This is a genomic window from Phenylobacterium sp. (genome assembly GCF_035475775.1).
Taxonomy (GTDB): Bacteria; Pseudomonadota; Alphaproteobacteria; order Caulobacterales; family Caulobacteraceae; genus Phenylobacterium.
Genome location: NZ_DATIMC010000004.1, coordinates 1 through 53400 on the forward strand (window position 1 = coordinate 1; position 53400 = coordinate 53400).

A 53400-nucleotide genomic window follows, 5' to 3' on the forward strand; every position below is an offset into this window, starting at 1 on the left:
GCGAAGCGGATGGGCCTGCAGGCTCGCCAGCGCCGCCTCGGCCGCGCCCGGATGTCCGGGGTCCGGATCGGCGGCGCAGTCGCGGGTGATCCCGCCCGGGGCGATCTGGCAGGTCACGACCACGGTGGCCGACAGCGGGGCGGCCGGCGCGACCTGCGCCGGCGCCTCGGCGGCCGGCGGCGGGGCGGGCGCGGCCGGAATCACGCGTCCTCCAGCCACGGCTGGGCGAGCGCGCGCTTCATCTCGTAGACGTCGATCGCCTCGGCGGCCTGCAGGGTCTCGCCGATGGCGTCCAGGCCGCCCAGCATCTTCGCCTTGCGGGTGGGATCGATCTCGAAGCGGAAGGTTTCACCCGACGGCGAGACGACGCTCTGCGTCTCCAGATCGACGGTGACCAGGTGGTTGCCGCCCTTGGCCTCGGCCATCAGCTGCTGCACCTCGTCGGGTTTCAGCACGACCGGCAGCAGGCCGTTCTGGAAGCAGTTGTTGTAGAAGATGTCGGCGAAGCCGGTGGAGATCACGCAGCGGATCCCGAAGTCCATCAGCGCCCAGGGCGCGTGCTCGCGCGAGGAGCCGCAGCCGAAGTTGTCGCCGGCGATCAGCACGCCCGCGCCCTTGTATTCCGGCCGGTTGAGCACGAAGCCGGGCTTCTCGCGCCCGTCGGCGTCGAAGCGCAGGTCGTAGAACAGGCCCTTCGCCAGCCCCTCGCGCTCCACGGTCTTGAGGAACTGCTTGGGGATGATCTGGTCGGTGTCGATGTTGGCCAGCGGAAGCGGCGCGGGCTTGGCGTCGAGGCGTGAGAAGGGCTGCATCAGGCGGGCTCCGGCGCGGGCTCGGCGGAGAGCACGATGGTCGGCACGCCGGCCGGCGCATCGCGGACGGTGAACACCTTGGTGCCCGGCTTGCGGCCGGCGCGCACCTGCGAGAGGTCGAAGCCGGCGGCGGCGAGCCGCGCATGGAGGGCCTCCGGGTCGGCGGCGCGCCAGGCGAGGCCCGAGAAGCGGTCGGGCGCGTCGGAGACCGGCGCCTTCAGGCTCGCGCCCACCTCGAACACCGCATCGCCGAGGCGGAAGAACAGCTGGCGCGCCCCCCACTGCGGATTGGCGCGGTCGAGGCGCAGGTCGAGGCCGAACTTCGCGCCGTAGATGGCGAGCGCCCGCTCGGGATTGCGGGTGCCGACCACCACGTGGTCCAGGGCGGGGATCGCGGCGGCCTCGGCGCCGATGGCCGGCGATGGCTGCGCGCCGATGCGGCCCGGCGTCAGCACGAAGTCCAGGCCCGCGGCCCGGATCCGGGTGACGGCCGCAACCGGCTCGGTCTCGAGCCCGCGCCGGGCGAGCAGGCGCGAGGCGGCCTCGAGGTCGGCCACCTGGAAGGCGCAGATCCAGACGCCCTCGCCGGCCGCCTCCAGGCGCGCGCGGACCCGCTCGCCGGCCGGGCCTTCGCCCGAGGGCGCGATGACCTCCAGCGCCATGTTGGAAAGATGAAACCAGGCGCGAGCCGCCCCGTCGCGAGGATCGAGCTCCGGCTCGCGGCCGAGCAGGCGGCGGTAGCCGTCGACGGCGGCCTCGAACCCGCGCACCGCGACGGCCACGTGGTCGAGCGCGGTGATCACAGGAAGTCCCGCACGTCGGCGATGCGCCCGGCGATGGCGGCGGCGGCGGCCATGGCGGGGCTCATCAGGTGCGTGCGGCCGCCGCGGCCCTGGCGGCCCTCGAAGTTGCGGTTGGAGGTGGATGCGCAGCGCTCGCCCGGCGCGAGGCGGTCGGGGTTCATGCCCAGGCACATCGAGCAGCCCGGCTCGCGCCAATCGAAGCCGGCGGCCCGGAACGCCTCGTCCAGCCCCTCGGCCTCGGCCTGGGCCTTCACCAGGCCGGAGCCCGGCACGACCATGGCGCGGACGCCCGGAGCGACCTTGCGGCCGCGGGCGATGGCGGCGGCGGCGCGCAGGTCCTCCAGGCGGCTGTTGGTGCAGGAGCCGATGAACACCACGTCGACCGTGGCCTCGGCGATCGGCTGGCCGGGGCTGAGGCCCATGTACTCCAGCGCCCGCTCGGCCGAGGCGCGCTTGTCGGGGCTGGCGAAGCTGGCCGGGTCGGGCACGGCGCCGGTGACCGGGATCACGTCCTCCGGGCTGGTGCCCCAGGTGACCAAGGGCGCGATGGCGGCGGCGTCGATATGGACCTCGCGGTCGAAGACGGCGTCGGGGTCGGAGAAGAACATCTTCCAGTAGGAGAGCGCCATCTCCCAGGCGCCGCCCTTCGGCGCAGCGGGGCGGCCTCTCAGGTACTCGAAAGTGGTCTCGTCGGGGGCGATCAGGCCCGCCCGGGCGCCCGCCTCGATGGTCAGGTTGCAGAGCGTCATGCGCCCTTCCATGGAGAGCGCGCGCACCGCGGAGCCGGCGTACTCGATGACGTATCCGGTGCCGCCGGCCGTGCCGATCGCCCCGATCACGGCGAGCGCGAAGTCCTTGGCGCCGACCCCGGGCGCAGGCGCGCCGTCGATGACGACGCGCAGGTTCCTGGCCTTGGACTGGCGCAGCGTCTGGGTGGCGAGCACATGCTCGACCTCCGAGGTGCCGATGCCGTGGGCGATCGCCCCGAACGCGCCGTGCGTCGAGGTGTGGGAATCGCCGCAGACGATGGTCATGCCGGGCTGGGTGCGGCCCTGCTCGGGCCCGACCACGTGGACGATGCCGTTCCTCACGTCGCCCATCGGGAAGAACTCGATGCCGTAATCCTTGACGTTCTTCTCCAGCGTCTGGAGCTGCAGGCGCGCTTCCTCGTCGGCGACGGCGCCGACGCCCAGGCCCTGGCCCTCGGTCGGCACGTTGTGATCGGCGACGGCCAGCGTGCGGTCCGGCCGGCGGACCGGGCGGTGGTTGGCGCGCAGCCCGGCGAACGCCTGCGGCGTGGTCACCTCGTGGATCAGGTGCAGGTCGACGTAGACGATCGCCTCGCCGTCCTGTTCGGCGACCAGGTGGGCGTCCCAGATCTTGTCGTAGAGCGTCTTGCCGGGCATCGCCGGCATGTAGGTCCGCAGGGCCGCGCACGTCTAGTGCTGCGATGCGGCGAAATCAGCGCAGCCGCGAGAGGATTTTCCCCGAACGCCGGTGTTGACGATCGAGATTACAAGTGTAACTCTCGCGTGAACTACAACTGTAGTCCGGAGCGCGCACATGCCGTCTCAACGCCTGACCCTCATCGCCGTCTTCGCCCATGCCTCGCCGGTCGTGCAGGTCGTCCTGTTCCTGCTTCTCGTGCTGCTGATCGCCGCCGTGGGGGTGTGGGTGGGCCAGCTCGGCGGCCGGCGCATGGCGCGCGGCGAGACCATCCTGTCATCGGTGCTCGTCGCAGCGCCGCTGTTCGGCCTGACCGCCGCCGCCTACGGCCTGCTCAACATGTCCATCGGGCTGGCCAACGTGCGGCCGACGCCGGACCTCGCGACGGTCGCGCCGGGGCTCGCGGAGGCCAGCCTCTGCATCCTCCTGGGCCTTCTCGCCGCCTCGCTGGCGGCGGCGTTCCGGGCGCACCTGCGCTTCGCCCACCGCCCCGCTTGACGGCCAAGATTACGGGCGTACGCTCCGCCTGACCTACATCTGTAAGACCGGCGCGGAGTCGATGGCGAAGATCTCGGGCGCGGAAAGTCAGATCATGGAGGCGCTGTGGGCCAAGGGCCCGCTGGGCGCCGACGACATCGTCGGCGAGGTGGGCGGACCGCAGGGCTGGGGCGAGGCCACCGTCAAGACGCTGATCAACCGGCTCCTGAAGAAGAAGGCGATCGCCTCCGAGCGCGAGGGCGGCCGGGCGCGCTATCGCCCGCTGGTCAGCCGCGCGGAGTACCTGACCGGCGAGAGCCAGGGCCTGCTGGATCGCCTGTTCGGCGGCGAGCTCGCGCCGCTGGTCGCCCACTACGCCAAGCACCGGCCGCTCTCGCCCGAGGAGCTGGAACGGCTGAAGGCGCTGATCGCCGAGCTGGAGCGGGACGATGACTGAGCTCGCCGACATCCTGCTGCGGGCCAATGGGGTGGCCGCCCTTGCGATCGCAGCCGTGCTGGTCCTGAGGCTGCCGGCCCGCGCCGCCTTCGGAGCGGAAGCCGCCTACCGGCTGTGGGCCGCGCCGCCGCTGGCAGTCGCCGCCAACCTGCTGCCGTTCAAGGTCGCTCCGGCCGGGACCGCCGCGCTGGGCCACTTGGCGCCGGCGCATCTCGCCGGGCCGCTGCTCGCCGCCTGGGCGGCGGGGGCAGGCGTTGCGGTGCTGCTGCTCTGGCGCGCCCAGGCCGCTTTCCTGCGGGCCGCGCGGGCCGGCCGGGCGGGACCTGCGGTGGTGGGCGTGATCGCGCCGCGCGTGATCATGCCGCCCGACGACGGCCGCTTCTCGGAGGCGGAGCGGGCGCTGATCCGGGCGCACGAGCGCGAGCACATCTGCCGCAAGGACCCACGCGCCGGGGCGCTCGCCGCGCTCTGCCAGTGCCTCGCCTGGTTCAACCCGCTGGTCCACCTGGCCGCCCACGTGGCCCGCCTCGACCAGGAGCTCGCCTGCGACGCCGCGGTGATCCGCAAGCGGCCGAAGGACCGGGCGCTCTACGCCAGGACGCTGCTCAAGACCCAGCTGGCCGGCGCGGCGCTGCCGCTCGGCTGCTACTGGCCGGCCCGCGCCAGGCATCCGTTGGAGCTGCGGGTCGAGCTGCTCAAGCGCCGCCGCCGCGAGGGCGGCCTCGCGGGCTCGCTGCTCATCGCCGCGGCGCTGACGATCGGCGCCTTCCTGGCCACCGCCGCCGGGCCGCCCCTGCCGCGGGCCCCGGTTCCCGAACTGCCGGGCCTCGAGGAGGGTGGCGCGGGCCAGATGTCGGTCATGCTGGTGACCTGGAGGACCAGCGCGCCGCGCCGCTAGGCCGCGCGCGCCAACTCCGGCCGCTCCAGGCAGCCCAGCGCGCTCAAGGTCTCGGCGAGCGCCTGTTCGATGGGCGTGTGCGGCTCGCCGCCCAGGGTCTCGATCAGGCGGGCGTTGTCCAGCAGCACCGTCTCGCGCCACAGATAGCGCATCTCGGAAAGCTCGCGGAACGTCTCGTTGAACGGCCCGGCGGCGTAGAGCGCGATCCAGGGGAAGGCCCGCACCGGCAGCTTGCGGCCGACCACGGCCTCGAAGGCGGCGGCGAGCTCGTGGCCGCTCAGCGCGTGGCCGGCGAAGTGGAAGCTGGCGTGCGCCGAAAGCTCGGCCTCCTTCTCGATCAGCCGCACGGCCGTCCGGGCGAGGTCCGGCAGGTAGGCGTGGGCGTGCGGCACGCCGAGCGGGCCGGGGTAGGTCAGGCTGCGGACCGGCTTGCCGGCCTGGAAGACCACCCGCCCCAGCCAGCTCGTCGACGCGCGGGGGCCGAAGAAGTCGCCGGCCCGCAGGATGATCGACTTGGCGCCGTCCTGCGCGGCCTCGGCCAGGCGCCGCTCCATGGCGACGCGGATCGCGCCCTTGCGGGCGAGCGGATGCTGCGGCGAAGCCTCGGAAAGCGTCGGGAAGGCGTCGGGGCCGTAGTTGTAGACGTTGCCGGGGAAGACGATCCGCGCGCCCTCGGCGGCCGCGGCGGCGATGGTCGCCTCCAGCATCGGCAGGGCCAGGCCCTTCCAGTTGCGATAGCCCGGCGGATTGGCGGCGTGCACGATGACCCGCGCGCCTTCCGCGGCGGCCCGGACGTCGTCGCGCACCATGGCGTCGCCCTTCACCCACTCGACGGCGAGGCCGCCCGCGGCGGTCCGGGCGCGCTCGGGGTCGCGGTTGAGCCCGCGCACCCGCCAGCCCGCGTCGATGAGCGCCTGCGCCGTCTCGCCGCCGAAGCCGCCGGTCGCGCCGATCACCAGGGCCAGAGGTTGGGTCGTCATCGGAATGTCTCCTTCAGTCGCCCGGACCATGACGGCCGCGCTTGCTGAACGGAATTGCCTTTCTGCGTGGGCCGGCTATTCAATAGCGAATGACCAGTTCGCCCGACTGGAACCTGTTTCAGAGCCTGCACGCGGTGCTCGCCGCCGGCAGCCTGTCGTCGGCGGCCAAGCTCCGCCGGCTCACCCAGCCGACCATCGGCCGGCATATCGACCAGCTGGAGCGCCGGCTGGGCGCGCCGCTGTTCCTCAGGAGCCCGCGTGGCCTGCAGGCGACCGACCTGGCGCTGGCGCTGCGGCCGCACCTCGACGACATGTCCGCGGCGGCGCAGGCGGCGGTGCGCGACGCCTCCGGCGCGGCCGACGCGTCGTCCGGCGTGGTGCGGGTGACGGCGAGCGAGATCGTCGGCGTCGAGGTGCTGCCGCCGATCCTGGCGAGCTTCCGCGAGGCGCACCCCGAGATCGACATCGAGGTGACGCTCTCCAACCGCAACGAGGACCTGACGCGGCGCGACGCCGACATCGCGGTCAGGATGGCCCGCCCCGCCCAGAACACCCTGGTGGCGAGGAAGATCGGTTCCGTCGGCTTCGGCTTCTACGCCCGCCCGGAATACCTGGCGCGTCACGGCGCGCCGACGAATTTCGACGAGCTCGAACAGCACGCGGTGGTGGGCTTCGACACGCGCGCGCCGATGACCATCGAGGACCTGCAGACCCGGCGGCCGATCAGCCGCGAGATGTTCGCGCTGCGGACCGACAACGACATCGCCCAGCTGGCCGCGGTGAAGGCCGGCTTCGGCATCGGGGTCTGCCAGCACGGCATCGGCCGGCGCTCCGGCCTCGTACAGGTGATGGCAGGCGCCCTGCCGTTCCGCCTGGAGATGTGGGTCTGCATGCACGAGAACCTGAGGGCCAGCCGCCGCATGCGCCTGATGTTCGATCACCTCGTGGCCTGCCTCAGCGAGGCGATCGGAGACGGGAACTAGAGGCGATGCCTGGAGGATGTGGACGCCTTTACGCTTCAGGTGGAGCGCTGCGATGGGCGGCGGCTCATGCCGGACGGGGAGGTCCCGCCGCTCGAAGGGGAGAGTCCATCCGATTCGTTCGTCATCCCGGCCGGAGCGCAGCAGAGAGCCGGGACCCAGGGCCGGCGTACGCGACTCTCCAAAGGACAGACTGCCGCCTACTCCTTGGCGGGGGCGACTTCCGGCGCTTCGGAGGGCTCGTCGCGGCCGGCGGCGACCATCTGGCGCTCGGCGATGCGGGCGGACTTCCCGCGGCGGTCGCGCAGGTAATAGAGCTTGGCGCGGCGGACCACGCCGCGGCGCTTGACCTCGATGGATTCGATCATCGGCGACAGCAGCGGGAAGCAGCGCTCCACGCCCTCGCCGAAGGAGATCTTCCGCACCGTGAAGCTCTCGTGGACGCCCGTGCCGGCGCGGGCGATGCAGACGCCTTCGTAGGCCTGGACGCGTTCCCGGTCGCCTTCCTTGATGCGCACGTTGACGCGCACGGTGTCGCCCGGCCGGAACTCCGGAACCTTGCGGGCGGCGGTGAGGCGCTGGGCCTCCTCCTTCTCGAGCTGTTCGATCACGTTCATCGGTTCAGATCCTTGAGTACCGGGCTTCACCTGCCCTTTGCCTGTTGATTGGCGGCCCGCTGCGCCCACAAATCCGGGCGCCGCTCCCGCGTGGTCTGCTCCCGCTGATCGCGCCGCCAGCGGGCGATCCTCGCGTGATCGCCCGACAGCAGCACCTCGGGAATGTCGAGCCCTTCGAAGGTCCGCGGCCTTGTGTACTGCGGATGCTCCAGGAGCCCGTCTTCGAAACTCTCCTCGTCCAAGCTCGCCGGCTCGCCCAGGATCCCCGGGACCAGCCGGACAGCGGCCTCGATCGCCACCAGCGCGGCGGCCTCGCCCCCGGCCAGCACCGCATCGCCCACCGCGACCTCCTCGAACCCGCGGCTCTCGATCACCCGCTGGTCCACCCCTTCGAACCGACCGCAGAGCACGATCAGCCCGGGCCCTGAGGCCCACTCGCGCACGCGCGCCTGGGTCAGGGGCCGGCCCCGCGCGCTCATGTACAAAAGCGGCCGGCCGCGCGCCTCCACGCCGTCCAGCGCCGAGGCGATCACGTCCGCCCGCATCACCTGCCCCGGACCGCCACCCGCGGGGGTGTCGTCGAGGAAGCCGCGCTTATCCTTGGAAAACCCCCGGATGTCCACCGTTTCGAGCCGCCACAGGCCCTTCTCGCGCCAGGCGGCGCCGATCAGCGAGACGCCGAGCGGGCCCGGGAAGGCCTCCGGGAACATGCTCAGCACGGTGACGTCGAAGCCCATCGCGGCTGAAGGCGCCAACGCCGGGCCGGCGTCAAGCCTTGCGGGGGCCGGGCGGCGCGCGTAAGGGGCGCCTTCGCAACTGCAACATAGCGCGCGCCGAGATGCCCATGGACGAGACCCTGGTCGAGACCCTCCAGCTCGAGCGGCTGGAAGTGAACCTGTTCCGGGGGACGACGCCGGACAACCGGCCTGGCCGCATCTTCGGCGGGCAGGTGATCGCCCAGTCGCTGCTGGCCGCCTACGAGACGGTCGAGGACCGGATCTGCCATTCCCTGCACTGCTACTTCATCCGGCCGGGCGATCCGACCCATCCGATCGTCTTCGAGGTGGACCGCTCGCGCGACGGCGGCAGCTTCACCACGCGGCGGGTGATCGCCGTCCAGCACGGCCAGCAGATCTTCAATCTGGCGGCCTCGTTCCAGGTGGCGGAAGAGGGCTACGAGCACCAGGCGCCGATGCCCAAGGCGCCGGGCTGGAACGAGCTGCCCGACGAGCGGGCGGTGCGCCAGGAGATGATCAGGAGCGACCCGGAGCGGTTCAAGGACTGGATGGACCGGCACCAGCCGATCGAGATGCGCTCGGAGGACGCGCGCACCTACTTCCGGTCTGGCCCGAGCGAGCCCGAGAGCGCGAGCTGGATCCGCTGCCGCGACCCGATCGGCGACGATCCGCGCATGCACCAGGTGATCCTGGCCTACGCCTCCGACATGAATCTGCTGTCGACCGCAATGCGGCCGCACCGGGTGCACTGGCAGACGCCGGGCTTCCAGTCGGCGAGCCTCGACCACACCATGTGGTTTCACCGGCCGACCAATTTCGAGACCTGGCACCTCTACGTGCAGGACAGCCCCTCGGCCTCGGGCGGCCGAGGCTTCATCCGCGGCGCGATCTATTCCGAGGCCGGCGTGCTCGTGGCGAGCGTCGCCCAGGAAGGCCTGATCCGGATGCGGAAGGCGAAGGACTGAGCCCAAATCCCTCCTCTTCAGGGGAGGGATGGCCGCCAGGCGGCCGGGGTGGGGGAATCGGGATCGAGCTGGAACGGGGAGTCCTGGCCCTCACACCCCCACCCGGCCCGAGCTGCGCTCGGTCCGCCCTCCCCTGAAGAGGAGGGCTCTGGAGATTCACTCCGTCTCGTCCGGCCGCACCGCCACGACCACGCCCTCGGCGATCCGCACCTCGGGGACGGCGTCGCGGGTGAAGGGCAGCCAGAAGCTGGCGCCTTCGGGCGGCTCGATCTCCAGGAGGTCGCCGGCGCCGAAGTCCTGGACGGACCGGATCCGGCCGAGCGGCTCGCCCTCGGGGCTTTCCACGGCGAGGCCCACGAGGTCGGCGACGTAGAACTCGTCCGCGTCCGGCTCGGGAAGCGCCGCACGGGGGACGTAGAGGCGAAGCCCCCTCAGGGCCTCGGCCTGCTCGCGGGTCTCGACCTCCTTCGCGCGGCCGATCAGCGCGCCTTTCGCCGCGCGGCCGCCGGTCAGCGTCAGCGCCGGGCGGCCGTCCTCGCGCAGCAGTTGGCCGTAGCCGAGGAGCGACAGCGGGTCGGCCGTGTAGGCGGTGATCCGGAGCTCGCCCTTGACGCCGAACGCGCCCGCGACCCGGCCGACCAGGATGAGTTTCGAGGTCACCACCTCAATGGATCAGCCTTCCGCGGTCTCGTCGCCGGGCGCGGAGACTTCGTCGGGGGTGGCGGCGTCCTGGGCAGGCTGCTCGGCCTCGACGGTGGTCTCGGGCGCGGCTTCGGCGGCGGAGGCTTCTTGCGCCGCGGCTTCGGCGGCCGGAGCTTCCTCGGCGGCGGCTTCGGCGGCCGGGGCCTCTTCCGCAGCGGCTTCGGCGGCCGGGGCTTCTTCAGCGGGAGCGGCTTCCGCCGCCGGCGCTTCCTCCTGGACGGGCGGCGGGGCGTTCTTGGCCTCCTCCGCCGCGGCGGCGCGGGCGGCCTCGCGCTGGGCGCGCTCCTCGGCGCGCTCCTTGGCCTTCTGGCCCGGCTGGCCCTTGTTCGGGTTGGAGCCCGGCGTCCAGGTGGTGATCCCGAGCTTGGCGAGCTCGCGCGCCACACGGTCGGTGGGCTGGGCGCCCTTCTTCATCCACTCGGCGATGCGCTCGCCCTTGACGATGATCCGGTTGGGATCGTCCTTCTTGAGCAGCGGATTGTAGGAGCCCAGCTTCTCGATGAAGCGGCCGTCGCGGGCCGCGTGGCTGTCGGCCACCACGATCGAGTAGTAGGGGCGCTTCTTGGCGCCGCCGCGGGCGAGACGGATCTTCAGCATCGAGAGGTCCTTCGGGGTCTGGTCATTTCTTGAATGGGTTGAAGCCCGGGGGCAGGCCGCCGCCCAGGCCGGGGAGTTTCGGGCCGCCGGCCTGCTGCAGCTTGGCGGCCATGTCTTCCATTTCCTGCTGCGAGGGCATCGGCATCTTGCCGCCGCCGAGCGCCTTCAGCCGGTCCATGCCGCCCCCGCCGCCGCCCAGCATCTGGGCCATCTGGGCGAAGCCCCTGCCGCCGCCCTTGCTCATCATCTTGAAGGCGTCGGCCATCTGGCGGTGCTGTTTCAGCAGCCGGTTGACCTCGGACACTTCGACGCCGGCGCCGGCGGCGATGCGGCGTTTCCTGGAGGCCTGCAGGATGTCGGGCTTCTTGCGCTCGGCCTTGGTCATCGAGCCGATGATCGCCGCCTGCCGGTCGACCGTCTTGTCGGAGATGCCGGACTCGGCGATCTGGCGCTTGATCTTCTGCACGCCGGGCAAGAGGCCCATCAGCCCCTCCATGCCGCCCATCCGCTTCATCTGCTGCAGCTGGTCGGCCATCATGTCGAGGTCGAACTGACCCTTGGCGAGCCGCTTGGCCATGGCCTCGGCCTTGGCGACGTCGAGGTCCTGGGCGGCCTTCTCGACGAGGGCCACCACGTCGCCGGCGCCCAGGATGCGGCCGGCCACCCGCTGGGCGTCGAAGGCGTCGAGGCCGTCGATCTTCTCCGACACGCCGAGGAACTTGATCGGCAGGCCGGTGACCGCACGCATGGACAGCGCAGCCCCGCCGCGGCCGTCGCCGTCGGCCCGCGTCAGCACCAGGCCGGTGAGCGGCAGGCGTTCGTGGAAGGCCTTGGCGGTGCGCACCGCGTCCTGGCCGGTCAGCGCGTCGGCGACCAGCAGGGTCTCGTGCGGATGGGCGATGCGGGCGATCTCGGCCGCTTCGCTCATCATCGCCTCATCGAGGGTGGTGCGTCCGGCGGTGTCGAGGATCAGGACGTCGTAGCCCTGCAGCCGGGCCGAGGACATCGCGCGCTTGGCGATATCCGGCGCGGCCTGGCCGGCGACGATGGGCAGCGACTCCACGCCCGCCTGCTGGGCCAGCGTCGCGAGCTGCTCCATCGCCGCGGGGCGACGGGTGTCGAGCGAGGCCAGGAGCACCTTCCTGCGCTCCTTGCCGAGGCGCAGGCCGAGCTTGGCCGCGGTGGTCGTCTTCCCCGAGCCCTGTAGCCCCGCCATCATGATGATGGTCGGCGGATTGAGCGAGAGGTTCAGCGCCTCCGGCTCGCCCTCTCCGCCGAGCATCTCGACGAGCCCGTCGTAGGTGATCTTGACCACTTGGTCGGCGGGCTTGACCGAGCGGATCACCGCCTCGCCGCTGGCGCGCTCCTTGGCCTTGGCGATGAACTCGCGCACGACCGGCAGCGCCACGTCGGCCTCGAGCAAGGCGACACGGACCTCGCGCAGCGCCTCGTCGATGTCTTTCTCCGACAGCACGCCCTTGCCGCCGAGGCGGTCGAAGACGGAGGACAGACGATCTGACAGCGCGTCGAACAAAGACTGCTCCTGCAGCAATTCGCGGACGCGAATTGCGCCGTTCCAAGTCCCGTTTTCGCAATTCGCGAAAACGGGGCGGCCCAAACGCAGTCGGCCCCCGTGGACGATTGCGTCGACGGGGGGCCTCGCCGCCCTCGTCCCATATGGTGTTGGGGGTCGTGGCGGTGGAGGGCGCTGACCGAGGTTGCGCCGGAAGCGCGGGGTTATGGGCTTGCATCGGCGTCCGGTCAAGAAAACGGCGAGTCCGCCGACATTTCCCCCGTGCCCCGGGGGAAGCTAGACGTCCGAAAGCCGCCAGCGAATCTCGCGTGCGAGGCCTATATTCGGGCCATGACGCAATACGCCATCTTCGAGACCGCCATCGGCTGGGCGGGGATCGCCTGGGGCGCGGCGGGGCTGGTGGCCGTGCACCTGCCGGAGCGCGAGCCGGAGGTCGCGCGGCGGAGCTTCCTGCGCCGCTTCCCCGAGGCCGCCGAGGCCGCACCGACGCCGGCGGTCGGAACCGCCATCGCGGGGATCCGCGAACTCCTGGCCGGCAAGCCCGCCGACCTGTCGGATGTCGCGCTCGACCTCTCCCGCACGCCGGAGTTCCACGCCAGGGTCTATGGGATTGCGCGCGCGATCCCGCCCGGCGAGACCCTGACCTACGGCGAGATCGCCGAGCGGCTCGGCGACAAGCTCCTGGCCCGCGACGTCGGCCAGGCGCTCGGCAAGAACCCCTGGCCGATCGTGGTGCCCTGCCATCGGGTGACCGCGGCGGGCGGCAAGCCCGGCGGCTTCTCGGCGCGCGGCGGGGTCGCCACCAAGCTCAAGCTGCTCGCCATCGAGGGCGCCAGGGCGGCGGCGCAGGCCGACCTGTTCGCCTGAGCGAACCTGCGTCGGAAGGGTCAGATGACAGGCCCGCGCGCGACGGCTAAGGCGGGGCCATGTCGATCGGCGTCTTCGATTCCGGGGTGGGGGGCCTTTCGGTCCACCACAAGCTCGTGGAGCGCTTCCCGAGCGCCGATTTCGTCTATCTCGCCGACCAGGCGAACACCCCCTATGGCGGCCGCCCCGGCGAAGAGATCGTGGCCCTGACCCGGGCCGGCTGCGAGCGGCTGTTCGCGGAGGGCTGCTCGCTCGTCGTGCTGGCCTGCAACACGGCCGCCTCGGTGGCGCTGCGCCGGCTGCAGCAGAGCTGGCTGCCGGGCTATCGCAGGGCGGCGGGCCGGCCGGTGAACGTGCTCGGCATCGTGGTGCCGACCATCGAGGCCGCGACCGGCCTTCCCTGGGAGCACGAGGCCGAGCGGCTGGACGACAAGGTCGAGAAGGTCGACATCGTGGGCGTCTTCTCGACGCCGGCCACGACCGGCAGCCGGGTCTACGAGATCGAGGTCGACAAACGCCGGCAGGACGTGGCGGTGTTCTCCGAGCCCTGTCCCGACCTCGCCCGGCTGATCGAGACCAACGCCCCGCGCGAGGCGCTGGCCGCGGCGGTGGTGGCGCACGTGGCGGCGCTCACCAAGCGGATCGGCCGCAATCCCGACCGGGCGATCCTCGGCTGCACCCACTACGAGATCGTGGCCGACCTGTTCCGCCAGGCGCTGCCCGCCGGGACCCCGGTGATCCACCAGCCGGACGCCACCGCCGAGGCGCTCGCCCGCTATCTGCAGCGGCATCCGGAGTACGACCCCGGCCACGGCGGAACCCGGCGGTTCCTCACCACCGGCGCGCCCGGGCCGCAGAACGGGCTCGTCGAGACCTTCTGGGGCGCGCCCCTGAGGTTCGAGCCCGCCTAAATCGGAACCGGAACCGCGGCCCCAGAGAATCTGATTGGCCGCGGCCCGCGTCAGGGGGATAAGGCGCTGAAGCCGAACGACGTTCGATGCGCCTCAGATCAGGGAAACGCCCATGCTCGCCCGCCTCACCCTCGCCGCCGCCGCGCTCGCGCTCGCCGGCGGCGCCTACGCCCAGATGCCGCAAGGCCAGCGCCTGACCGGAACGGTCAAGCAGGCGGACGCCAGCCACGTGGTGATCGCCGCGGCGTCCGGGGACGTCGATCTCGCGGTCACCCCGCAGACCCGCGTGTTCGTGCAGCAGAAAGCCTCCGCCGCCGACATCAAGGCGGGCGCCTATCTCGGCACCGCCAACGTCACCGACGCGACCGGAAACGGCCAGGCCGCCGAGGTCCACATGATGGACAACGGCCCCAACGTCCACTCGGTGATGGACGCCGACAAGCACCTCGTCATGACCAACGGCCACGTGAAGTCGGTGGCGAAGACGCTGAAGGGCGAGGACCTCGAGGTCGACTACGGCGCGGCGGCCCCGCAACACGTGGTGGTGCCGGCCGGGACTCCGGTGACCCGGCTGGCGCCCGGCGACATCGCCGCCGTCAAGGCCGGGGAGACGGTGCAGGCGCTCGCCGTGCCCGGCGCGGGCGGCAAGCTCGCGGCCGCCTTCATCGCCGTGGCCGCGCCGAAGTAGGCGGCGCGAGTGAGAGGGATCTGGGCGGCGGCTGCGCTTGCGGTCGCCTGGACGGGGGCCGCCCGGGCGGAAGTCGCGGACAAGTCCGCCGCGGGGTTCGAGGTGGTGGAGACCGCGACCATCGCCGCGCCGGCCGGCAAGGTCTGGGCCGCGCTGATGCGGCCCTCGACCTGGTGGGACAGCCGCCACACCTTCACCGGCGCGGCCAAGAATCTCTACATCGATCCGGCGGGCTGCTTCTGCGAGCAGCTGCCGAAGGGCGCGGTGCGCCACATGACCATCGTCTATGCGGACGGCCGCTCGCTGCTCAGGCTCGCCGGCGCGCTCGGGCCGCTGCAGGCGAGCGGCGCGACCGGCAGCCTCACCTTCGCGCTGAAGCCGGACGGGACGGCGACGGACCTGACCCTGACCTACGACGTCGGCGGCTATGCGAGGGGCGGTCTCGCGCAGACCTGGGCGGCGCCCGTCGACCAGGTGCTGGGCGCCCAACTCGGGCGGCTGAAGAAGGCGGTCGAGACCGGTAAGCCGGATTAGGGTCGGACAGCTCGGTCAATCGTTCCTGGAAAACGTTTAGATCGGCTCTATATGTGGGCCATGCTGCCCACTCTTCGCCAACTGCAGTACCTGAAGCTGCTCGTCGAGCACGGCAGCTTCGGCCGCGCCGCAGAGGCCGCCCACGTGACCCAGCCGACGCTCTCGGCCGGCATCCAGGAGCTGGAGCGGTGCCTGGGCGCGCCGGTCGCGGAGCGCGCGCGGACGGGCGTGATCCTGACGCCGATGGGGGAGGAGGCGCTGCGGCGGGCGCGGATCATCCTCACCGAGGCCGAGGAGCTGGTGGAGGCCGCCAAGAACGCCAGCCAGCCGCTGACCGGCCGCTTCCGGCTCGGGGTGATCCCGACCATCGCGCCCTTCCTGCTGCCGAGGGCCTTGCCGCTGCTGCGCGAACGCTTCCCGAAGCTGCGGCTCTTCCTGCGCGAGGATCTGACCCATCGGCTGGTGGCGGCGCTCAGGGCGGGCCAGCTCGACGCGGCGCTGATCGCGCTGCCCTACGAGCTCGCCGGCCTGCACTACGCCCACGTGGCCAACGACGAGCTGCTGGCCGCCCTGCCGGCCAACGATCCGCTGGCCGGTCAGGCCTCGGTCTCGCCCCAGGCGATGGAGAAGCAGGGCCTGATCCTGCTGGAGGACGGCCACTGCCTGCGCGAGCATGCGCTGGCCGCCTGCGGCCTGAAGCCGCCCAGGGCCGCGGCCGGCGAGGAGGTGTTCGCCGCGACCTCGCTGCCGACCCTGGTGCAAATGGTGGGCTCCGGCCTGGGCGTCACCTTCCTGCCGGCCATGGCGGTCGAGGCCGGGCTGACCGACGCCGCCCCGGTCGCGGTGCGCCCGATCAAGGCCGACCATCCGAGCCGCGAGATCGTAGTGGCCTGGCGCGCCGGCTCCAGCCGCGGCGCCGAGGGCCGGCTGCTGGCCGACACCCTGAGATAGCACAGCGAACACCTCTCCCGCTCGCGGGAGAGGGTAGGGAGAGGGCCGGCTGGCTGGCTCCGGACGGTCTGGCGAGGGCTTGCCTACGTCACCGTCCAGGGTTCTGGCTGCGCCATCGGCGGATACATCTAGATACAATCGAAATCGCTTGCGCCCCGACATGGATCAGATATATCGCAAATATCGATATGTCTCGATAGGAGCGAAAACATGTTTCATCACCATCACCACGCGCGGTATGAGGAGCGCATGCGCGAGCACTGGAAGAGCTACGCCCGGGGCCGGATGCGCGGACGCCGGCTCGGCCGGCTGCTGGAGCACGGCGACCTGAGGTTCGTGGTTCTGGCGCTGATCGCCGAGCAGCCGCGGCACGGCTACGAGCTGATCAAGGAGCTGGAGGAGCGCACCGGCGGCGCCTACCGGCCGAGCGCGGGGGTGATCTACCCGACCCTCAGCCTCCTGGAGGACGAAGGCCTGGTGCGCCAGGCGGGCGGCGAGATCGGCCGCAAGCTCTATGAGCCGACCGAGGAGGGCAAGGCGGCGCTCGCGCAATCGCGCGCCCACGTCGACGCCATCTTCGCCCGCATCGCCGAAGCCGCGGAGAGCTCGGAATCCAGCCGGCCCCGGATCGCGCGCGCCATGACCAACCTCGGCATGGCCCTGCAGCACCGGCTGTCACGGCGGCCGATCACGTCCGAGGAGATCGACCGCATCGTCAACATTCTCGACGACACCGCCTCGGCCATCGAGAAGAGCTGAGCCTGACCCCTCTCCCTACCCTCTCCCTCTCTTCGGCGCTGGCGCGCCTCGGGGGAGAGGAGTGCTAATCCATCAGCTTCTGGGCCAGGTAGACGTAGTGCCTGGCCCAGCGGCGGGCGTTGAGCTCGGGGTCGGCGTCGTTGGCGTGGCCGCCGAAGGTCTGCTCGTAATAGAGGCAGGGATAGCCCATGGCCTCGAGCTTCGCGGCGAACTTGCGCGCGTGGCCGGGATGCACCCGGTCGTCGCGGGTGTTGGTGGTGATGTAGGGCTCCGGGTAACGCATCCCGGCCTTCAGGTTCTGGTAGGCCGAGTACCTGGCGATGAAGGCGCGGTCGGCCGGAACGTCGGGATCGCCGTATTCGCCCACCCATGAGGCGCCCGCCGAGAGGTGGTTGTAGCGCAGCATGTCGATCAGCGGGCTCTCGATGACCACGGCGTTCCAGAGCTCGGGATGCTGGGTCATCGAGACGCTCATCAGGATCCCGCCGTTCGAGCGGCCGTAGATGCCCAGGCGCCTCGGCGAGGTGACGCCGCGCTTGAAGAGGTCGCGCGCCACCGCGGCGAAGTCATCGAACGCGCGCTGGCGGTGCTCGCGCAGCGCCGCCTCGTGCCAGGCGGGACCGAATTCCCCGCCGCCGCGGATGTTGGCGATCACATAGGCGCCGCCGCGCTCCAGCCAGAGCTTGCCCATCTCGGGCAGGTAGATCGGCGGCTTGGCGAGCTCGAATCCGCCGTAGCCGTACATGACGGTGGGCGTCGCGCCGTCCAGCTTCGCGGCCTTGGGGCGGACCACGAAATAGGGGATCCTGGTCCCGTCGGCGGACGTCGCCCAGGACTGCTCGACCACGTCCCTCGATGCGTCGAACCTGGGCGGCAGCTGCCTGAGCTTGACGGTCTCGCTCGTCGCCGCATCCAGGAACCAGAGCGATGTCGGCTCCAGGAACCCCTCCGCCTCGGCGAATGCGCGATCGGTCGCATCGTCGGCGTCGACCAGGGTGAGGTTGGCGTCCCGGGGCAGGTCCAGGCGGCGCGCAACCCAGCGGCCGCCCGAGCGGCTGTAGACGTCGACCGCGCCCTTGACGTCCTCGAGCAGGTTGACGAGCAGCCGATACTTCGTGGCGCGCACGGCCTGGATGGCCTGGCGAGGGCCGGGCTGGAAGACGAGCTCAGGCCTCATCTCGCCGGACACATGCCCGAGCAGGGCGAGCTCATAGGCGACGAGCGCGCCGGCGTGGAAACCCTTCCAGTCCTGTTTCAACGCAAAGATCAGCTGGCCGGCGACATAGTCCTGGTACTCGGCCTTGGGCGGCAGATCGAGCCTGACCGGGCGATCGCGCAGCGGCGTCTTCACATAGAACTCGTGCTCGAAGAAGCTGAGGCTGCGGTCGATCAGCACGCCTTCGAATCGGCCGCCCTCGCGCAGCACGACGGGACCGTCGCGGACATCGCTCCTGGCGCCGCGGAACAGCTCGCTCACCACGCCGTCCCGGCCGACGGCGCGCACCACATAGGGATAGCCGGAGGGCGTGACCTCGTCAGGGGTCCAGGGGCGCGAGACGACCACGTAGCCGTCCGCCATCCAGTCGATGGTCTGTTTCGCCACGGGGAAGTGGAACCCGTTCGCGACGAAGCGCCTGGTCGTCCGGTCGAACTCGCGGACCTCGACCGCGTCGGAGCCGCCGTTCGAGAGCCGAACCAGGCACAGCCGCTCCTGCGGCTTCAGGCAGGTCGCGCCTTTCCAGATCCAGTTCTTGCCCTCCCCTTTGGAGAGCTGATCGAGGTCGAGCAGCGTCTCCCATTGCGGCCCGGCGCTGCGGTAGCTGGCGAGGCTCGCATGCCGCCAGATCCCGTGCACATGCTGGCCATCCTGCCAGAAGTTGTCGATCCCGCCGGCGCGGAAGCGGGGCGTCGGGATACGGTCCTGGGCGGTGAAGATGGCCAGCGCCTCGCGGTGGAAGACCGCGTAGCGCGGATCGCCCTCCAGGCGCTTGGCGGTCCTGGCGTTCTGCTGCGCGACCCAGGCCATGGAGCGGGGCGCATCGATGTCTTCCAGCCAGCGGAAGGGATCGGGCGGATTCGTCTGCGCGTGGCCAACAGCCGGGGCAAGGATCAGCGCGGCGACTGCGGCGAGTAGCGATTTCATGCCTCGCGTTTTAGCCATGCCGATCGTCAGTTGAGAAGGGAACCACGGATTGCAGGGTTTTCCACGGATGACGCCGATCCGTGTTCATCCGTGAAATCCGAGGTCCGAAATCGAGCGCCTGCGGCGAGAGCGGGATGACAGGCTCGCGTGCGCGCTCGGGCGATCTCGCCTATATGTCCGCGGCCATGGGCCGTCCGTTCCTGAAGATGAACGGGCTCGGCAACGACTTCGTCGTGGTCGAGACCCGCTCGCAGCCGTTCTCGCCGACGGCCGAGGAGGTGCGCGCCATCGCCGACCGCGCGGGCGGCGTCGGCTGCGACCAGCTGATCGCCATCGAGCCGGCCGCCGGCGCCGACGTGCGCGCGCGGTTCTGGAACGCCGACGGCGAGGAGGTCGCGGCCTGCGGCAACGGGACCCGCTGCGTCGGCTGGCTGATCATGCAGGCCGCGGGCAAGGACGAGGCGGTCATCGAGACCAAGGCCGGACGGCTTCGGGCCGAGCGGGCGGGCGAGCGGCTGGTCAGCGTCGACATGGGCGAGCCGCGGCTGGCCTGGGACGAGATCCCGCTCGCCGCGCCGCAGGACACCCGGGCCCTGGACGTGGCGCTCTACGACCATCCGGCGCTCAAGGCCCCGCCGGGCTGCGTTTCCATGGGCAATCCGCACGTGGTCTTCTTCGTGGACGAAGTGGCGAGCGCGCCCTTGCGTGAAGCCGGGCCGGCCATCGAGCGGCACCCGCTGTTCCCGGAGCGCGTCAACGTCGGCTTCGCCGAGATCGAGGACCGCAACACCATTCGCCTGCGGGTCTGGGAGCGCGGCGCGGGCCTGACGCTCGCCTGCGGCACAGGCGCCTGCGCGGCCCTGGTGGCGGCGGCCCGGCGCGACCTCGCCGAGCGCACCGCCACCGTGCTGGTCGACGGCGGCGAGCTGCTCATCGACTGGCGCGCCGACAACCACGTGATCATGACCGGCCCCACGGCCGTGGACTTCGCGGGCGAGCTGCCATGAGCGGGCCAAACGCCACCTCCGTCTCGGCGCCTGCGCGCCGATCCACCTCCCCCGCTTCGCAAGGGAGGAGCGAGGCTGCGCTCCTCCCTCGTCGCGCAGACGACGAGGGAGGGGGACCGCGAAGCGGTGGAGGGGGCGCGGGCGTCGATATCGTCACCTTCGGCTGCCGTCTGAACGCCTACGAGAGCGAGGTCGTCCGGGCGCGCGCGGCGGAGGACGGGCTCTCCAATGCGGTCGTCTTCAACACCTGCGCGGTGACCGGCGAGGCCGTGCGCCAGGCGCGGCAGGCGATCCGCAGGGCCAGGCGCGAGCGGCCGGGCGCGAAGCTGATCGTCACCGGCTGCGCGGCCCAGATCGATCCGGCGGCGTTCGCGGCCATGCCGGAAGTGGACCTGGTGCTGGGCAATGCGGAGAAGACCGCGCCCGGCGCCTACGCCCTCACCGCCGAGCCCGCGCGCGTGCGGGTCAACGACATCATGAGCGTGCGCGAGACCGCCGGCCACCTGATCGACGGCCTGAAGGACCGGGCGCGCGCCTACGTCGAGGTGCAGAACGGCTGCGACCATCGCTGCACCTTCTGCATCATCCCCTACGGCCGCGGGAACTCGCGCTCGGCGGCGGCGGGCGAGGTGGTTGCGCAGGTGAAGCGGCTGGCGGCCCAGGGCTACCGCGAGGTGGTGCTGAGCGGCGTCGACATCACCAGCTGGGGCGCCGACCTGCCGGGCGAACCGACATTGGGCCAGCTGGTCGCGCGGATTTTGAAGCTGGTCCCGGAGCTGCCGAGGCTCAGGCTATCGTCGATCGATGCGGCCGAGATCGATCCCGACCTGCTTCGCTGCCTCGCCGAGGAGCCGCGGCTCATGCCCTATCTGCATCTCTCCTTGCAGGCGGGCGACGACATGATCCTGAAGCGCATGAAGCGCCGGCACAGCCGCGCCGATGCGCTGAAGCTGGTGGGCGAGGTGCGGGCCGCGCGGCCGGACGCGGCGTTCGGCGCCGACCTGATCGCGGGCTTTCCCACCGAGACCGAGGCGATGTTCGACAACACCCTCGGCCTGGTCGAGGCGGCGGGGCTCTCGTTCCTGCATGTCTTCCCCTTCAGCCCGCGGCCCGGGACGCCGGCCGCGCGCATGCCGCAGCTGGCTCGGGCGGTGGTCAAGGCGCGCGCGGCGCGGCTGCGGGCGGCGGGCGAGGCGGCGCTGGCGCGGCATCTCGGGCGGCAGGTCGGGCGCACCGTGCTGGGCCTGGTCGAGCGTCCGGGCCTGGCGCGCGCCGAGGACTTCACCGAGGTGGCCTTCGAGGGGGCGGCCCGGGCGGGCGAGATCGCGCCGCTGGTGGTGACGGGGCATGACGGGCGCCGCGCGCTGGCCAGGCTGCCGGCGCTGGAAGCCGCGGAATAGCGGCGCCTCACCCGAGTCTTCGCTCGGGAGAGGGGCTTGGTTCATGGCGGCGCTCTCCCCGGGAAGCCGGGCAGCGACCATCTGAACACGATGGCGCCGGCGCGGGTGGCGAAGGCGAGGACGAAGCCTGCGAGGCTGGCCGGCCCGATGGGGAGGCCCGCGAGCCGCAGCCCCACGAAGGTCGCCGCGCCAACCAGCGCGGCGGTGATGTAGAGCTCGCGACGCAGCAGCACGGAGGGCTCTTCGGCCAGCACGTCGCGGACGATCCCACCGAAGGTGGAGGTGAGCACGCCCATGACGAGCGCCGACAGCGGCGGGACCCCGAGCGACAGCGCCTTCAGCGCGCCCACCACCGCGTAGGCGGCCATGCCGAGCGCGTCGAGCCACAGGAGGATCCGCTCGCCGCGCCGGCCCCAGCCGATCAGCCAGATCGCCAGGGCCGCCGCCAGCGTGACGAGGAGATAGGCGGGCCGCCCGACCCAGAACACCGGCGCGCCGATCAGCAGGTCGCGCAGCGTGCCGCCGCCGACGCCGGTGACCGCGGCGAAGAAGCCGAAGGTGACGATGTCGTGCTTGTGTCGGGCGGCGGCCAGCGCGCCGGTCGCCCCGAACACCGCCACGGCGGCGTAGTCGAGAAAGGTGAGGGCCCCCGCCAGCGCGTCCATGCGGCGCACCGTGAGGCGACGCGTGACGGGCCGCAACTCCGCGCGCTAGAAGCCGCCGCATGAGCGAACCGAAAAAGGGCTGGTTCCAACGCCTGACGGCGGGGCTGTCGCGCAGCTCGAAGCAGATGGGCGACCAGATCGCCCAGGTCTTCACCGTCAAGGAGCCGCTGAGCCGGGCCAAGCTCGACGAGCTGGAGGAGATGCTGATCGAGGCCGATCTCGGCCCGCACTCCGCCGGCCGGATCGCCGAGCGGTTCGCCGCCGAGAAGTTCGGCGCGGACGTGGGCGAAGCCGAGATCAAGGAAGCGCTCGCCCAGGCGATCGGCGACGAGCTCGCCGCCCGCGTCGGCCATTTCGACCCGCTCGCCGGCCCCAGGCCCTATATCGTGCTGTTCATCGGGGTGAACGGCTCGGGCAAGACCACCACGCTCGGCAAGATCGCCGCCGACCTTACCGGCCGCGGCGCCAAGGTGCTGGTGGTGGCGGGCGACACCTTCCGCGCCGCCGCGGTGGAGCAGCTCAAGGTCTGGGCCGACCGGGCGGGGGCGGACTTCATCGGCCGGCCGACCGGCTCCGACGCCGCCGGGCTCGCCTATGACGCCGTCGAGACGGCCAGGGCCAAGGGCTACGACGTGGTGCTGATCGACACCGCCGGGCGGCTGCAGAACAAGCAGGGGCTGATGGACGAGCTGTTGAAGATCATCCGGGTGATCAAGCGGCTGGACCCCGAGGCGCCGCACGAGACGCTTCTGGTGCTCGACGCCACGGTGGGCCGCAATGCGCTCGCCCAGGAGAACATCTTCGGCAACCAGATCGGCGTCTCCGGCATCGTCATGACCAAGCTCGACGGCACGGCGCGCGGCGGGGTGCTGGTGCCGGTGGCGCAGGCCTCGGACTCGCCGATCAAGCTGATCGGGGTGGGCGAGCAGATCGAGGATCTGCAGCCGTTCGACGCGCGCGCCTTCGCCCGCTCGCTGGTCGGGCTTTCGGATCCCGTCCGATGAGCCCGAAGCTCGGCCGCTGGGTGCGCCTGTTCGTCGACTATGCCGGGCTGGCCGCGTTCCTGGTCACCATCGCGGTCACCGGCAGCGCGATCGCGGCGAGCTGGGCGGTCGTGGCGGGCTCGCTCGCGGCGCTGGCGGCCGGGCTGGTGCTGGAGAAGCGCCTGGCCCCCATGCCGCTGGTGACGGCGCTGTTCGGGGTGATCTTCGGCGGCGCGACGCTGGTCTTCCACGACGAGCGCATCATCAAGATGAAGCTCACCATCCTTGACGGCGGCATCGCGCTGTTCCTGCTGACCGGCGCGCTGCGCGGCAAGAACCCCCTGAAGGCGCTGATGGGCGAGGCTTTCCACCTGCCGGACCCGGTGGTGCGCACGCTCACGCTTCGCTACGCGCTGCTGTTCGCCGCGCTGGCGCTCGGCAACGAGGTCGTCTGGCGAACCCAGTCGACGCGCGTCTGGGCGCTCTACAAGTTCCCCGGAACGGTCGTGCTGATCTTCCTCTTCGCGCTCAGCCAGACGCCGCTCATCCTCAAGCATGCGGAGCAGGAGCCGGAGCCCGGCCCGGAGGCCTAATGCGCCGAGACGGCCTTGGGGCCGGCGATCAGCGACGGACGGAGGTAGGGGGAGGCCATGCGGTCGTAGGGCTTTTCCGGCAGGCTTTTCATGATGATGTCGAGCATCATGCGGCTGTCCGCCCGAACCGGGGGCGGCTCGCCGTACAGCTCGCGCCAGAGCGCGGCTGCTTCTTCGTAGATCCGGTCTTCCCGTCCACTCATGTGAGGGCAAACTCGCGCCACGGGCGAGCGTTCCAGACTAAAGAAAGTTAATTTTCAGCGGCTTAGCTGTCGACGTCAGACCCGAATGTCGAGCAGCGAGCCGGGACGGAGCGTCTTTTGAGGCGCGTCCGCGATTTGGCCCGAGCGCGATTGCACCGGCGCGCGAGCGGACTGCGGCGCGGCCGTAGGCGCTGCGGGATGGCCGACGACGTTGCCCAGCGCCAGGTCGAAGAAGGCGCGCTGGGCGGCGAGCCGGGCCGGGTCGGTCCGCACCGCCGCAGGGTTCGGGGCCGCGGACGGCGGCATCGGCGGACGCACGGGCGGAATCACGGCGGGCTCTTGCGATTATGGTTAACGGCGCCCGAGATTGGCGGGCGGCGCCTCAACGGGCGGTTAACGCGCGCTTGGCCAGCGCCTCGGCGTCGGCGGCCTCCAGCGGCCCGCTGCGCTTGTCGAGCACGGTTCCGTCGGCGCCCACCAGATAGGTCTCGGGCACGCCGGTGACGCCGAACTCCACCCCGGCGCGGCCGTCGCCGTCCGCCAGGCGCCGCATGTAGGGATCGCCCAGCCGGGTGAGGAAGACGCGGGCGGCGTCCTGCGAGCCGCGCGGCGGAACGTCCTCGTAGGCGACGCCCACGATGCGCACGCCCTCGGCCTTCAGCTTCATCAGCGCCGGCGCCTCGACCTCGCAGGGGACGCACCAGGAGGCGAAGAAGTTGACCAGCACCGGGCCGCCCTTGGTGAGCTCGCGAAGCCGCACCGGCTGGCCGTCGTCGAGGCTCGGCAGGGTGACGTCGGGCATCGGCTTGCCGACCAGGGCGTGGGGCTCGACGTGGGGGTTTCGGTGCAGGGCGTAGGCCCCGAACAGGACGCCCAGGGCGACCAGGGCCGCCAGCGGCAGGATGGACAGCCAGCGGCTCATCGCCCGCCGCTCCGCCTCGCACGGCCCCGCCAGCGGCGCGCATGCCACAGGCTGGAAACGATCAGGCCCGCGAACACCAGGGCCGTCACGCCGTAGGCGGGCCAGATGTAGGCCGCGTACTTGCCGCCCGAGAGGTCAGCCATCGTTCACGCCCGGGCCGCCCGCAACACCGCCGCTTCGGCCCGCCGGCGCCAGACCTCGCCGCGGATGCGCACCAGCCACAGCGAGCCGAAAGCGGCCATATAGGCGAGGCCCATCAGCAGCAGCGGCCAGAGGTAGACCGTCGCCAGCGTCGGGCCGCCGAGCCGGAAAACCGAGGCGCCCTGGTGCAGGGTGTTCCACCAGTCGACGCTGAAGTGGACGATCGGCAGGTTGACCAGCCCGACGAGCGCCAGGATGGCGGCCGCGCGCCCGGCCTTGGCCTCATCGTCGATCGAGGCGCGCAACGCGATGTAGGCGATGTAAAAAAGGAACAGGACGAGCACCGAGGTCAGCCGCGCGTCCCACACCCACCAGGCGCCCCACATGGGCCGACCCCAGAGCGAGCCCGTGACCAGCGCCAGGAAGGTGAAGCCGGCGCCGAGCGGGGCCGCCGCCTGGGCCGCGGCGTCGGCCAGGACGTGCCGGAACACCAGCGCCAGCAGGCTCGCGACGCCCAGGCAGAAATAGACGAACAGGCTCATCCAGGCCGCCGGAACATGGATGAACATGATCCGCACCGTCGCACCCTGCTGGTAGTCGTCGGGCGCGGTCCAGCCGAGATAGAGGCCGGCGATGCCCAGCACCGCGGCGATGATCCCGAACATCGGGGCGGCCCAGCGCGAGAACGCCATGAACCGCTCCGGATTGGCGAGGAAGGCGGGCGCGGCGACCATGCGGGCGGATTAGCTCCCGCCGCGCCCGGCCGCAAGCCGACCTAAAGCCTGGGCGGCGGCGGGACCGGCGGAACTGGCGGCGGCGGCATCGGCGGCATGTGCGGCATGGGGCCGACCATGCGGATCCGGTGGATCATCCGCATGTGGCCGCCGGCCAGGTGCAATTCGTCGAACGCCTTCTTCTGGGCCGGATCGAGCTGGTCGTAGAACGCCCGCGTGGCGCGGATCCGGGCGTGCGCCGCCGCATCGTGGGCGGCGAGCCGCCTCTCCATGTCGGCGAGCCGCTGCGGGGTGGTCTCGGCGCTCTCGCGGTCCTCGGAGCGGAACGCCATCGGGCGGTCCGGCTGGGAGGCGTTCACAAAGGCTTGCAGCGCCGCCTCCTGGCTGGGACGGAGCTGCAGCAGGTTCCGCAGATGCTGCGCCATGTCCAGGTGGGGGTCGCCCATGGCGTGGGCGTCGACCATCGTCGTGCGGCCGTCGCGGGTGATGGTGAGCTTGCCGGCGGCGTCGCGCTCGACGCGCACCTCGTGGGCCTCACCGTCGCGCACGGTGCGCACGACAGTCTCGGAGACGCCCTTGGGCGCCGGCGCCGGCTGGGCGAACGCCGCGGCGCCCGCCGCCGCGTAGAGGGCGAACGCCGCGCCCGCGAAGAGGTAGCTGCACCGCCGGATCATCGCCGTCCTCCAGATGATTGGCCGAGCTTGCAGGCTCGCCAGCGATGATGGCGAAAAGGCGCCCGCGGACCGGTGGCTCGCCTTAAACCTTCGTAATGTCGGCGTCGGCTCGCCTACGGCTAGGCCAGCGCGTTGCGGCAGGCGGCGGCCATGGCGAGGGGACCCAGCGCGATCGCGGCTGCGGCGTAGGCGGCGAGCAGGGCGAGGCCCGCCTGCCAGGGCAGGCCCGAATCCGCCGCCGACAACGCCCCGCCGCCGAAGATCACCGGCGGGGTGAACAGCGGCAGCACGATGACCGCGGTGAGCAGCCCGCCGCGCCGGGCGCCCAGGCTGAGCGCCGCGCCGACACCGCCCACGAACGCGAAAGCCAGCCCGCCTGCGATCGCGCAAGCGAAGATCAGCGGCATGAGCGCAGGCGAAGCCCCGAGGCCGACCGCGGCGATCGGGGCGGCGAGCGCCAGCGGCGCGCCGGTGGCGATCCACTGGCCGAGGCACTTGACGGCGCAGGTCAGCTCCAGCGGCGCGGGCGACAGCGCCAGCAGGTCCAGCGCGCCGTCCTCGAAATCGCGCTCGAACAGCCGCTCGAGCGAGAGCAGGGAAGCGAGCGCCAGGGCCACCCAGGCGAAGCCGGTGGCGACCGCGGCGAGCCGCTGGCTCTGCGGCCCGATCGCCAGCGGCACGAGCGTGGCGACGCCGGCGTAGAAGCCGAGGGTCACCAGCGGCCCGCCGCCACGGCCCCAGGCGAGCGCGGTCTCGCGGCCGAGCAGGGCGGAAAGCCGGCTCACGCGAGCTCCAGGGTCTTGGCGGGAATCGGCAGCGGATCGTGCACCGCCGCCAGGATCAGGCCGCCCCCGGCCAGGTGCCCGGCCATGATCTCCCCGAAGCGGGTTCGCCAGCCGGCGTCCAGCGGCGCGAGCGGTTCGTCGAGAAGCCAGAGCGGCCGCGGCGCGGCCACCAACCGGGCAAGCGCCAGGCGCCGCCGCTGGCCGGCCGAGAGACGGCGCACCTCGAAGCCCAGCAGGGCTCCCAACTGCAGCGCCTCCGCCGCGGCGCGGGCCGCCTCGGCCGAACCCCCGCACCAGAGGCTCCAGAAGCGCAGCTCCTCCCAGGCGGTGCGGGCGGGCTTCAGCCCGTCCTGATGGCCCACGAGGTGCAGGCCGCCGCCGCGCGCGCTTTCCGGATCGGAGCCTCCGAAGGCGATCTCGCCGGCCTCCACAGGAACCAGGCCCGCCAGCGCGCGCAGCAGGCTCGTCTTGCCGGCGCCGTTCGGACCGATGAGCGCACAGGCCTGCCCGGCCCCAAGCTCGAGCGAGAGCGCTTCGAACAGCACCCGCCCGCCGCGGCGGACGCTCAGGTCGCGAAGCGATAGGGAATTGATCATCCTACCTCCCCCGTTCACGGGGGAGGGGGACCGCTCGCCGCAGAGCGAGTGGCGGAGGGGGCGAGCCGGCGCACGGCAGAACCCTCGCCCTTCCCACCATCGGCTCATCCCCCGGCTCAGGGCCGGGGTCGGCCGACGGTCCCCCCTTCCCATGAATGGGAAGGGCAGGTCCCCGCGCATGGACGCGCCGGAGAGCGCGGTCTATGAAGCGGCCGGCCGCCGCCGCCCCGAGGGACGTACGCTGCGCGGGGACGGAACCTGTGTGTCCGCCTCCAGACGCGCGCGATCCCTGGGGTCGTGGCTCGGCCGGGAACAGAAGAAGGATCCCCCCAGATGGCGTCAGTCGACAGCCTGAAAACCCGCCGCGAGCTCGTGGTGGGCGACAAGAGCTATGCTTACTACAGCCTTCGCGCCGCCGAGGAAGCTGGACTTTCGGGCATCTCGCGCCTGCCGATCTCGATGAAGGTCCTGCTGGAGAATCTGCTGCGCAACGAGGACGGCAAGTCGGTGGGCCTCGACGACCTCAAGGCGGTCGCCGCCTGGATCGACAACAAGGGCGCGGTCGAGCACGAGATCAGCTTCCGTCCGGCCCGGGTGCTGATGCAGGACTTCACCGGCGTGCCGGCGGTGGTGGATCTCGCCGCCATGCGCGACGCGATGGTCACCCTCGGCGCCGACCCGGAGAAGATCAATCCGCTGAACCCGGTGGACCTGGTGATCGACCATTCGGTGATGGTCGACTACTTCGGCACGCCCAAGGCGTTCGGCGAGAACGTCGAGCGCGAGTACGAGCGCAACATGGAGCGCTACCGCTTCCTGCGCTGGGGCTCCTCGGCCTTCAACAACTTCCGCGTCGTGCCGCCGGGCACCGGCATCTGCCATCAGGTGAACCTCGAGTACCTCGCCCAGACGGTGTGGACCAACGAGGCGGACGGCGTCGCGACCGCCTATCCGGACACCCTGGTCGGCACCGATTCCCACACCACCATGGTCAACGGCCTGTCGGTCCTGGGCTGGGGCGTGGGCGGCATCGAGGCCGAGGCCGCGATGCTCGGCCAGCCGATCCCCATGCTGATCCCCGAAGTCGTGGGCTTCCGGGTCGACGGCAAGCTGCCGGAGGGAGCGACGGCGACCGACCTGGTGCTGACCGTGACCCAGATGCTGCGCAAGAAGGGCGTGGTCGGCAAGTTCGTGGAGTTCTACGGCCCCGGCCTCGCCAACCTGACCATCGAGGACCAGGCGACCATCGCCAACATGTCGCCGGAGTACGGCGCCACCTGCGGCTTCTTCCCGATCACGCACGCGACGCTGGAGTATCTGAAGGCCACCGGCCGCGACCCGGCGCGGGTGGCGCTGGTCGAGGCCTACGCCAAGGAGCAGGGCATCTGGCGCGAGCCCAGCGATCCCGATCCGGTGTTCACCGATACGCTGCAGCTGGAGCTCGCCGAAGTGAAGCCCTCGCTCGCGGGCCCGAAGCGGCCGCAGGACCGGGTGCTGCTGTCGGAGGCCAGCGGCGAGTTCAAGGACGCCATGACCGGCGAATTCGGCAAAGGCGACGAGCTCGGCAAGCGGGCGCCGGTGGACGGCGAGACCTTCGATCTCGGCCACGGCGACGTGGTGATCGCGGCGATCACCTCGTGCACCAACACCTCCAACCCCTCCGTGCTGATCGCCGCCGGCCTGGTCGCCAAGAAGGCGGCCGAGAAGGGGCTGCGGGTGAAGCCGTGGGTGAAGACCTCGCTCGCGCCGGGCTCGCAGGTGGTCACCGATTATCTGAAGGCGGCCGGCCTGACCAAGTCCCTGGACAGCCTGGGCTTCAACCTGGTGGGTTACGGCTGCACGACCTGCATCGGCAACTCGGGGCCGCTGCCCGAGCCGATCTCCGAGGCGGTCAACAAGGAAGACCTGGTGGCGGTCTCTGTGCTCTCCGGCAATCGCAACTTCGAGGGCCGGGTGAACCCCGACGTGCGCGCCAACTACCTGGCCTCGCCGCCGCTGGTGGTCGCCTATGCGCTCGCCGGTTCGATGCTGGTGAACCTGGCCCAGGACCCGCTCGGCGAAGGCAAGGACGGCAAACCCGTCTACCTGAAAGACATCTGGCCGTCGGCCGAAGAGATCTCGGGCCTGCAGCGCAAGCACGTCACCGACAAGATGTTCGCCACCCGCTACGGCGACGTCTTCAAGGGCGACAAGAACTGGCAGGGGATCAAGGTCGCCGGCGGCAAGACCTACGCCTGGGACATGGGCTCCACCTACGTCCAGAACCCGCCCTACTTCCAGGGCATGGGCATGGAGCCCGAGCCGATCAAGGACGTGATCGAGGCGCGCGTGCTGGGCGTGTTCGGGGATTCCATCACCACCGACCACATCTCGCCGGCCGGGTCGATCAAGGCCACCTCGCCGGCCGGCGTCTATCTGCGCGAGCACCAGGTGCCACAGTCGGAGTTCAACTCCTACGGCTCGCGGCGCGGCAACCACGAGATCATGATGCGCGGCACCTTCGCCAACATCCGCATCCGCAACCGCATCACCCCCGACATCGAGGGCGGGGTCACCAAGCACTTCCCCTCCGGCGAGGTGATGTCGATCTACGACGCGGCCATGCGCTACCAGGCCGAGGGCCGGCCGCTGGTGGTGTTCGCGGGCAAGGAATACGGCACCGGCTCCTCGCGCGACTGGGCGGCCAAGGGCACCAAGCTGCTGGGGGTGCGCGCGGTGATCGCCGAGAGCTACGAGCGCATCCACCGCTCGAACCTGGTGGGCATGGGCGTGCTGCCGCTGCAGTTCACCCAGGAAGGCTGGCACAAGCTGGGGCTGACCGGCGAGGAGATCGTCTCGATCCGCGGGCTCTCGGACCTTAGTCCCAAGAAGCAGCTGATCGTCGAGCTGTACCGGCCCTCCGACGGGCGGATCGCCCGGTTCCCGGTGCGCTGCCGGATCGATACGCCGACCGAGCTGGAATACTTCCGGAACGGCGGGGTCCTCAACTACGTGCTTCGCAACCTCGCGCGGCAGGCGGCCTGAGGCGGCATGCCAGGAGCGGCGCGCCCGGGTGGCTTGCCTGGGCGGCCGCCGGCGCCTACTCACACCATGTTGAAACGCCCTGCGGCCATATCTCCGCTTAATTGCGCCCCGATGCGGAACGCCGCGCTCCTCAGCCTGATCCTCGCCGCCTTGCCCTGCGCCGCCGTGGCGAAGATGCCGGTGGTGGTCGAGCTCTACACCGCCCAGGGCTGCGGCTCCTGCGGGGCGGCTGACGCCTATCTGGCCAAGCTCGCCGAGCAGCCCGGCGTGCTCGTGCTCACCTTCCCGGTGGACTACTGGGACTATCTCGGCTGGAGCGACACCTTCGCCAAGCCCGAGTTCGCCGATCGTCAGAAGGCCTACGTGGCGAAGCTTTCGCTGCGCGAGCCCTACACGCCACAGGTGGTGGTCGACGGACAGTTGCAGGCCACCGGCCTGAAGACCGAGCACATCGAGAGCCTGGTGAAGGAGGCGGCCCATGCCCGGCACAATCCGCCGGACATCAAGTTCATCGCCGGCGGCCGGCGGGTCGACGTGGGCTCCGGCCACGCGCCGGCGGGCGGAGCCGACGTCTGGCTGATCCGCTACGATCCGCGCGAGCAGGACGTCGCGGTCAAGAGCGGCGACAACCGCGGCCAGACCATCGTGCAGAAAAACGTGGTGCGGGAGATGGCGCGCCTGGGCGCCTGGAAGGGGCGCCCCAGGGCCTACAAGCTGCCCGCCCCCGGCGAAGACGGCCTGAAGACCGTGATCGTGGTGCAGCAGGCGCACGGCGGCCGCATCCTCGGCCTGGCCGAGCAGAAGAGCTGACCAGGGGGCGAAGCCCGTCTCGCCCGACCACCCGATGCGGGTGGAAATGCAAAAGCCCGCGCGGCGAGGAGAGAGACGCCGCGCGGGCTCACGCTGGGGGAGGAGAAAGTAGCTGTCGGTCGATCGGGCTGCCGATCCAGGGGGGCTGGGGGGGCTGTTCAGGATCCGGGACCCGCACCGCCGACCAACCGACGCTCATAACATCGGGGGCGCATCTGGCGCGCGCGGGACCGAAATAAGGTCATTTCGCGGCGCGGCCCCGCCGTTGTTGCGGGGCTGTGTCGGAGCCATCCGCCGCAACCCGGGGCGCTGGCGCACGTTGCGGAATCCAGTCTAGGCTGGAGGTGCATGGCTTTCGATCCGCCCTACGCGCAGGCCCGGTCGGCGCGCGTCTTCTTCGAGCGACCCGAGCTCGACCGGCTCCTCTCCCTCTATGGCCGCATGGTCGCCGCCGGCGAATGGCGGGACTACGCGATCGACGGGCTCTCCGACTCGGCGGTGTTCTCGGTGTTCAAGCGCGCCTCGGAGGCGCCGCTCTACCGCATCGAAAAGCGCCCGGCGCTCGCCCGCCGCCAAGGCGCCTGGGCCGTCGTCGGCCAGGGCGGCCATATCCTGCGCCGCGCGCAGGAGCTGGATCAGGTCCTCCGGTTCTTCGAGCGGGGACGATTCCGCGTCGTCGACTAGCGCCCATCTGGACTCCGGCGTGGCGGAGGCGGAAGCTTCCGCGCGCAGTCCAACGGAGTCCGGCCATGTCGGTAGCCACGCTTCCCAAGCCGTCCAAGCATGTCCCGCTCGGCGAGCCGCGGCGGACCGAGTACCGGAGCTTCCGCGTCACGCCCGTCTCGCCGCATACCGGAGCCGAGATCCGCGGGCTCGACCTGTCGGACCTGAGCGGCGAGGAGTTGGAGGATATCCGCGAAGCCTGGGCCGACTGGCTGGTGCTGGTGTTCCGCGACCAGGTCCTGGACCGCCAAGCCCACAAGGCCTTCGGCCGGAATTTCGGCCGGTTGCACGTGCATCCGATGCACCACGGCCGGCCCGACGAGGATCCGGAGATCCTGCTCGTCAAGACCACCGCGAAGTCGCCCTACACCGCCGGCGAAGCCTGGCACACCGACGTGAGCTGCGATGCGATCCCGCCGCTCGGCTCGGCGCTCTACATCACCGAAACGCCCGAGTGCGGCGGCGGCGACACCCTGTTCGCCAACATGTACATGGCCTACGAGATGCTCTCGGCGCCGATGAAGGCCTTCCTCGAGGGCCTCCAGGCGGTGCACGACGGCGCCATGCCCTATGTCGGCAACTATGGCTCCGCGCCGCCCGAGGGCGGCTATCCGCGCCACGAGCATCCGGTCGTCACCCGTCACCCGGTGACCGGCCGCAAGGTGCTCTATGTGAATTCCGGCTTCACCACCCACATCGCGGGCCTGCAGCGCTGGGAGAGCCGCGCGATCCTCGATATGTGTTTCTCGCTGCTGCAGCGCGAACCCAAGCTGCACTGCCGCGTGCGGTGGGAGCCGAACACCCTGACCCTGTGGGACAACCGCTGCACGCAGCACCACTCGGTGTGGGACTATTATCCCTATTCCCGCTACGGCGAGCGGGTCTCGATCGTCGGCGAGGAGCCGCCGGCCCGCTGATGCGAAAAGCCCCGGCGAGCGATCGCCGGGGCTTCGTCGTCGGTTCCGGGCCGGCTCAGCGGCGAGCGCCGAACAGGCGCAGCAGGAACATGAACATGTTGAGGAAGTCGAGATAGAGGCTGAGCGCCCCAAAGTTGGTGGCGACGCCGAGCCGCACCTGATCGCCGCCGATCTGGTAGTAGGTCATCTTCAGGCGCTGGGTGTCGTAGGCCGTCAGCCCCGCGAAGATCAGCACGCCGAGCACGCTGATGATGAAGTTGAAGCCGGCCGGGTGCCAGAAGACGTTCACGAGCATCGCGACCACCAGGCCAATGAGCCCCATCATCAGGAAGCTGCCGATACCGGTGAGGTCGCGCTTCGTCGCGTAGCCGAACAGACTGAGCGCGCCGAACGCGGTCGCCGTGATCAGGAAGGTCGAGGCGAGCGAGGCGCCCGTGTAGAGCAGGGTGATCGCGCCGAGGCCCGCGCCGAACACGGACACTGTCGCCCAGTACAGGATGCCGCTTCCCTTCACCGTCGGGTTGCGCATGCCGAAGAGCATGACGAGCATGATGGCCAGCGGCGAATAGGCCACCAGCGTGCCCAATCCCGTGTAACCCGCCAGGTGGCCATCGGGGGTCAGGCGATAGAGAAGCTGCTGGACGGGCGCAAACTGGCCGGTCACCCAGGCCAGGGCCGCCGAGACGACGAGGCCCAGCGCCATCTTGTTGTAGACGCCGAGCATGTAGCTGCGAAGTCCCGCGTCCACCGACATGTCGGCGCGGTCCGCGGGGACCGTGCGCGCGTAGCCGCGGTTGAAGTCGCTCATGGGAGGCAAAGCCCTCTGATTCGGACGCCCAAATCGGGCGCATTCGAAATATCGGGTCCGCTTGAGGCGGAAGCAAGGCCCTAGGTGGCCGCGGCGCCCGGCCGGCGCTAGAGAGCCCTCCATGATCCGCCTGTTCGCCGCGCTCGCGATACCCGCCGAGATCGCCGCCGGCCTCGCCAGGCGCCAGCCCGACATCGAGGGCGCGCGCTGGCGGCCGCCGGAGTCGCTGCACGTGACGCTCAGGTTCTTCGGCGACATCGTCGAGAACGTTGCGCGCGACCTCGATGCGGAGCTCTCAGGCCTGAACGGCGGCGGCTTCGAGATCGCGCTGCAGGGCGTGGGCGCGTTCGGCGAAGGGCGCGACATCCATGCGATCTGGGCCGGTGTGGCGGAGAGCGCGGCGCTCACGCGCCTGGCCAAGGCCTGCGAGACGGCGGCCCGGCGGGCGGGGCTGAAGCCCGAGCGTCGCCACTATCGACCGCACGTCACCCTGGCCTATCTGCGGCGGCCCGACCCGGCCGAGGTCGCCGGCTGGATTCAGGCCAACAACCTGCTGAAATCGCCGCCCATCGCGGTCGACCGCTTCGGGCTCTATTCGAGCCGCCAGACCAAGGAAGGCTCGGCCTACCGCCTGGAGGCGGAGTACTTGCTGTCGTAGTTCCTCACCGCAGGGGGAGGTGGTCCGGAGGACCGGAGGGGGTTTCATCCGCTGACGTCTGAGCGGAAACCCCCTCAGTCGCTTCGCGACAGCACCCCCTCGTGGGAGCAACTCGGGAGCTACGCCTCCACCGCGTGGTCCTTCAGGACGCCCAGGGGCACGATGGCGAGCGTCTCCTCGTGGGTGGCCTCCAGCACCACCTTGGGGGCGGCGCCGGCGTCGAGCGCCTCCTTCCAGCGCGGCGCGCACAGGCACCAGCGGTCGCCCGGCTTCAGGCCCGGGAACTGCGCCTCCGGGAGCGGGGTGGAGAGGTCGTTGCCGACCGCCTTGGAGAAAGCCAGGAACTCCGCCGTCATCACCGCGCAGACGGTGTGCATCCCGAGGTCCTCGTGGCTGGTCTCGCAGCAGCCGTTGCGGAAGAAGCCGCTCATCGGCCGGGTGGAGCAGGGCGCAAGCTCGCCGCCGAGCACGTTGCGGGCGGACGGGTCGTAGCGAGTGGTCATGACCCCATCCTAGCGGCTAAAGCTTGGGGCCTCCACGCGCCAAGGAGCTCCCGGATGAACCAGGACCGTCCCCGCCGCAGCGCGCTCTACCTGCCGGGCTCGAACCCGCGCGCGATCGAGAAGGCGCGGACGCTGCCCTGTGACGTGGTGATCCTGGACCTGGAGGATTCCGTCGCCCCGGAGGCGAAGGCCGAGGCGCGGCGCCTGGCCACGGGCGCGATACGGGCCGGCGGATTCGGCGCGCGCGAGGTGGTGATCCGGGTCAACGGGCTGGACACCCCCTGGGCGGCCGAGGATCTGCAAGCGGCCGCCGAAGTCGGGCCTGACGCCATCCTGCTGCCCAAGGTGTCCTCGCCGCAGGACGTGGCGAACTTCGCCCGAGAGGTCGGCGGGCGGGCCCGCCTGTGGGGGATGATCGAGACCTGCCAGGCGGTCTTCCGGCTGGACGTCCTGGGTCAGGCGAGCCGGGAGCACGGTCTCGACGTCTGGGTGATCGGCGCCAACGACCTCGTCAAGGAGATGCGCTGCGAGCCGGGCGCGGACCGCGCGCCGCTGTCACCGGCGCTGTCGCTGGCGGTGATGGCCGCCCGGGCGCACGGGCTCTCGATCCTGGACGGGGTCTTCAACGACATCCCCGACCTGGCCGGCCTGGAGCGGGAGTGCGAGCAGGGGGCGCGGCTGGGCTTCGACGGCAAGAGCCTGATCCATCCGAGCCACCTCGAGGTCGCCAACCGCATCTTCGCGCCGGCCCCCGACGAGGTCGCCTGGGCGCGTGCGGTGGTCGCCGCCTACGATCGTCCGGAGAACGCCGGCCGGGGGGTGATCAAGGTGGAGGGCCGGATGCTCGAGCGACTGCACCTGGCGCAGGCCCAGCGCCTCATCGCCGTGGCCCAGGCGATCGCCGGCGAGAGCGCCTGAGCCATGCGACGGGTCCTGCTGACGCTGGTCGCGCTCATCGCCACGGCGCGCGCCGGATGGGCATCGGGCGAGGCCGCCCCCAACGACCAGGCCTATGACGCCCGCGTGCGCTCGTCCTTCCGCGCGGCGGAGTCCTTCCAGGGCCCGCTCGACGGCGGCTGGGCCCTGAGCGCCGCGAGCGGGGCGGCGCTGTTCGACCTGCGCTTTGTCGACGCCGGCGACGGACTCCAGGCGGTCTGGCGGGACCTGCGCCGCCCGGGCGCGCTCGACGCCTCGGGGACGGTCGACGAGGTGACGCGCCGAGGGCGCAGCCTCACGCTCCGTTTCCACCGCCGGCCGGACGCCGAGGACGTCCTCGAGCTTCGGTCCACCGCCGGCGGCTGGACCGGGGAACTCACCGAGCACGGCCGGAGACTTCCCGTCCGGCTGGCCCGCAGTTCGCCCTGATCCGGGCCTCAGAGCCCCAGCGTCGCGCGCGCCACGGCCATCGCGCGATCGAAGGCCTCCGGCCGATAGGCGCCGGCTTGGCCATGGCCCCAGACCGGTCCCGGCCAGGCGGCGTCGTCCGGCCGGCGGCCCACCACGTGCAGATGCAGCTGCGGCGTCAGGTTGCCGAGCTGGCCGACGTTGAGCTTGGCGACCTCCCGGCCGAGCGCGACCCCGATCGCCCGCACCGCATGCCCGGCGGAGAGGATTTCCTCGATCAACAGGCGGCGTTCGTCCGGATGCAGGTCCTCCAGCTCCCGCGCGCCCTCAACGCGCGGGATCAGCACCACCCAGGGGAAGCGCGCGTCGGCCTGCAGGCGCGCGTGGCACAGAGCGAGGTCGCCGAGCGCCTCGGAGGTCGCGAGGAAGGCGGGGGCGAGCTCGAACATGGCCCCGTTCAGCACGAACCGGACGGACGCGCCACGGCTATCTTCCGGGGCCTTCGCCTGCGGCATTGCGGCAGGGCCGCCGCTGCGTTAGGGACCCGCCACCCGCGCCCCGGCGCCGGCCCTCGAGATCCTCAGCGGAGCATGTCATGGCGACGAAGCAGCCCATTCGCGTGGCGGTGACCGGGGCCGCCGGCAACATCGGCTACGCCGTGCTGTTCCGCATCGCCTCGGGCGAGATGCTGGGCCCGGACCAGCCGGTCATCCTGCAGCTCCTGGAGATCCCGGCCGAGGGCCCGCAGAAGGCCCTGAAAGGCGTGGGCATGGAGCTGGAGGACTGCGCCTTCCCGCTGCTCGCGGACATGGTGCTGACCGATGACCCGAAGATCGCCTTCCGCGACGCGGCCTGGTGCCTGCTGGTGGGCTCCAAGCCGCGCGGGCCCGGCATGGAACGGGCCGATCTCCTGAAGGACAACGGCAAGATCTTCGTGGCCCAGGGCCAGGCGATCGACGAGGTCGCCGCCGACAACGCGCGCATCGCGGTGGTCGGCAACCCGTGCAACACCAACTGCATGATCGCCGCGAGCCAGGCGAAGCGCCTGCCGAAGGACCGTTTCACCGCGATGGTGCGGCTCGATCAGAACCGCGGCCAGGCGCTGCTCGCCAGGAAGGCGCGCGTGCCGGTCGAGGAGGTCAGCGAACTGTTCATCTACGGCAACCACTCGCCGACCATGTTCGCCGACTTCACCCACGCCAGGATCGGCGGCAAGCCTGCGGCCGAGGTGATCGGAGACCGGGCCTGGCTGGAGAGCGAGTACCTGCCGACCGTCGGCAAGCGCGGGGCGGCGGTGATCGAGGCGCGCGGGCAGAGCTCGGCGGCCTCGGCGGCGAACGCCCTGATCGACCACGTCCGCGACCTCGCCACGCCCGGCCGGTTGCACGCGGTGGCGGTGAATTCACACGGCCGCTACGGCTTCGCCGAGGGGATCTGGGCCGGCATGCCCGTCCGCTCGACCGCAGACGGCTACGAGGTCGTGACCAGCTACCAGATGGACGACTTCGCCAAGTCGAAGATCAAGATCACCAACGACGAGCTGGTCTCCGAGCGCGACACCGTGAAGGAGATGCTGGGCGCTCAGTAGCCCGGGCCGCCATCGTCGTCATCGGCCGGGCCGCCGGGGTCCTGCGCGATCTGGTTCAGTTCGTCGATGCGCTGCTGATAGACCTCGGCGAGCGCGCGGCGCGAATGGCGCGCGGCGTCCTCGCGGATCGCCAGCCAGTCGCGCTGGTCGGCCCGGATCGCGCCTGGCGGGGCGCCGGAAGCCAGGGCCCGCCGGTAGGCGCGCGCCAGCTCGCGGTCGGCGGCGGAAAGGCCCGGATCCTCGCACACCATGAGCTCGGCGCCCGGGCGGGCGGTCGCGCAGGCGTCGCTGGCGCGGGCCTCCGGCGGCGGCCGCTGGATCGCCGGCAGAGGCGGGGGCGGCGCCAGGCGCGGGAGGGGCGGCCCCGACGCCTCGCTCGGCGCTGACGTCGCGGTGTCCCCGGCCGCCTGTGGCCCGGCCGGGGCCGGGGTCGGCGCCGCTTCAGCCCGCGGGATCTGCGCCGGAGCGCTCGGCAGCACGTCGAGCTTGCCGCCCCGGGGCTGCGGCGGGGGGGCCGGATGGGCCACCTCGATGGGCACGGCGCGACCCGGCGCGGCGAGATCCGGCTGGCTCGCGCCGGCGCCGCCCTGCAGGTTCGGTCGGGCCCAGAGGCCGAACACCAGGCCGAGCGCCACGGCCACGGCCGCGCCGAGGATCAGCCCGTTGCGGGAGATCGACGGAAGCCGGCGACGCGGCTCGGGGCCGCGCGGCGCATCCGGCCCGGGAGCCGCAAACCCGCGGTAGGTCGCGTCCGACCAAGGCTCGCCCTGGCGGTCGATCGGCATGGCCAGACTCCAAATGCTGCTCGCCGGCCTAATCCTCTGGGCGGCTCCGCCGTTGCAATCGCGGCGCTTCAGTCGTGCGGGTTGCGCGCCAGGTCCTCGAGCTCGGCGATCCGCGCCTGATAGACGTCGCGCACCGCCCACGGCGCCTCGCGCGCCGCCGCCGCCCTGGCCGCCACCCACCGCTGCTGCTGGCGGCGAAGCTCGGCCGGCGGCACGCCGGCGGCTTCGGCCTGCTGGTAGGCGCGGTTCATCCGTCGCTCCGCCGAGCTGAGCTGCGGATCGGCGCAGGCGAGCGCCTCGCCCGGATCGGCCGAGACGCAGCGGGGGGCGCTGGCCAGTCGGATGGACGCCGTCCCCTTCAGCGGTCGCGGCGGCGGCTCGGGCGCGGGCTTGGCGTGTTGCCGCGCCACCTTGGCGAGCACGTGGGCGAGGATGGCCAGACCCTTCTTGCGGCGAGCTTCGGCCTTGGCCAGCGTCGCGGTCTTGGCTCTGGCCTGGGCGACAGCCTGGGCCCTGGCCGCCGCCCGGGCCTCGGCGAGCGCCGCGGACGTCTCATGGGCGCGTTCCTGGACGGCCAGCCGCTCGGCCTTGCGGCGCTCCGCCTTGGCGAGCGCCTCGGCCCGCGCCTTCTCGGTCAGTCGCTCGGCCTTGCGTGCGGCCTCGGCGCGGGCGGCGAGCTTCTCGGCGCGCGCCTCGGCGACAGCTTCCAGCCTGGCGGCCTGCTCGGCCCTGGCTTCCGCCCGCGCCGCCTTGCGCGTTTCGAGGCGGGCGAGCCGCTCGGCCGCGATCCGCCTGCGCTGTTCGGCGATCTCGACGGGATCGGGCGGCTTGCGCGCGGCGGCGGGCTTCGGCGCTCCAACGGAGTGGGCGGCGGACTCGGCCCTGGGCCCTGCCGCGCTCGGCTGCGGATCGGGCCGGATCTCGGCGATCCGCAGCAGGGCGGCCTCGGCCGAGGCGATCAGGCCATGGGCGAGCGGTCGCGCGCGCTCGGCGAAGGAGGGCTCCGGCGCGCGGTCGCCGAGCACAGGCTCGGCCAGGCGCGGCGCATCGGCGCGCATCAACCCGCCCGGAGGCCGGTCGCGCGCGCCAGGCGGCTCGGGCGAAGGCGGGCGCTCCGGAAGCGCGACCGACAGGCTCCGGGGCGGCCCGGCGGACGCGGCCCCGGAGCGTGGCGTCATCACCTCCAGCGGCTTGCCGAGCGGGGCCGGGGTGTCGTCGAACACGATCTGCAGCTTGCGCTGGCCAACGGAGGGCGCCTCGGGCGCAGCAGCCAGCTTCGGCGCCTCGCCGCGCTCGCCGATCGCCGGGCGGGCCCACAGCCCGAGCCCCACGCCGAGCGCACAGGCGCACGCCACCCCACCCAGCAGCAGGTAGCGATGCCTGGGGACGGCGGCCTCGGCCGTCTCGTCCATCTCGTCTTGGACCATGGGCGACACCCCGAACGCTGGTCCCTCGACGATCGAAGCCCTGGCCGCCTCGCCGCCCTCACGGCGAAACCGCTGGGAGCTACGAACTCTCTCCCGCGCCACAATTAGACCCAATTCCCACGGTGACGCCAGAACCTTGAGCGTGGACGGATGGTCTCAGCGCGGCGCGGGCGTCCAGGCCGGCGCCTAGATCCAGCCGCGACCGCGGAGCTGGCGGGCGTAGGTGCGGCTGACCGGGACCTGCGAGCCGTCCTTCAGGGTCAGCACCGCGCGGCCATCGCCCCGCTGGGCCTCGACGACGGCGGCGCGCGCCACCCACCACGAGCGGTGCACCTGGGCGCCTTCCAGGCCACCCAGCTCGTCGATGGCGTCGGAGAGCCGCAGGAGGATCAGGTCCTGGCCCTTGGAGGTGTGCAGGCGCAGGTAGTGGTCCTCGGCCTCCACCGCCCAGACCTCGGCGCCGCGCAGCTTGAGCGGCAGCCGCTCCAGGAACTTCGGCGGCGCCTCGCTGCGGGACGCGGCCGAGCGCCGCCCGCGGGCGATCAGCACCGCCAGCACCGAGGCGGCGATGCAGATCAGCAGGGTCTCCCAGAGCATGCCGGGCAGGGCCGCGACGGGCGGGGCGCGCCCGCTCGCCGCCGTCGCGCCGAGCCAGACGACGAGCCCCATCGGCGCGGCCATGATCAGCCCGGCGACGAAGCCCAGGCGGAGCGCGCCGCGATCCCAATAGCCCAGGCGCGCGGCGATGCGCACGCTGGCCAGCCCCAGGAGGGAGCCGATCCAGCTGTAGGCGAAGTACTGGGCGCTGCGCAGCGCGATGGCGCCCGGCGGACCGCTGAACAGGCTGAGCAGGCTGAGGAAGGCCGCGACCCCGGTCCCGACCGCCAGGACGCGCAGCGTCATGCGAAGCGTTACGGGCGCCGGTCGCGAAGGCTGGACGGCGCCGGGCGGCGGCTCGCGAAACTCCTCCGCCGCTTCACGCACGCTCTGCTGCACCTTTCCGACCGCTCCGCCGCACGCCGCGCGACGCCGGCCGCCGCGTCACAGATCTCCCGGAGGAGAAGTGCCGGGCCAAGCTCTGTCAACCTCGGCCCGCCGCGCCCCGCTGCGCCGCTCCCTGGCCCGAGCGGCGACCCGGGCGAGGCTGGCGGCGCGGTGGCAGGATGTCGCACGGCTGGCCCGGCTGATCGGCGCCTTCGCGGTCGGCGGCCTCGGGATCGCCGGCGCGACGGCCATGCCGCCCGGCCGGCTGCTGCGGGCGGCCGTCTTCAGCTGGCGTTCAGAGCCAAAGGCGCGTCTAGCTTCCGACACCTTCGCGGCCCATATGTCGGCCCCGAAGTAAGGGGGCGTCCCAGGCTGAGATGGCCGATCTTGTCTTCCACGATCCGACGGGCAAGCGGGCGCGTCTCGTCCGCCTGTCGGGCGGCCTCGCCCTGGCCTTCGCCGCCTTCCTGGTGGCGAGCTTCTTCGCCACCCTCGCGTTCGCCCCGCACCTGCCCAGCCTGGCGCTGAAGGACCCGCGCGTCCTGCAGGCGCTGCACCAGGAGAGCGCGCATCGCCTGAAGGGCCGCCGCGAGTGGACTCGCATCCCGCATCCGAAGTCCTTCTACGGCGGCAGCCAGTCGCGGCCGCTGGCGGTGGGCTTCTACGTCTCCGACGACGAACGCTCGCGCGCCTCGCTCGCCGACCACATCGACCAGCTCGACGTGGTCTCCCCGCAGTGGATCCGCATCGCCGGCTCGAAAGGCGAGGTGGAGATCACCTCCGACGCCGAAGCCCGCGCGATCATCGGCTCGGCCAAGAAGCCCCCGTCGATCCTGCCGGGCGTCTACAATGCGCGCGAAGGCGTCTTCAACGGCCGCGAGGCCGACGACCTGATCCTCGATCCGGCGGCGCGCAAGCGGCTGGTGCAGAACCTCGTCGACCAGGCCCAGAAGCGGGGCTACGCCGGCTATGTCTTCGACCTCGAGAACCTGACGCCCCAGGCCCAGGCCGTCTATCCGCGCCTGATCGCCGAGGCGCGCGCGGCGCTGAAGCCGCTCGGCCGGGAGGTGTGGGTCACCGCCCTGTTCGCCGACGACAGCGCCCCGGTGAAGCAGCTGCAGGCCGCCTCCGACGCGGTGGTGCTGATGGCCTACGACCAGCACTGGGGCGGCGGCGACCCGGGTCCCGTAGCCGGCCAGGAGTGGTTCGAGCACCAGCTCGAGAAGCGCATGGGCGAGCTCGATCCGGCGCGCACCGTGCTGGCCCTGGGCGCCTACGGCTACGACTGGCTGCTGCCGCACGGCAAGGAGAAGGGCTCGGCCTCGGCGGTGACCTTCGACGAGGCCACCCAGGCGGCCCACGATTCCGGCGCCCAGCCGGTGATGGACGACACCGAGCTCAACCCGCACTACGCCTACAAGGACGACAGCGGGCGCGACCACCAGGTGTGGTTCCTCGACGCCTCGACGATGTTCAACCAGATCCGGGTCGCCGACGCGTTCCGCCCCATGGGCTACGCGTTCTGGAAGATGGGCGGCGAGGATTCGCTGGACTGGAAGCTCCTGCGCCACGGCTATGGCGCGGCCAGCGCCCAGGGGCTGGACATCCTCAAGCCCGGCCAGGACGTCGACTTCGACGGCCAGGGCGAGATCCTGCACGTCTCCGACACGCCCAAGCCCGGCCACCGGGCCCTGGAGTTCGATCCCGACAACGGCCTGATCTCAGGCGAGACCTACGACCTCCTGCCGACCTCCTACGTGATTCAGCGCTACGGCTTCCACCCGGGCCTGGTGGCGCTCACCTTCGACGACGGGCCCGACGGCCGCTGGACGCCGAAAATCCTGGACATCCTGAAGGAGAAGCACGCGCCGGCGACCTTCTTCGTGATCGGCAAGAACATGCAGCGCTTCCCCGACCTGGTGGCGCGCGAGGTGCGCGAGGGCCACGACGTGGGCGGCCACTCCTGGACCCACCCGGACATCGCCTACATCCCGACCGCCCAGACGATGGTGGAGCTGACCGCGAGCCAGCGGCTGTTCGAGACCATCACCGGCCGCTCCATGCGCCTGTTCCGGCCGCCGTTCTTCGGCGACGCCGAGCCGTCCACCCCGCGCGAGGTCAGCCGCGTCCTGCTCGCCCAGCAGGAAGGCTACCTGACGGTGGGCCTCCGGATCGATCCGGACGACTGGAAGAAGCCCGAGCCGCAGCACATCATCGACACCACGCTGTCGCGCCTGCAGGACACGGTCCGCCCGGGCCAGGTGGTGCTGCTGCACGACTCCGGCGGCGACCGCAGCCGCACCGTCACCGCCCTGCCCACGCTGATCGACGCCATCCGGGCGCGCGGCTACAAGCTGGTGACCGTCGCCCAGCTCGCCGGGATGACGCCCGAGCAGGCCATGCCGCCGACCCCGCGCTCCTCCCTCGAGCTGATGCTCGACCGGCTGGGCTTCGGCTTCTTCCACGACGTGGAGATGCTGCTCTCGTGGCTGTTCATCGGAGCCATCGCGCTGGGCGTGGGGCGGCTCCTGATGCTGGCCCCGCTGGCCCTGCTGCACCGCGCGCTGATCGGGCGCCGCACCCCGCCGGACCTCGACCCGGAGACCGGGCCGCTGGTCAGCGTGCTGATCCCCTGCTTCAACGAGGAGAAGGTCATCGTCTCCTCCGTCCGCCGGATCCTGGCCTCCAACTGGAAGCGGATGGAGATCCTGGTGCTCGACGACGGCTCCGGCGACCGCACGGCCGAGGTGGTGAAGCGGGCCTTCGCCGACGAGCCGCGGGTGCGGCTGATGAGCTTCGAGAACGGCGGCAAGGCGCGTGCGCTGAACCGCGGCCTGGTGGAGGCTCAGGGCGACGTGATCGTGGCGCTGGACGCCGACACCCTCTTCCCGCCCGACACCATCGGCAAGCTCGCCCGCTGGTTCGTCGACCCGAAGGTGGGCGCGGTGGCCGGCAACGCCCTGGTCGGCAACCGCCGCAACCTGATCACCCGCTGGCAGGCGCTGGAATACGTCACCGCCCAGAACCTGGAGCGCCGGGCGCTGGCCGCCCTGGGCGCGGTCACCGTCGTCCCCGGCGCAGTCGGCGCCTGGCGCCGCTCGGCGCTGGAGGCGCTCGGCGGCTATCCCGCCGACACCCTGGCCGAGGATCAGGACCTCACGCTGGGCGCCCAGAGGGCCGGCTGGCGCATCGCCTTCGACCCGGCGGCGCGCGCCTACACCGAGGCGCCGGAGACGGTCTCGGGGCTGCTGAAGCAGCGGTTCCGCTGGTCGTTCGGCACGCTGCAGTGCCTGTGGAAGCACCGCGCCGGGCTGTTCGACCCCAAGCACCCGGTGCTGGGCTACGTGGCCTTGCCGCAGATCTGGCTGTTCCAGATCCTGCTGACCGCCATCGCGCCGCTGGTCGACCTGGCCATCGTCTGGAGCCTGATCGCCTCGCTCTACAGCTGGGCCTTCCACTGGCAGGAGTGGTCGCCCGACGACCTGATGCGGCCGGCCTTCTACTGGGCGGCGTTCATCTTCCTGGACCTCTCGGCGGGCGCGCTGGGCATGGCCCTGGAGCGGCGCGCGCCCTGGGGCGATGTGGCCTGGCTGCCGGTGCAGCGGTTCGGCTACCGGCAGCTGATGTACTCGGTGGTGGTCCGCTCGATCGATGCGGCGCTGAACGGGGTGCGGGTCAGCTGGGGCAAGCTGGAACGTCGCGCCACCGCCGCCCTCGAAGGGGCGCGCTGACCCGGTCTCCACGCGCAGCCGGAGACCCGTGTTTTACGGACTTCACGCGGTTGTCATCGCCGGACGCGGCGCCTATAACCGCCGCCACTCGCCGCCGGGCCCGCCCTGGCGGCGAGGCGATTTCGGCTCGCGCCTCAAAGGCCTCATGAACATCCACGAACACCAAGCCAAAGCCGTCCTCGCAGAGTTCGGCGTGGCGGTTCCGCGGGGCTTTCCCGCCTTCTCGCCCGACGAAGCCGCCGAGGCGGCCAAGAAGCTCCCCGGCCCGGTCTATGTGGTGAAGTCGCAGATCCACGCCGGCGGCCGCGGCAAGGGCCGCTTCGAGGGCCTGGGGCCAGAGGCCAAGGGCGGCGTGCGGGTGGTGAAGAGCGTCGAGGAGGTGCGAGCCAACGCCCAGGAGATGCTGGGCCGGGTGCTGGTGACCCACCAGACCGGCGCGCGGGGCAAGCCGGTCCGTCGCCTCTATATCGAGGAAGGCGCCCAGATCGCCCAGGAGCTCTACCTCTCGCTGCTGGTCGACCGCGAGACCAGCCGGGTCGCCGTCGTCGCCTCCACCGAGGGCGGCATGGACATCGAGGAGGTGGCCGCCAAGACGCCCGACCGGATCGTCACCTTCACCATCGATCCGGCGACCGGGGTGTGGCCGCACCACGGGCTGATGCTGGCCAAGGCTCTGCGGCTCTCCGGCGAGCTCGCCAAGCAGGCGCGCACCCTTTTGGGCCAGCTCCATGCGGCGTTCACGGCCAAGGACATGAGCCTCCTGGAGGTCAACCCGCTGATCGTCACCGCCGATGGTCAGCTGCGCGTGCTCGACGCCAAGGTCGCCTTCGACGACAACGCCCTCTTCCGGCATCCGGAGATCCGCGAGCTGCGCGACGAGACCGAGGAGGACCCCAAGGAGATCGAGGCCGCCAAGTACGAGCTCTCCTATATCGCCCTCGACGGCGAGATCGGCTGCATGGTCAACGGCGCGGGCCTGGCCATGGCGACCATGGACATCATCAAGCTCTACGGCGCCGAGCCCGCCAACTTCCTGGACGTCGGCGGCGGGGCGACGCGGGAGAAGGTGACCGCCGCCTTCAAGATCATCATGGCCGACCCCAACGTGAAGGGCATCCTGGTCAACATCTTCGGCGGCATCGCGCGCTGCGACGTGCTGGCCGAGGGCATCGTGGCGGCGGTGAAGGACGTGCACCTGTCCGTGCCGCTGGTCGTGCGGCTGGAGGGCACCAACGCCGAGCTCGGCAAGCAGATCATCCGCGACTCCGGGCTCAACGTGATCCCGGCCAACGATCTCGCCGACGGCGCCGAGAAGATCGTCAAGGCCGTGCGGGGGGCCGCCTGAGACATGTCGATCCTGATCAACAAACAGACCCGCGTCATCTGCCAGGGGATCACCGGCGCGCAGGGCACCTTTCACTCCGAGCAGGCGATCGCCTACGGGACCAAGATGGTGGGCGGGGTCACCCCCGGCAAAGGCGGGACCAAGCACCTGGGGCTGCCGGTGTTCGACACGGTCGGAGAGGCGGCCAAGGCGACCGCCGCCGAGGCCAGCGTGATCTACGTGCCGCCGACCTTCGCGGCCGACTCCATCCTGGAGGCGATCGATGCGGAGATCCCGCTGATCGTCTGCATCACCGAGGGCATCCCGGTGGAGGACATGGTCAAGGTCAAGCGCGCGCTCGCCGGCTCGAGGTCGCGATTGATCGGGCCCAACTGCCCGGGCGTCCTCACCCCCGACGAATGCAAGATCGGCATCATGCCGGGCAATATCTTCAAGCGCGGCTCGGTGGGCGTTGTCTCGCGCTCCGGCACCCTTACCTATGAAGCCGTGTTCCAGACCACCCAGGTGGGGCTCGGCCAGACGACGGCCGTGGGCGTCGGCGGCGATCCGGTGAAGGGCATGGACTTCATCGAGGTGCTGGACATGTTCCTGAAGGACCCCGAGACGCAATCGATCATCATGATCGGCGAGATCGGCGGCTCCTCCGAGGAGGACGCGGCCGAGTTCATTAAAAATTCAGCAACCAAGAAGCCAATGGTGGGCTTCATCGCGGGACGCACGGCGCCGCCCGGCCGGCGCATGGGTCACGCGGGCGCGATCATCTCCGGCGGCAAGGGCGGGGCTGAGGACAAGATCGCTGCGATGGAGGCCGCGGGCATCCGCGTCTCTCCCTCTCCGGCGGCCCTCGGAACCACCCTGGTCGAGGTGCTGAAGGGCGCTTGAGGCCAAAATCGTAGCGTAAGGGCGGTCCCGCGCCCGGCTCCTCTTCCAGAAGCTCCGCGGGCCGGCCCCGGGAAGACGGAAATGGCGGACGACGCAGGGCTGATCAACGAGGTGCTCGCGGAGACCTCGTTCCTCTATGGCGGCAACGCCGCCTTCGTGGAGGACCTCTACGCCCGCTGGGCCGCCGACCCCAATTCGGTCGAGCCCTCGTGGCGGGCGTTCTTCGCCTCGCTGCGCGACCGGACCGACGACGTCAGGCGCGAGGCCCGGCGCCCGGCCTGGACGGCCCCGTCCGCGCCGGCGGTCCGCCCCGAGTGGCTCTCCGCGCTCGATGGCCTGTGGCCCGCGGTGCAGGCCAAGACCGAGACCAGGATCGCCGAGCGGCGGCCGGGCGCGAGCCCCGACGAGGTCCGCGCCGCCACCCTCGATTCGCTGCGCGCCATCATGATGATCCGCGCCTACCGGATGCGCGGGCACCTCAAGGCGAACCTCGATCCGCTGGGCATCGCCGCCACGCCCGGCGACGCCTCGGAGCTGGACCCGGCGACCTACGGCTTCTCGGAGGCCGACTACGACCGGCCTATCTTCCTCGATTACGTGCTCGGGCTGGAGACGGCCTCGGTCCGCGAGATCCTCGAGATCCTGCGGCGCACCTACTGCGGCAATGTCGGCGTGCAGTACATGCACATCTCCGATCCCAAGGAGAAGGCCTGGCTGCAGGAGCGCATCGAGGGGCGCGACAAGGAGATCGTGTTCACCAAGGAGGGCAAGGTCGCCATCCTGAAGAAGCTGATCGAGACCGAGGGCTTCGAGCGGTTTCTGAACCGCCGCTTCCCGGGCACCAAGCGCTTCGGCCTGGACGGCAGCGAGGCCATGGTCCCGGCGCTGGAGCAGATCATCAAGCGCGGCGGCGCGCTGGGCGTGAAGGACATCGTGATCGGCATGCCGCACCGCGGGCGCCTCAACGTGCTGGCCGCGGTCATGGGCAAGCCCTACCATGTGATCTTCCACGAATTCCAAGGCGGCTCGTCGCTGCCCTCCGACGTCGAGGGCTCGGGCGACGTGAAGTACCACCTGGGCGCCTCCTCGGACCGCGAGTTCGACGGCAACACCGTCCACCTGTCGCTGACCGCCAACCCCTCGCACCTGGAGATCGTCAATCCGGTGGTCCTGGGGAAATCGCGCGCCAAGCAGGCCTTCACCCTGCGCGAGACGCCGAGCGCCGGCCGCGGCCACGTGCTGCCGCTGCTGATGCACGGCGATGCGGCCTTCGCCGGCCAGGGCGTGGTGGCGGAGTGCTTCGCGCTCTCGGGCCTGAGGGGCTACGGCGTCGGCGGCACGATGCACTTCATCGTCAACAACCAGATCGGCTTCACCACCAGCCCGAAGAACTCGCGCTCCTCGCCCTATCCCTCGGACGTGGCGCTGATGGTCGAGGCGCCGATCTTCCACGTGAACGGCGACGAGCCCGAGGCCGTGACCTTCGCCACCAAGGTGGCCACCGAATATCGGCAGCTGTTCGCCAAGGACGTGGTCATCGACATGTTCTGCTACCGGCGGTTCGGCCACAACGAGGGCGACGATCCGACGATGACCCAGCCCTTGATGTACCAGACCATCAAGGCCCACCCTTCCGTGCGCCAGCTCTACACCACCCGGCTGATCGGCGAGGGCGTGGTGAGCCAGGGCGAGGTGGACGCCTGGATCAAGGAATTCGACGAGTTCCTCGACCGGGAGTTCGAGGGCGGCAAGAGCTATCACGCCAACAAGGCCGACTGGCTGGACGGCAAGTGGTCGGGGCTGACCCTGCCGGGCTCCGAGGAGAGCCGCGTCACCGGCGTCGCCAGGCAGAAGCTCATCGACCTCGGCCACAAGATGACCTCGATCCCCAAGCGGATCAGCGTCCACAAGACCGTGGCCCGGGTGATCGCCGGCCGCCGCGCCGCCATCGACGCCGGCACGGACATCGACTGGGCGACCGCCGAAGAGCTGGCCTTCGCCACCCTGCTCGACCAGGGCTACCCGGTGCGCCTCTCCGGCCAGGACTCGGTGCGCGGCACCTTCTCGCAGCGCCACTCCGGGATCGTCGACCAGACGACCGAGGAGGTCTATTTCCCGCTGCGCAACCTGGGCCCCAACCAGGCGCACTTCGAGGCGCTCGACAGCGCGCTCTCCGAAGAGGCGGTGCTCGGCTTCGAATACGGCTTCTCGCTCACCGACCCCAACACGCTCACCATGTGGGAGGCCCAGTTCGGCGACTTCGCCAACGGCGCCCAGGTGGTCATCGACCAGTTCATCTCCTCGGGCGAGCGCAAGTGGCTGAGGATGAGCGGGCTCGTGATGCTGCTGCCGCACGGCTACGAGGGCCAGGGGCCGGAGCACTCCTCGGCCCGCCTCGAGCGCTACCTGCAGCTCTGCGCCGAGGACAACATGCAGGTGGTCTATCCCTCGACGCCGGCCAACTACTTCCACCTGCTGCGGCGGCAGGTGCTGCGCGAGTTCCGCAAGCCGCTGATCGTGATGACGCCCAAGTCCCTGCTCCGCCACAAGCGGGCGGTCTCGAACCTCGTCGACATGGCCGAGGGCTCCAGCTTCCATCGCGTGATGATCGACGGGGCGGAGGCCGGCTGCGACGTGGGCGGCCTCACCCTGAAGCCCGACGACAAGATCCGGCGGGTGGTCCTCTGCTCGGGCAAGGTCTACTACGACCTCATCGATCACCGGGCGAAGGCCGGGCGCGACGACGTCTACGTCCTCAGGCTCGAGCAGTTCTACCCGTGGCCGCTGAAGTCGCTGACCAACGAGCTGAAGCGGTTCAAAAACGCCGAGCTCGTCTGGTGTCAGGAGGAGCCCAAGAACATGGGCGGCTGGCAGTTCGTCGACGCCTGGCTCGAGCTCACGCTCGATCGGCTCGACATCAAGGCCAAGCGCGCCCGCTACGTCGGCCGCCCGGCCTCGGCCTCGACCGCGGCGGGGCTGATGAGCCGGCACCTGAAGGAGCTGGAGGGCTTCCTCACGGAAGCCTTGGCCTGAGCGGCGGGTTTGGGTGTTGAGGACCTAGGGAGCGCATCGAGATGGCCGACATCATGACGCCGGCGCTGGGCGAGTCCGTCACCGAGGCGACCGTGGCGCGCTGGGCCAAGAAGGCGGGCGAGCAGGTGCGCAAGGACGAGATCCTGGTCGAGCTGGAAACCGACAAGGTGTCGCTCGAGGTGGCCGCGCCGGCCGACGGCGTGCTGTCGGAGATCGACGCCGAGGAAGGCGCGACGGTGGAGCCCGGCGCGGTGCTCGGCAAGATCGCCGAGGGCGCGACCGCTCAGCCGAAGGCGAACGGCGGCGGCCAGGCGGCCGCGGCGCCCGCGCCGGCGGCGAGCTCGAAGCCCGCGCCCGCCCCGGCGCGCGAGTTGCAGCCCGAGCCGCAGCCGGGGAAGCCGGCGCCCAAGTCCGCGCCCGCGCCGGCCGCCAGCCCGCCCGCCCGCGCGGCGGCCGAGCCGGTGCTCGCCCCCTCGGCCCAGCGGATCGTGGCCGAGAACCGGCTCGACGCGGCGGCCATTCCCGGCACCGGCAAGGACGGCCGGATCACCAAGGGCGATGCGCTCGCCGCGCTGGAGGCGCGCGCCAAGGCGCCCGCGCCGCCGCCCGCGCCCGCCGGCCCCCGCCCGATCCACGAGCGCGAGGAGCGGGTGCGGATGACCCGCCTGCGCCAGACCATCGCGCGCCGGCTGAAGGAGGCGCAGAACGCCGCGGCCATGCTGACCACCTTCAACGAGGTGGACATGACGGCGGTGATGGCGCTGCGCAGCCAGTACAAGGACGCCTTCGAGAAGACCCACGGCGTGAAGCTCGGCTTCATGGGCTTCTTCGTGAGGGCGGTCATCCACGCCCTGAAGCAGGTTCCCGAGGTCAACGCCGAGATCGACGGCGCGGACCTGATCTACAAGAACCACTACGACATCTCGGTGGCCGTCGGCACCGAGCGCGGCCTGGTGACGCCGGTGGTGCGCGACGCCGACCAGATGAGCCTGGCCGAGATCGAGAAGGCGATCGGCGCGCTCGGCCGCAAGGCCCGCGACGGCCAACTGGCGCTCGAGGACCTGCAGGGCGGCACCTTCACCATCTCCAACGGCGGGGTCTATGGCTCCCTGATGTCGACCCCGATCCTGAACGCCCCCCAGTCGGGGATCCTCGGCATGCACAAGATCCAGGAGCGGCCGATGGTCGTGGCGGGCCAGATCACGGCCCGGCCGATGATGTACCTGGCGCTTTCCTACGATCACCGGGTGGTCGACGGCCAGGGCGCGGTGACCTTCCTGGTGCACGTCAAGGAAGCCATCGAGGAGCCGCAGCGGCTGCTGCTCGACCTCTGAACCGGCTTGCGAAAAGGCCGGGCTCCGGAACGGCCGCGCTCAGCGGCGGGTTCATGCGCGGACGGCACGGAGCCGTCGGCTGCACGAGGCTTGCGCATGTCCACCCTGAAGACCGCGACCCTGGCCGCTTCCGCGGCGGCGCTGGCCCTGGCGCTCGGCGCCTGCGACACCATGCGGGGCGGCGGCAGCGCGCCGCAGACCGGCGCCCAGGCCGAGACCGACAACGCCCGCAACCAGAACTCTAACGGCTCGGCGCAGCCGGGCGGGGCGGGCCCCTCGCCCAACGGCGGCGTCAGCAATCCCGGGACCAGCGGCACGGTCAGCAACACGCCCGGCCCGGGGCCGCACTGAGCGTTCGCGACCGTCGCCGGTTGATTTCGGCCAAGCCCAGAATAGGGTGCGCGCCCACCTGACCTGAGCGGGCGCATCCATGGCCGAGACCAGCTACGACGTGGTGATCATCGGGGGCGGCCCCGGCGGCTACAACGGCGCCATCCGCGCGGGCCAGCTGGGCCTGAAGGTCGCCTGCGTGGAGATGCGCCCGACGCTCGGCGGCACCTGCCTGAACGTCGGCTGCATGCCGTCGAAGGCGCTGCTGCACGCCTCGGAGCTGTTCGAGATCGCCGCCGACGACTTCGCCGAGCTCGGCATCGAGGCCTCGCCGAAGCTGAACCTCGGCCAGATGATGAAGCAGAAGGACGCCTCGGTGAGCGCCCTCACCAAAGGCGTCGAATTCCTGTTCCGCAAGAACAAGGTCGACTGGATCAAGGGCCAGGGAAGGATCGCCGGCCCGGGCAAGGTCGCGGTCACCGGCGCCGACGGCAAGACCACCACCCTGGAGGCCAAGAACATCGTCATCGCCACCGGCTCGGAGCCCGCCGGCCTGCCGGGCGTCGAGCTGGACCAGCGGCGGATCGTGGATTCCTCCGGCGCCCTCGTCCTGCCGGAGGTCCCCAAGACCCTGCTGGTCATCGGGGCCGGGATCATCGGCCTGGAGCTCGGCTCGGTCTGGCGCAGGCTGGGGGCCGAGGTCACGGTGGTGGAGTTCCTCGACCGCATCACCCCCGGCGCGGACGGCGAGGTCGCCAAGGCGCTGCAGCGGTCGCTGACCAAGCAGGGCGCGCAGTTCCGGCTGGGTTGCAAGGTGACCGCCGCCAAGGCCTCGAAGGCCGGCGTGAGCCTCACGGTCGAGCCGGTCGCCGGCGGCGCGGCGGAGACCCTGCAGGCCGACTATGTCCTGCTCGCCATCGGCCGGCGGCCCTATACCAGGGACCTGGGCCTCGAGAGCGTCGGCATCGCCCCCGACAAGCGCGGCTTCATCGAGACCGACCACCTGCGGACCAGCGCGCCCGGGGTCTGGGCCATCGGGGACGTGACGCTCGGGCCGATGCTGGCGCACAAGGCCGAGGAGGACGCGGTGGCCTGCATCGAGACGATCGCCGGCAAGTACGCCCACGTGGACTACAATCTCGTCCCCAGCGTGATCTACACCTATCCCGAGGTCGCCTGGGTCGGGAAGACGGAGGAGGAGCTGAAGGCGGAGGGCCGCGCCTACAAGACCGGCAAGTTCCCGTTCACGGCCAATTCGCGGGCCCGGATCAACCACGAGACCGACGGCTTCGTGAAGGTGCTGGCGGATTCCACGAGCGACGAGGTGCTGGGCGTGCACATGATCGGCCCCGACGTCTCCGAGATGATCGGCGAGTTCTGCGTCGCCATGGCCTTCCGGGCGGCGTCGGAAGACGTGGCTCGCATCTGCCACGCGCACCCCACGCGCTCCGAGGCGCTGAAGCAGGCGGCCATGGGCGTGGAGGGGTGGACGATGCAGGCCTAGGACCGGCCGGGTTGCGCGCGGGCCTGGAGATCCGCCGCATGCGGGCCGACGAGGCGGCGGCCTGCGCCGACCTCTACGTCAGGGTGCTGCGGGAGACCTTCAGCTGGCA

At 71.3% G+C, this 53400-nt stretch carries 56 protein-coding genes and 1 pseudogene (1 of these 57 only partly in view); 31 read left to right on the plus strand and 26 right to left on the minus strand.

Features of this window, described 5'->3' with window-relative positions:
- The 4 genes and pseudogenes from VLI41_RS00475 to leuC all read right to left on the minus strand — a co-directional run.
- Positions 1 to 204 (minus strand): annotated as a pseudogene (locus tag VLI41_RS00475) (hypothetical protein); the annotation flags it as partial.
- Positions 201 to 812 (minus strand): 3-isopropylmalate dehydratase small subunit, encoded by a 612-nt coding sequence (gene leuD / locus VLI41_RS00480; RefSeq protein WP_325266086.1) that lies wholly within the window; start codon positions 810 to 812, stop codon positions 201 to 203. The gene leuD and the pseudogene VLI41_RS00475, both read right to left, overlap by 4 nt.
- Complete coding sequence (locus VLI41_RS00485) at positions 812 to 1615, minus strand: VOC family protein (RefSeq protein WP_325266087.1); 804 nt, start codon at positions 1613 to 1615, stop codon at positions 812 to 814. The genes leuD and VLI41_RS00485 overlap by 1 nt, the downstream gene beginning before the upstream one ends.
- Positions 1612 to 3021, minus strand: a complete 1410-nt coding sequence (gene leuC, locus VLI41_RS00490) for a 3-isopropylmalate dehydratase large subunit (RefSeq protein ID WP_325266144.1) — start codon at positions 3019 to 3021, stop codon at positions 1612 to 1614. The genes VLI41_RS00485 and leuC overlap by 4 nt, the downstream gene beginning before the upstream one ends.
- Positions 3022 to 3178: 157 nt before the next feature.
- Between leuC and VLI41_RS00495 the strand changes: the two genes are divergently transcribed.
- From VLI41_RS00495 to VLI41_RS00505, 3 genes are all read left to right on the plus strand, one after another.
- Complete coding sequence (locus tag VLI41_RS00495) at positions 3179 to 3559, plus strand: MotA/TolQ/ExbB proton channel family protein (protein WP_325266088.1); 381 nt, start codon at positions 3179 to 3181, stop codon at positions 3557 to 3559.
- A gap of 61 nt (positions 3560 to 3620) precedes the next feature.
- Complete coding sequence (locus VLI41_RS00500) at positions 3621 to 3995, plus strand: BlaI/MecI/CopY family transcriptional regulator (RefSeq protein WP_325266089.1); 375 nt, start codon at positions 3621 to 3623, stop codon at positions 3993 to 3995.
- Positions 3988 to 4893: a M56 family metallopeptidase gene (locus tag VLI41_RS00505; protein WP_325266090.1), complete on the plus strand. Its 906-nt coding sequence runs from the start codon at positions 3988 to 3990 to the stop codon at positions 4891 to 4893. The genes VLI41_RS00500 and VLI41_RS00505 overlap by 8 nt, the downstream gene beginning before the upstream one ends.
- Here the strand turns inward: VLI41_RS00505 and VLI41_RS00510 are convergent.
- Positions 4890 to 5873, minus strand: coding sequence for an NAD-dependent epimerase/dehydratase family protein (locus VLI41_RS00510; protein WP_325266091.1), 984 nt, complete (start codon positions 5871 to 5873; stop codon positions 4890 to 4892). The genes VLI41_RS00505 and VLI41_RS00510 overlap by 4 nt on opposite strands.
- Before the next feature lie 89 nt (positions 5874 to 5962).
- Here VLI41_RS00510 and VLI41_RS00515 point away from each other — a divergent pair, with 89 nt between their 5' ends.
- Positions 5963 to 6856 carry a LysR family transcriptional regulator gene (locus VLI41_RS00515; protein ID WP_325266092.1) on the plus strand — a complete coding sequence of 298 codons (894 nt, stop codon included), beginning with the start codon at positions 5963 to 5965 and terminating at the stop codon, positions 6854 to 6856.
- 197 nt (positions 6857 to 7053) lie between these two features.
- Here the strand turns inward: VLI41_RS00515 and rplS are convergent, their stop codons facing one another.
- Both rplS and trmD read right to left on the minus strand, forming a co-directional pair.
- On the minus strand, positions 7054 to 7470 hold the full coding sequence (gene rplS / locus VLI41_RS00520; protein WP_325266093.1) for a 50S ribosomal protein L19: 417 nt from the start codon (positions 7468 to 7470) through the stop codon (positions 7054 to 7056).
- A gap of 26 nt (positions 7471 to 7496) precedes the next feature.
- The gene (trmD, locus tag VLI41_RS00525; protein ID WP_325266094.1) at positions 7497 to 8207 is read right to left on the minus strand and encodes a tRNA (guanosine(37)-N1)-methyltransferase TrmD; all 711 of its coding nucleotides are present in this window, start codon (positions 8205 to 8207) and stop codon (positions 7497 to 7499) included.
- Between the two features lie 107 nt (positions 8208 to 8314).
- Here trmD and VLI41_RS00530 point away from each other — a divergent pair, with 107 nt between their 5' ends.
- A complete protein-coding gene (locus VLI41_RS00530; protein WP_325266095.1) occupies positions 8315 to 9172 on the plus strand; it encodes an acyl-CoA thioesterase II in 858 nt (285 codons plus the stop codon).
- Positions 9173 to 9328: 156 nt separating this feature from the next.
- Here VLI41_RS00530 and rimM read toward each other — a convergent pair whose 3' ends face one another.
- The 3 genes from rimM to ffh are packed head-to-tail and all read right to left on the minus strand — an operon-like array spanning position 9329 to position 12005.
- Complete coding sequence (gene rimM / locus VLI41_RS00535; RefSeq protein ID WP_325266096.1) at positions 9329 to 9832, minus strand: ribosome maturation factor RimM; 504 nt, start codon at positions 9830 to 9832, stop codon at positions 9329 to 9331.
- A 12-nt stretch (positions 9833 to 9844) separates the two neighbouring features.
- Complete coding sequence (rpsP, locus tag VLI41_RS00540; RefSeq protein WP_325266097.1) at positions 9845 to 10471, minus strand: 30S ribosomal protein S16; 627 nt, start codon at positions 10469 to 10471, stop codon at positions 9845 to 9847.
- A 22-nt stretch (positions 10472 to 10493) separates the two neighbouring features.
- A complete protein-coding gene (gene ffh / locus VLI41_RS00545) occupies positions 10494 to 12005 on the minus strand; it encodes a signal recognition particle protein (protein WP_325266098.1) in 1512 nt (503 codons plus the stop codon).
- Positions 12006 to 12335: 330 nt separating this feature from the next.
- On the opposite strand from ffh, the gene VLI41_RS00550 reads away from it, so the two are divergent.
- From VLI41_RS00550 to VLI41_RS00575, 6 genes are all read left to right on the plus strand, one after another.
- Entirely contained in the window at positions 12336 to 12872 is a 537-nt protein-coding gene (locus tag VLI41_RS00550) for a methylated-DNA--[protein]-cysteine S-methyltransferase (RefSeq protein WP_325266099.1), read from the plus strand.
- Between the two features lie 59 nt (positions 12873 to 12931).
- Positions 12932 to 13783, plus strand: a complete 852-nt coding sequence (locus tag VLI41_RS00555; RefSeq protein WP_325266100.1) for a glutamate racemase — start codon at positions 12932 to 12934, stop codon at positions 13781 to 13783.
- 112 nt (positions 13784 to 13895) lie between these two features.
- The gene (locus VLI41_RS00560; RefSeq protein ID WP_325266101.1) at positions 13896 to 14471 is read left to right on the plus strand and encodes a hypothetical protein; all 576 of its coding nucleotides are present in this window, start codon (positions 13896 to 13898) and stop codon (positions 14469 to 14471) included.
- A gap of 9 nt (positions 14472 to 14480) precedes the next feature.
- Positions 14481 to 15005 (plus strand): SRPBCC family protein, encoded by a 525-nt coding sequence (locus tag VLI41_RS00565; RefSeq protein WP_325266102.1) that lies wholly within the window; start codon positions 14481 to 14483, stop codon positions 15003 to 15005.
- A gap of 60 nt (positions 15006 to 15065) precedes the next feature.
- The gene (locus VLI41_RS00570) at positions 15066 to 15956 is read left to right on the plus strand and encodes a hydrogen peroxide-inducible genes activator (RefSeq protein WP_325266103.1); all 891 of its coding nucleotides are present in this window, start codon (positions 15066 to 15068) and stop codon (positions 15954 to 15956) included.
- Positions 15957 to 16166: 210 nt separating this feature from the next.
- Entirely contained in the window at positions 16167 to 16715 is a 549-nt protein-coding gene (locus VLI41_RS00575; protein WP_325266104.1) for a PadR family transcriptional regulator, read from the plus strand.
- Between the two features lie 64 nt (positions 16716 to 16779).
- Here the strand turns inward: VLI41_RS00575 and VLI41_RS00580 are convergent, their stop codons facing one another.
- Positions 16780 to 18858, minus strand: coding sequence for a prolyl oligopeptidase family serine peptidase (locus VLI41_RS00580; protein ID WP_325266105.1), 2079 nt, complete (start codon positions 18856 to 18858; stop codon positions 16780 to 16782).
- A 185-nt stretch (positions 18859 to 19043) separates the two neighbouring features.
- On the opposite strand from VLI41_RS00580, the gene dapF reads away from it, so the two are divergent.
- Both dapF and mtaB read left to right on the plus strand, forming a co-directional pair.
- A complete protein-coding gene (gene dapF / locus VLI41_RS00585; RefSeq protein WP_325266145.1) occupies positions 19044 to 19865 on the plus strand; it encodes a diaminopimelate epimerase in 822 nt (273 codons plus the stop codon).
- Positions 19862 to 21265 carry a tRNA (N(6)-L-threonylcarbamoyladenosine(37)-C(2))-methylthiotransferase MtaB gene (gene mtaB / locus VLI41_RS00590; RefSeq protein WP_325266106.1) on the plus strand — a complete coding sequence of 468 codons (1404 nt, stop codon included), beginning with the start codon at positions 19862 to 19864 and terminating at the stop codon, positions 21263 to 21265. Before dapF ends, mtaB begins: the two co-directional genes overlap by 4 nt.
- A gap of 41 nt (positions 21266 to 21306) precedes the next feature.
- Here mtaB and VLI41_RS00595 read toward each other — a convergent pair whose 3' ends face one another.
- The gene (locus tag VLI41_RS00595) at positions 21307 to 21930 is read right to left on the minus strand and encodes a trimeric intracellular cation channel family protein (protein WP_325266146.1); all 624 of its coding nucleotides are present in this window, start codon (positions 21928 to 21930) and stop codon (positions 21307 to 21309) included.
- A 59-nt stretch (positions 21931 to 21989) separates the two neighbouring features.
- Here VLI41_RS00595 and ftsY point away from each other — a divergent pair, with 59 nt between their 5' ends.
- Positions 21990 to 22934 (plus strand): signal recognition particle-docking protein FtsY, encoded by a 945-nt coding sequence (gene ftsY / locus VLI41_RS00600; RefSeq protein WP_325266107.1) that lies wholly within the window; start codon positions 21990 to 21992, stop codon positions 22932 to 22934.
- Positions 22931 to 23506, plus strand: a complete 576-nt coding sequence (locus VLI41_RS00605; RefSeq protein WP_325266108.1) for an inner membrane-spanning protein YciB — start codon at positions 22931 to 22933, stop codon at positions 23504 to 23506. The genes ftsY and VLI41_RS00605 overlap by 4 nt, the downstream gene beginning before the upstream one ends.
- Here VLI41_RS00605 and VLI41_RS00610 read toward each other — a convergent pair.
- From VLI41_RS00610 to ccmA, 8 genes are all read right to left on the minus strand, one after another.
- Complete coding sequence (locus VLI41_RS00610; protein WP_325266109.1) at positions 23503 to 23709, minus strand: hypothetical protein; 207 nt, start codon at positions 23707 to 23709, stop codon at positions 23503 to 23505. The two genes, VLI41_RS00605 and VLI41_RS00610, sit on opposite strands and share 4 nt — an antisense overlap.
- Before the next feature lie 75 nt (positions 23710 to 23784).
- Positions 23785 to 24039 (minus strand): hypothetical protein, encoded by a 255-nt coding sequence (locus VLI41_RS00615; RefSeq protein ID WP_325266110.1) that lies wholly within the window; start codon positions 24037 to 24039, stop codon positions 23785 to 23787.
- Positions 24040 to 24091: 52 nt separating this feature from the next.
- Positions 24092 to 24631, minus strand: a complete 540-nt coding sequence (locus VLI41_RS00620) for a DsbE family thiol:disulfide interchange protein (protein WP_325266111.1) — start codon at positions 24629 to 24631, stop codon at positions 24092 to 24094.
- Positions 24628 to 24774, minus strand: a complete 147-nt coding sequence (gene ccmD / locus VLI41_RS00625) for a heme exporter protein CcmD (protein WP_325266112.1) — start codon at positions 24772 to 24774, stop codon at positions 24628 to 24630. Before ccmD ends, VLI41_RS00620 begins: the two co-directional genes overlap by 4 nt.
- A 3-nt stretch (positions 24775 to 24777) precedes the next feature.
- Complete coding sequence (gene ccmC, locus VLI41_RS00630) at positions 24778 to 25506, minus strand: heme ABC transporter permease CcmC (protein ID WP_325266113.1); 729 nt, start codon at positions 25504 to 25506, stop codon at positions 24778 to 24780.
- A 41-nt stretch (positions 25507 to 25547) separates the two neighbouring features.
- Positions 25548 to 26180 carry a Spy/CpxP family protein refolding chaperone gene (locus tag VLI41_RS00635; RefSeq protein WP_325266114.1) on the minus strand — a complete coding sequence of 211 codons (633 nt, stop codon included), beginning with the start codon at positions 26178 to 26180 and terminating at the stop codon, positions 25548 to 25550.
- Positions 26181 to 26299: 119 nt separating this feature from the next.
- Entirely contained in the window at positions 26300 to 26965 is a 666-nt protein-coding gene (gene ccmB, locus VLI41_RS00640; protein WP_325266115.1) for a heme exporter protein CcmB, read from the minus strand.
- Positions 26962 to 27561 carry a heme ABC exporter ATP-binding protein CcmA gene (gene ccmA, locus VLI41_RS00645; RefSeq protein WP_325266116.1) on the minus strand — a complete coding sequence of 200 codons (600 nt, stop codon included), beginning with the start codon at positions 27559 to 27561 and terminating at the stop codon, positions 26962 to 26964. The genes ccmB and ccmA overlap by 4 nt, the downstream gene beginning before the upstream one ends.
- Positions 27562 to 27894: 333 nt before the next feature.
- Between ccmA and acnA the strand changes: the two genes are divergently transcribed.
- From acnA to VLI41_RS00665, 4 genes are all read left to right on the plus strand, one after another.
- Complete coding sequence (gene acnA, locus VLI41_RS00650; RefSeq protein ID WP_325266117.1) at positions 27895 to 30585, plus strand: aconitate hydratase AcnA; 2691 nt, start codon at positions 27895 to 27897, stop codon at positions 30583 to 30585.
- Positions 30586 to 30696: 111 nt separating this feature from the next.
- Entirely contained in the window at positions 30697 to 31395 is a 699-nt protein-coding gene (locus VLI41_RS00655) for a DUF1223 domain-containing protein (RefSeq protein ID WP_325266118.1), read from the plus strand.
- 348 nt (positions 31396 to 31743) lie between these two features.
- Positions 31744 to 32079: a DUF2794 domain-containing protein gene (locus tag VLI41_RS00660; RefSeq protein ID WP_325266119.1), complete on the plus strand. Its 336-nt coding sequence runs from the start codon at positions 31744 to 31746 to the stop codon at positions 32077 to 32079.
- 65 nt (positions 32080 to 32144) lie between these two features.
- Positions 32145 to 33035, plus strand: coding sequence for a TauD/TfdA dioxygenase family protein (locus VLI41_RS00665; protein ID WP_325266120.1), 891 nt, complete (start codon positions 32145 to 32147; stop codon positions 33033 to 33035).
- 55 nt (positions 33036 to 33090) lie between these two features.
- On the opposite strand, the gene VLI41_RS00670 is transcribed toward VLI41_RS00665, so the two are convergent.
- Positions 33091 to 33843, minus strand: a complete 753-nt coding sequence (locus tag VLI41_RS00670; protein WP_325266121.1) for a Bax inhibitor-1/YccA family protein — start codon at positions 33841 to 33843, stop codon at positions 33091 to 33093.
- Positions 33844 to 33964: 121 nt separating this feature from the next.
- Between VLI41_RS00670 and thpR the strand changes: the two genes are divergently transcribed.
- The gene (thpR, locus tag VLI41_RS00675) at positions 33965 to 34501 is read left to right on the plus strand and encodes an RNA 2',3'-cyclic phosphodiesterase (protein WP_325266122.1); all 537 of its coding nucleotides are present in this window, start codon (positions 33965 to 33967) and stop codon (positions 34499 to 34501) included.
- A gap of 119 nt (positions 34502 to 34620) precedes the next feature.
- Here the strand turns inward: thpR and VLI41_RS00680 are convergent, their stop codons facing one another.
- The gene (locus VLI41_RS00680; protein WP_325266123.1) at positions 34621 to 35004 is read right to left on the minus strand and encodes a DUF2237 domain-containing protein; all 384 of its coding nucleotides are present in this window, start codon (positions 35002 to 35004) and stop codon (positions 34621 to 34623) included.
- 54 nt (positions 35005 to 35058) lie between these two features.
- On the opposite strand from VLI41_RS00680, the gene VLI41_RS00685 reads away from it, so the two are divergent.
- Both VLI41_RS00685 and VLI41_RS00690 read left to right on the plus strand, forming a co-directional pair.
- Positions 35059 to 35922, plus strand: coding sequence for a CoA ester lyase (locus VLI41_RS00685; RefSeq protein ID WP_325266124.1), 864 nt, complete (start codon positions 35059 to 35061; stop codon positions 35920 to 35922).
- Positions 35923 to 35925: 3 nt separating this feature from the next.
- Complete coding sequence (locus VLI41_RS00690; protein WP_325266125.1) at positions 35926 to 36369, plus strand: hypothetical protein; 444 nt, start codon at positions 35926 to 35928, stop codon at positions 36367 to 36369.
- Between the two features lie 8 nt (positions 36370 to 36377).
- On the opposite strand, the gene VLI41_RS00695 is transcribed toward VLI41_RS00690, so the two are convergent.
- Positions 36378 to 36797 (minus strand): HIT domain-containing protein, encoded by a 420-nt coding sequence (locus VLI41_RS00695; RefSeq protein WP_325266126.1) that lies wholly within the window; start codon positions 36795 to 36797, stop codon positions 36378 to 36380.
- A 146-nt stretch (positions 36798 to 36943) separates the two neighbouring features.
- Here VLI41_RS00695 and VLI41_RS00700 point away from each other — a divergent pair, with 146 nt between their 5' ends.
- Positions 36944 to 37936 (plus strand): malate dehydrogenase, encoded by a 993-nt coding sequence (locus tag VLI41_RS00700; protein WP_325266127.1) that lies wholly within the window; start codon positions 36944 to 36946, stop codon positions 37934 to 37936.
- On the opposite strand, the gene VLI41_RS00705 is transcribed toward VLI41_RS00700, so the two are convergent.
- The 3 genes from VLI41_RS00705 to VLI41_RS00715 all read right to left on the minus strand — a co-directional run bounded on the left by VLI41_RS00705 (position 37930) and on the right by VLI41_RS00715 (position 41051).
- The gene (locus tag VLI41_RS00705) at positions 37930 to 38721 is read right to left on the minus strand and encodes a lysozyme inhibitor LprI family protein (protein ID WP_325266128.1); all 792 of its coding nucleotides are present in this window, start codon (positions 38719 to 38721) and stop codon (positions 37930 to 37932) included. The two genes, VLI41_RS00700 and VLI41_RS00705, sit on opposite strands and share 7 nt — an antisense overlap.
- 68 nt (positions 38722 to 38789) lie before the next feature.
- Positions 38790 to 40148 carry a lysozyme inhibitor LprI family protein gene (locus tag VLI41_RS00710; RefSeq protein WP_325266129.1) on the minus strand — a complete coding sequence of 453 codons (1359 nt, stop codon included), beginning with the start codon at positions 40146 to 40148 and terminating at the stop codon, positions 38790 to 38792.
- 186 nt (positions 40149 to 40334) lie between these two features.
- Entirely contained in the window at positions 40335 to 41051 is a 717-nt protein-coding gene (locus tag VLI41_RS00715) for a LytTR family DNA-binding domain-containing protein (RefSeq protein WP_325266130.1), read from the minus strand.
- 458 nt (positions 41052 to 41509) lie between these two features.
- Here VLI41_RS00715 and VLI41_RS00720 point away from each other — a divergent pair, with 458 nt between their 5' ends.
- From VLI41_RS00720 to VLI41_RS00755, 8 genes are all read left to right on the plus strand, one after another.
- Positions 41510 to 44863 carry a glycosyltransferase gene (locus VLI41_RS00720; protein ID WP_325266131.1) on the plus strand — a complete coding sequence of 1118 codons (3354 nt, stop codon included), beginning with the start codon at positions 41510 to 41512 and terminating at the stop codon, positions 44861 to 44863.
- Positions 44864 to 45008: 145 nt separating this feature from the next.
- On the plus strand, positions 45009 to 46208 hold the full coding sequence (gene sucC, locus VLI41_RS00725; protein ID WP_325266132.1) for an ADP-forming succinate--CoA ligase subunit beta: 1200 nt from the start codon (positions 45009 to 45011) through the stop codon (positions 46206 to 46208).
- A 3-nt stretch (positions 46209 to 46211) separates the two neighbouring features.
- Positions 46212 to 47090 carry a succinate--CoA ligase subunit alpha gene (gene sucD / locus VLI41_RS00730; protein WP_325266133.1) on the plus strand — a complete coding sequence of 293 codons (879 nt, stop codon included), beginning with the start codon at positions 46212 to 46214 and terminating at the stop codon, positions 47088 to 47090.
- A gap of 81 nt (positions 47091 to 47171) precedes the next feature.
- Entirely contained in the window at positions 47172 to 50123 is a 2952-nt protein-coding gene (locus tag VLI41_RS00735; protein WP_325266134.1) for a 2-oxoglutarate dehydrogenase E1 component, read from the plus strand.
- A 41-nt stretch (positions 50124 to 50164) separates the two neighbouring features.
- Positions 50165 to 51457, plus strand: a complete 1293-nt coding sequence (odhB, locus tag VLI41_RS00740) for a 2-oxoglutarate dehydrogenase complex dihydrolipoyllysine-residue succinyltransferase (RefSeq protein WP_325266135.1) — start codon at positions 50165 to 50167, stop codon at positions 51455 to 51457.
- A gap of 96 nt (positions 51458 to 51553) precedes the next feature.
- Entirely contained in the window at positions 51554 to 51808 is a 255-nt protein-coding gene (locus tag VLI41_RS00745) for a hypothetical protein (RefSeq protein ID WP_325266136.1), read from the plus strand.
- A 79-nt stretch (positions 51809 to 51887) separates the two neighbouring features.
- Positions 51888 to 53291 (plus strand): dihydrolipoyl dehydrogenase, encoded by a 1404-nt coding sequence (gene lpdA / locus VLI41_RS00750; RefSeq protein WP_325266137.1) that lies wholly within the window; start codon positions 51888 to 51890, stop codon positions 53289 to 53291.
- Positions 53292 to 53329: 38 nt separating this feature from the next.
- Positions 53330 to 53400, plus strand: partial view of a GNAT family N-acetyltransferase gene (locus VLI41_RS00755; RefSeq protein WP_325266138.1) — the beginning only. Its footprint extends 346 nt past the window's final position; only the first 71 of its 417 coding nucleotides appear in the window; the start codon lies at positions 53330 to 53332; its stop codon lies off the right edge, out of view.

What these genes read in the sequence shown, in the direction of transcription:
- leuD (WP_325266086.1), bottom strand. Translation starts at nt 812, where the DNA reads ATGCAGCCCTTCTCACGCCTCGACGCCAAGCCCGCGCCGCTTCCGCTG.
- leuC (WP_325266144.1), bottom strand. Translation starts at nt 3,021, where the DNA reads ATGCCCGGCAAGACGCTCTACGACAAGATCTGGGACGCCCACCTGGTC.
- VLI41_RS00495 (WP_325266088.1), top strand. Translation starts at nt 3,179, where the DNA reads ATGCCGTCTCAACGCCTGACCCTCATCGCCGTCTTCGCCCATGCCTCG.
- VLI41_RS00500 (WP_325266089.1), top strand. Translation starts at nt 3,621, where the DNA reads ATGGCGAAGATCTCGGGCGCGGAAAGTCAGATCATGGAGGCGCTGTGG.
- VLI41_RS00505 (WP_325266090.1), top strand. Translation starts at nt 3,988, where the DNA reads ATGACTGAGCTCGCCGACATCCTGCTGCGGGCCAATGGGGTGGCCGCC.
- VLI41_RS00510 (WP_325266091.1), bottom strand. Translation starts at nt 5,873, where the DNA reads ATGACGACCCAACCTCTGGCCCTGGTGATCGGCGCGACCGGCGGCTTC.
- VLI41_RS00515 (WP_325266092.1), top strand. Translation starts at nt 5,963, where the DNA reads ATGACCAGTTCGCCCGACTGGAACCTGTTTCAGAGCCTGCACGCGGTG.
- rplS (WP_325266093.1), bottom strand. Translation starts at nt 7,470, where the DNA reads ATGAACGTGATCGAACAGCTCGAGAAGGAGGAGGCCCAGCGCCTCACC.
- trmD (WP_325266094.1), bottom strand. Translation starts at nt 8,207, where the DNA reads ATGGGCTTCGACGTCACCGTGCTGAGCATGTTCCCGGAGGCCTTCCCG.
- VLI41_RS00530 (WP_325266095.1), top strand. Translation starts at nt 8,315, where the DNA reads ATGGACGAGACCCTGGTCGAGACCCTCCAGCTCGAGCGGCTGGAAGTG.
- rpsP (WP_325266097.1), bottom strand. Translation starts at nt 10,471, where the DNA reads ATGCTGAAGATCCGTCTCGCCCGCGGCGGCGCCAAGAAGCGCCCCTAC.
- VLI41_RS00550 (WP_325266099.1), top strand. Translation starts at nt 12,336, where the DNA reads ATGACGCAATACGCCATCTTCGAGACCGCCATCGGCTGGGCGGGGATC.
- VLI41_RS00555 (WP_325266100.1), top strand. Translation starts at nt 12,932, where the DNA reads ATGTCGATCGGCGTCTTCGATTCCGGGGTGGGGGGCCTTTCGGTCCAC.
- VLI41_RS00560 (WP_325266101.1), top strand. Translation starts at nt 13,896, where the DNA reads ATGCTCGCCCGCCTCACCCTCGCCGCCGCCGCGCTCGCGCTCGCCGGC.
- VLI41_RS00570 (WP_325266103.1), top strand. Translation starts at nt 15,066, where the DNA reads ATGCTGCCCACTCTTCGCCAACTGCAGTACCTGAAGCTGCTCGTCGAG.
- VLI41_RS00575 (WP_325266104.1), top strand. Translation starts at nt 16,167, where the DNA reads ATGTTTCATCACCATCACCACGCGCGGTATGAGGAGCGCATGCGCGAG.
- VLI41_RS00580 (WP_325266105.1), bottom strand. Translation starts at nt 18,858, where the DNA reads ATGAAATCGCTACTCGCCGCAGTCGCCGCGCTGATCCTTGCCCCGGCT.
- dapF (WP_325266145.1), top strand. Translation starts at nt 19,044, where the DNA reads ATGGGCCGTCCGTTCCTGAAGATGAACGGGCTCGGCAACGACTTCGTC.
- mtaB (WP_325266106.1), top strand. Translation starts at nt 19,862, where the DNA reads ATGAGCGGGCCAAACGCCACCTCCGTCTCGGCGCCTGCGCGCCGATCC.
- VLI41_RS00595 (WP_325266146.1), bottom strand. Translation starts at nt 21,930, where the DNA reads ATGGACGCGCTGGCGGGGGCCCTCACCTTTCTCGACTACGCCGCCGTG.
- ftsY (WP_325266107.1), top strand. Translation starts at nt 21,990, where the DNA reads ATGAGCGAACCGAAAAAGGGCTGGTTCCAACGCCTGACGGCGGGGCTG.
- VLI41_RS00605 (WP_325266108.1), top strand. Translation starts at nt 22,931, where the DNA reads ATGAGCCCGAAGCTCGGCCGCTGGGTGCGCCTGTTCGTCGACTATGCC.
- VLI41_RS00610 (WP_325266109.1), bottom strand. Translation starts at nt 23,709, where the DNA reads ATGAGTGGACGGGAAGACCGGATCTACGAAGAAGCAGCCGCGCTCTGG.
- VLI41_RS00620 (WP_325266111.1), bottom strand. Translation starts at nt 24,631, where the DNA reads ATGAGCCGCTGGCTGTCCATCCTGCCGCTGGCGGCCCTGGTCGCCCTG.
- ccmD (WP_325266112.1), bottom strand. Translation starts at nt 24,774, where the DNA reads ATGGCTGACCTCTCGGGCGGCAAGTACGCGGCCTACATCTGGCCCGCC.
- ccmC (WP_325266113.1), bottom strand. Translation starts at nt 25,506, where the DNA reads ATGGTCGCCGCGCCCGCCTTCCTCGCCAATCCGGAGCGGTTCATGGCG.
- VLI41_RS00635 (WP_325266114.1), bottom strand. Translation starts at nt 26,180, where the DNA reads ATGATCCGGCGGTGCAGCTACCTCTTCGCGGGCGCGGCGTTCGCCCTC.
- ccmA (WP_325266116.1), bottom strand. Translation starts at nt 27,561, where the DNA reads ATGATCAATTCCCTATCGCTTCGCGACCTGAGCGTCCGCCGCGGCGGG.
- acnA (WP_325266117.1), top strand. Translation starts at nt 27,895, where the DNA reads ATGGCGTCAGTCGACAGCCTGAAAACCCGCCGCGAGCTCGTGGTGGGC.
- VLI41_RS00655 (WP_325266118.1), top strand. Translation starts at nt 30,697, where the DNA reads ATGCGGAACGCCGCGCTCCTCAGCCTGATCCTCGCCGCCTTGCCCTGC.
- VLI41_RS00660 (WP_325266119.1), top strand. Translation starts at nt 31,744, where the DNA reads ATGGCTTTCGATCCGCCCTACGCGCAGGCCCGGTCGGCGCGCGTCTTC.
- VLI41_RS00665 (WP_325266120.1), top strand. Translation starts at nt 32,145, where the DNA reads ATGTCGGTAGCCACGCTTCCCAAGCCGTCCAAGCATGTCCCGCTCGGC.
- VLI41_RS00670 (WP_325266121.1), bottom strand. Translation starts at nt 33,843, where the DNA reads ATGAGCGACTTCAACCGCGGCTACGCGCGCACGGTCCCCGCGGACCGC.
- thpR (WP_325266122.1), top strand. Translation starts at nt 33,965, where the DNA reads ATGATCCGCCTGTTCGCCGCGCTCGCGATACCCGCCGAGATCGCCGCC.
- VLI41_RS00680 (WP_325266123.1), bottom strand. Translation starts at nt 35,004, where the DNA reads ATGACCACTCGCTACGACCCGTCCGCCCGCAACGTGCTCGGCGGCGAG.
- VLI41_RS00685 (WP_325266124.1), top strand. Translation starts at nt 35,059, where the DNA reads ATGAACCAGGACCGTCCCCGCCGCAGCGCGCTCTACCTGCCGGGCTCG.
- VLI41_RS00690 (WP_325266125.1), top strand. Translation starts at nt 35,926, where the DNA reads ATGCGACGGGTCCTGCTGACGCTGGTCGCGCTCATCGCCACGGCGCGC.
- VLI41_RS00695 (WP_325266126.1), bottom strand. Translation starts at nt 36,797, where the DNA reads ATGTTCGAGCTCGCCCCCGCCTTCCTCGCGACCTCCGAGGCGCTCGGC.
- VLI41_RS00700 (WP_325266127.1), top strand. Translation starts at nt 36,944, where the DNA reads ATGGCGACGAAGCAGCCCATTCGCGTGGCGGTGACCGGGGCCGCCGGC.
- VLI41_RS00705 (WP_325266128.1), bottom strand. Translation starts at nt 38,721, where the DNA reads ATGCCGATCGACCGCCAGGGCGAGCCTTGGTCGGACGCGACCTACCGC.
- VLI41_RS00710 (WP_325266129.1), bottom strand. Translation starts at nt 40,148, where the DNA reads ATGGTCCAAGACGAGATGGACGAGACGGCCGAGGCCGCCGTCCCCAGG.
- VLI41_RS00715 (WP_325266130.1), bottom strand. Translation starts at nt 41,051, where the DNA reads ATGACGCTGCGCGTCCTGGCGGTCGGGACCGGGGTCGCGGCCTTCCTC.
- VLI41_RS00720 (WP_325266131.1), top strand. Translation starts at nt 41,510, where the DNA reads ATGGCCGATCTTGTCTTCCACGATCCGACGGGCAAGCGGGCGCGTCTC.
- sucC (WP_325266132.1), top strand. Translation starts at nt 45,009, where the DNA reads ATGAACATCCACGAACACCAAGCCAAAGCCGTCCTCGCAGAGTTCGGC.
- sucD (WP_325266133.1), top strand. Translation starts at nt 46,212, where the DNA reads ATGTCGATCCTGATCAACAAACAGACCCGCGTCATCTGCCAGGGGATC.
- VLI41_RS00735 (WP_325266134.1), top strand. Translation starts at nt 47,172, where the DNA reads ATGGCGGACGACGCAGGGCTGATCAACGAGGTGCTCGCGGAGACCTCG.
- odhB (WP_325266135.1), top strand. Translation starts at nt 50,165, where the DNA reads ATGGCCGACATCATGACGCCGGCGCTGGGCGAGTCCGTCACCGAGGCG.
- VLI41_RS00745 (WP_325266136.1), top strand. Translation starts at nt 51,554, where the DNA reads ATGTCCACCCTGAAGACCGCGACCCTGGCCGCTTCCGCGGCGGCGCTG.
- lpdA (WP_325266137.1), top strand. Translation starts at nt 51,888, where the DNA reads ATGGCCGAGACCAGCTACGACGTGGTGATCATCGGGGGCGGCCCCGGC.